The organism is Serratia sp. H1w, assembly GCF_000633355.1.
Classification (GTDB): domain Bacteria; phylum Pseudomonadota; class Gammaproteobacteria; order Enterobacterales; family Enterobacteriaceae; genus Chania.
Genome location: NZ_AYMQ01000052.1, coordinates 1 through 54,814, shown reverse-complemented (window position 1 = coordinate 54,814; position 54,814 = coordinate 1). Strand labels below are relative to the sequence as shown.

Here is a 54,814-nt window from a genome sequence, read left to right as displayed (position 1 = left end):
AAGTCAACCAGCGCCAGTTTGTCACCCCAAAGGTGCAAAACAGTTCCACGAAACACAGGAACGCCGCTGTATTGAGTAACGGACGTACCGTTTACACGATACTGTTTACCGGTGTGCTTATCTGTATAAGTAGTTGTTTTCATATCCCACCTTTCACGATGCTTTACGCATGTAGCTTTCAGTTTGGTAACGGCTGGGCCAAATAATTTCAGGCGCAACCCCCAGAGCATCAGCAACGATCTGCTGATAAGGCTTACATGGCGTGCGTAAAACAGTTTTAAGTGAATCCTTCTTGTAGCCAGCTTTGAGGGAAAGAGCGCGAAACGACAATCCACGTTTGTGGATCTCCGCCTTGATGATTTCAGGATGCCAGTCGGCACGCAGATCTTCTCTTTGAGTCGTCATTCATCTATCCTAAAACGTTACTCGTTCGGATAACCGGAGGGTTATCCCTACGGATAAACATTAGACCTCAAAAGAAACTTAATCAAGGTTTTTTTGATTATTTATGAGTCTTTGTTTTTGCGCTTTATTTATCAAATAAAATCAAACACATAAACACAAAGGAACGTCATGAAAGAAAAAGCACTAGAAGGTTCTTTTGATTCTCACGGAAAAGAACCATTCAACGTAAGACTAAAGCAGCTACTAAATGGCAGGACAGTTAAAGAGGCTTCGGATGACTGGGGCATCAAACTTAGTACCATCAAGAACTACTTCTCTCGCCCTGAATCCAAGCCGAGATATGGTGTTTTGTCTAAGATAGCCAACTGCGAGGGAGTATCTATTGAGTGGCTTCTTGGTGATTCAGGCTCTGTTGAGGAAAATAGAATTCCTCAAATGAACTCAGGGAGGGATTGGCGGGATAGACTAGTTGACATGCTTAATCTACTTAGTGATGAAGAGCTAGAGGCTTTAACGAAGCAGTTAATGCGTAAAGGTGTTGAGACTATTCTACAGCTACTTGATGAAGATAATATCAAGTATCTTCAGCTTCCTGACGAGGAAAGAGAGCGCCTAATGGCATTGCACGAAGCTAAAAAGGGGGCATCTGAAGATAATCAAGACAATGAGTTGAGCCGCCCAACGCATAAGGCCGGGTGAGACGCAATCGCCTCATCCATGTGCAAGGAGAGAGAGCTAAATGGGGTGTGTTTTTAAAAGCCTTACAAATACCTTTTAAAGGCGTTTAAACTCCTACTAAAAATGTCCAAAAAAAAACGCAAAAAACGTTAATTTTTTGCATTTTTGAAAATCAGTCCAGAATCAATGTATCCTGCGTAACTTCCCGCCACAAAAGAATTTTTTGCGAATTTTTCGTCCCCTCCAACTGTCCAGAATTGATCACCCCCCCACACATTGCTCAACGTGAAATTTTACCCAACGCTGATCACCCTGCCTGTGCTGATGGCTGTCATTGCCATCGCACTGGTTGTTACCGGGCATCACGTTTGGGTTGTCTCGTTGCTGTTAGGCCTCTGGGGCATGATGGCAACCGCCGCACCAACGGGGTGGTGGACATGGATTGCACGCACGCTTCCAGACAATGCGGAGGCGGGAGGTGGACTGATGGTCGCGGTGATCCAACTCTCGATTGCTCTTGGTTCAACTGCGGGGGGCATGGTGTTTGATCATCTCGGTTGGCAGAGTGCGTTTGCAATGAGTAGCATGTTGCTTCTTTTCGCCGGAGTGCTGACATTTTTCACCTCACGCCAGAAGGTCAGCACGCCTTAGTCAGGCGAAGGTCCGTGCTTCAGTAGTTGTACGCGATGATGAATCTCGGAGGCTGATAAATGCACAATCTCGCTCAATTCTGTGTCACTGTGGCCGACGTCTTTCGCTAAGACGCCTAATATTTTTCGGTCAATGGCATCCAGTTATTAGCCGTATTCGGTGATCCCCGCGATGAGCGGGGATCGGCGGGCGCTACTTGGCGGCGGTTTCCTCTGCCTTTAGTATTTTGTGGATTTCATCCTTGATATGTAGCTTCTCTTTTTTCAAGCGAACCACCTCGTCAGAGTAGCCGTTGCCTGCTGGCCCCTCTAATCGGGAGATTTGGTGGTCGAGTTGGTTGTGTTTCTCAAACAATGACTGGAAGCGGGGATGGCTTGATTTCAGGTGCGATATTAACTCACGGTATTCTGGAAACATACTCAAGCTCCTTTGAGTCAAACTGGACACTGGAGGGCTTCTCCACTTTCACTGTAACCCAGCGCCGATTTTTTTAAAATGGCGCTAGCTAACAAAAATGGCACCTGCGCTTAAACCTTATTTTCCCAGATCCCCGTGCGTAACGTTGCCGGCGAAAACTCAACGTTTCTGCCGCGCCAGCCCAGAGCCTGCCGAAACCGCCACGCACGGATGATATCAAACCGCCAGTAGCGCTCGGCACCGGCAACACCGCCGCTTTCGGCCTGCCATAAAATCTGTGTTTCCCCCTGCAAATGCAAAATATCCCCGAGTGCAAAATCGATAAACAGCAGCGCCGCCCGTGGCTGCGCCAGCAGGTTACCCAAGGTGTTCATATAGCGATTGCCACGAAAGTCCGGTATCCACAGGGTTTCGCCAGCCAGATGGATGAAGCCGGGTTTACCGCCGCGATGCGAGATATCAACGCCGCCTTGCGCCAAATCGCCGTGGGCATAGCTGGCTACAAAACAGGTATCCGCCTGCTGGATCAACTGGCGGGCCTGATCATCTAAACCGTTCAAGTGTTCGAGCGGCTTGGCAACATTCGGCTCGGCGAATAGCTCCCGGCGTTGAATATACTGCGGGCAGTTGCCAAAGCTCTGCTGCACCGTAATCTCCACCCGGTTTTTATCCGTGCGGCTAATGACGCCGTTAACCCGGTTGCGCCTGCGGTTGCTGAAGTTTAATCCCAATGCGCCGACGGGCTGGCCGGGATAGAGCGCCGCCTGAGCCGGATCGTCCGCACGGCGTGGCGAGTTGATCCGTAAATGCGTGTCATCGGGCGAGCGCAGAAAACCGGTGGGGCCGCTGAACAATGTGGCAACCGGCCACTGTTGTTCATCAAGAGTGGCGACAAACAGGTAGGGTAGATGAGCAAAGAACTCCCGGTGCTGATCGGGCATGGCGGTGTAGATGTTACCGCTCACCGCATCAAAACCGGCCAGATCCTGCGCCAACTGCTCATCGGGATGAAACAGGGGGGAGAGCATCTTATTGCCCTTCAGCCATGTCTGGCAGAGGTAATGCAGGCATCGGGAAGAACCCGGGCAGGACGGCGATACGATCTATCCAACGCTGGATTGCCGGGAAGGGGGTGAGGGAAAGCCCACCTTCGGGAGCGACCGCCACGTAGCTGTAGCAAGCCAGATCGGCAATCGTTGGCAACTTGGTCGCTAAAAATTCGCGCTCTGCCAGGTGTTGCTCTAACTGAGGTAAAAAACGTGCGCTGATACTTTGCGCGTACGGGTAGTTCTCTGGCGCAGAAAATTGCACCACCATCCGGCAGGACGCGGGGCCATAGCGCACCTCTCCGGCGGCTTTGGAAAGCCAGACCTGGACCTGAGCCGCCGCCAACGGATCTTCCGGTAGCCAGTGGCTATCAGGCGCATAACGCTTAACCAGATACACCATGATGGCGTTGCTATCGGTCAATACCAGTTCATCGCTCAGTAATACGGGGATCTGGCCTAATGGATTAAGCCTTAGGAATGCCTCGCTACGGCGCACCGTAGCCGGGGCTTCACAATACTCGTAAGGCAGATTGAGCATCCGCAGCAGCAGCTCGACGCGATGGCAATGGCCAGAGGCCGGGGTGGCGTACAGTTTCAAGGTTGGCATGGTGAGTCTCCTGTATGGTGTTATTGACTACAATACTCTTGCGTCAGGTGATGGGTATCCGGGAAGATGGCAATTGATAATTTCATTTGGCGGAATAATCTATGGATCGTTTAGATGAATTGGCGATTTTTGTGGCAGTGATCCAGCAGGGCAGCTTGGCCGGTGCGGCTCGCAAACTACGCCGTTCCGCTCCGGCGGTGACCCGGGCTATCACTTCGTTGGAGCAGCGGTTTGGTGCGCGGCTGGTAGAACGCACTACCCGGCGTCTGGCCCCTACGGAGGCCGGGTTGCGGTTAGCCGCACGAGCCCGGGCTCTGTTGCATGACTATCAGGATGCCGTGATGGATACCACCGAGGCGCAACTGAGCGGCCTGCTGCGTATCACTTCGCCGGTACAGTTCGGGCGTAAGCACGTAGCGCCGATGGTGATGGCCTTTCTCGAACGCTACCCGCAAATCCAGATCGACATGCAGTTAAATGACCACAATCTGGAATTGATCGATGAAGGGCTGGACGTAGCGGTGCGCATCGGCCATTTACAGGACTCCTCCAAGGTGGCACGCAAGCTCGGAGAGGTGACACGCGTCACCGTGGCTAGCCCGGCTTATCTGGCGCAGCGCGGGGAACCGCTGGAACCGGCGCAGTTGAGCGAGCATGACACTATTGTCGGCACTCTGCGTCCATCATCCGGTGAATGGCGTTTCGGCCCCGGCGAAAACGGCGAACGGGTGCGCTTAACGCCGCGCTTGTTGCTAAATGAGGTGGAGACCCAACTGTTGGCGGTGCGGGCAGGCAAGGGGATTGCCCGGCTACTGTCTTATCAGGTGGCGGACGATCTGGCCAATGGCACGCTGGTGCGGCTGTTGGCCGCCTATGAACCTCAGCCAGTACCGGTGCAACTGGTGACGAATAACGTGCAATACATGCCGCTGAAGGTGCGTACCTTCTGGGACTTCGCCTATCAGCAACTGAGCCAGATAGCGCAAATACAGCCTGGTCATAATTAACCGAATTTAGTCGCTGTTTCACAGGTGATACGTTAAACGTGCGCTAATAGTTTTACCTGTGAAACTAATTGGCCGGAAAATTAAATTTATATCGCCGATCACGCATTGCCGCATCAGCTGTCTTGACAATATTTTAACATGTTGCTAATAGTTAACTCACATCTTAAATAATAAACAAAGTTTAATATATGAAACTTCTAGCGGGCAGCTACGATAACGCAACTACGGTAGAGGATGAAAATGCGATCCTACTATCATTTCAATCCCGTAGTCAGCGAGTTTACCAACAGCAACGCCATGAGTTGAATATTGCCTATGGTAATTCACCGCGTGAAGTTTTTGACTGGTTTTATTCAGCTAAAGAATATCAAGGCACCATCATCTTTATTCACGGCGGCTATTGGCAATTTTGTGATAAACAGGATTTTGCTTTTATTGCCAGCGCACCTTTGGCAGCAGGTTTTGATGTGGTGTTGGTGGAATACACTCTGGCTCCGGAAGCTAACCTGGGCGATATTTGCCAGCAAATTGGTGTGGCTCTGGATGCCATTGAGCAACGGTTACCACCGCGTGGCGCTAAGCCGGTTTATCTGACCGGGCATTCTGCCGGTGGGCATCTGGCAGCGTTTTGGCAACATCATCCGCTGGTGCGGGCGGTATTTCCCATCAGCGGTATTTTTGAGCTGCAGCCGCTGCTGGAAAGCTACGTAAACCAGCAACTGAAGTTGACTCACCAACAGATAGCGGCCTTGAGCCCGGCGCGCAATGTACCGCTCTCGTTGAAACCCATGGTGCTGTTTTACGGCGCGGCAGAATTGCCGGAGCTGATGGAGCAATCGCTTTATTACTATTCCGCATTGCGGGCGCAGGGGCTGCCGGTTAGCTGCCATGCGCTACCCAATGCCAATCATTACAGCGTTCTGGATGCGGTATTTGCTGCCAATGGCGCGTTACACCGCTACCTGCTTACCGATGGAGATATACCTGATGCGCACAGTCATTGATACCGGCTTGCCAGAGATCGGTCAGCCCTTTTCCTGGGCGACCAAAGGCGGCGGAATGTTATTTACTGCTCACGGCCCTGTAAGGCAGGATGGCACTATTGAAACCGGCGAACCGGAAAAACAGATCACGCTGACGTTTGATAATTTGGCTACCACGCTCAAAGCCGCCAATAGCCATAGTGATAATGTATTACAGGTGATTGTTTATCTTACCGATGTGAATGATGTCAAACTATTGGATCAGATCTATCCACGTTATTTTAATTATCCGTATCCCAATCGCTCAACGGTCATTGTTGATAAATTGGTGGTGCCTGGTATGAAAATAGAAATTACCGTTAGCGCTACGGCTTAATCCGTTATTAGAAAAATAATATTCACCTGCCAATTCATTGAATAATGAATGAAGGATAATCTATGTTCAACAATATCGCTCCCTCTACACCCGATCCTATTATGTCACTGATGGAAGCCTATATGCAGGATGCCAATCCGCAAAAGGTTAACCTGGGGATTGGCCTGTATTACGATCACCAGGGGAATATTCCTTTGATGCAGGCCGTACATATTGCCGAGCAGCGTTTGCTGGAACAGCAGCGGCCACATACTTACCCGCCAATTGAAGGCTCTGTTCCGTTTGCCCGCCAGATCCAGACGCTGCTGTTTGGCGAACCTGCGGATCGTATCGCCACGGTGCAAAGCGTTGGCGGCTCTGGCGCGTTGAAGCTGGGGGCCGACTTTATTTATCACTATCTGGATCGCCGCGAAATCTGGGTCTCCGATCCTACCTGGGCTAACCACTGGGCGATATTTGAAGGTGCTGGGCTGCGGGTCAATACCTACCCCTATTTTGACGATGCTACGGGTGAACTGCGCTTTGCCGCCATGCTCGACACGCTCTCCGGTTTGCCGGAAGGGGCGGTGGTGTTACTGCATCCTTGCTGCCATAACCCTACCGGCACTGATCTGAGCCAGAAGCAATGGCTGGAGGTGATCGAAGTCGTGCAACGGCGTCGGCTGTTGCCTTTCTTTGATATCGCCTACCAAGGCTTTGGCGACGGGCTGGATGAGGACTGCTTCGCGCTGCGGGTGATGTTGAAAACCGAGATGAATTTCCTGGTGAGTAACTCTTTCTCCAAAAACGTCGCGCTGTATGGCCAGCGATTAGGCGGGCTATCGGTGTGCTGTGGCACAGCTGAATTGGCAGCGAACGTCAAAGGGGCATTGAAAACGCTGATCCGTCGCAGCTATTCCTGCCCGCCGACCCACGGCAGCCAGATTGTGGAAACCCTGCTGGCAGACCCGCAACTGTATCAACTGTGGGCCAGCGAGCTGGGCACCATGCGTCAACGTATCAAGCAGATGCGCGTAAGCCTGGCGGCGGGCCTGGAACAAGGTAGCACTACGCTGGATTACACCCGCATCCGCGATCAAAAGGGCATGTTCAGCTACACCGGGTTGAATGAACTTCAGCTCGGCCAACTGCGGCAGCAGTATTCCATTTATCTGGTCGCCCCCGGCAGGATGTGTCTGCCCGGCCTCAACCAGCAGAACCTGGACTATGTGACCGCCGCCATCCTTGACGTTACCCGTACCGCATAGAAAAGGTGAGCACCCATGAAAGATGCGAAACGTTTTGATGCTATCGCCCAGCGGCAGGATGGGCTGAAAAAGCACCTGACCGCCGGGCAGATGTCGATGCTGGCGATCGGTGGGGCTATTGGCACCGGTCTGTTTCTGGGCAGTGCTTACGCGATCCAGATGGCCGGGCCAAGCGTGCTGCTGAGCTATTTTATCGGCGGGGTGATTGCACTACTGCTGATGGGCTGCCTGGCAGAAATGACTTCCGAACACCCAACCCCAGGGTCGTTTGGTGACTATGCCGAGTTTTATCTCAGCCCGCTGTTCGGCTTTCTGGTGCGTTATTCCTATTGGTCTTGTGTGGTGCTGGCGGTGGGGACCGAGGTGACCGCCATCGGCATGTATATGCAGTTCTGGTTCCCAGGCACGCCGATCTGGCCGTGGGTGCTGCTGTTCTCGGCGGCGGTGATTGTCGTTAACGTGATCGGGGTGAAATCTTTTGGCCAGGTCGAGTACGCGCTCTCCACCGTCAAGGTGGTGGCCATTTCGGCGTTTATCCTGATCGGTATCGGTATTCTGGCGTTTTCCGCCAACCCAACCTTCGGTATGCGTAATTTCACCGACAACGGCGGCTTCTTCCCGTTTGGGATAAAAGGCATGTGGTTTGCGGTGATCGTGTCGATATTCAGCTATCTGAGTATTGAGATGATCGCGGTTGCTGCCGGGGAGGCCAAAAATCCGGTGGTTGCGGTGAAAAGCGCGTTTAAAGGCACCATTCTGCGGCTGTTTATCTTCTATATGATGTCGATAGCGCTGATGTTGGCCATCGTACCGTGGCGTCAGTCCGGCACCGGTGAAAGCCCGTTCCTGGTCGCGATGAACGTGACCCACCTGCCTGCCGCCGCCGGGATCTTTAACTTTGTGGTCTTGATTGCCGCACTGTCCGCGATGAACAGCCAGCTGTATATCACCACCCGCATGATGTTTTCACTGTCGCGTGCCGGGCAGGCTCCGGCAGCGTTGGGGCAGCTCAGCAAACGGGGGATCCCGGTCAATGCGCTGGCGATCTCCTGCGTGGGGATTATTGTCTCGATCGTGCTGAGCATTGCTGCCCCGGAGAAATCCTTCGCGGTGATGATGTCGATCTCGGTGTACGGTGCCTGCTTTACCTGGCTGATGATCTTTGTGACCCACCTGTTCTTCCGCCGCCAACATGCACAGACGCATCTCAAGTTCCGCATGTGGGGTTATCCATACTTTACCTTGGCGGGGGCGCTGCTGATGGCCGGATTGATGATAACCACGCTGTTCACGGACTTCTTTAGAATGACGTTGTGGTTTGGCATTCCGTTTACCGCGTTGCTGGTGGGCATCTATTTCTACAGCCGTCGAGGGTTGGCACCGGTCACGGCGAAGGCTCCGGTGCAGGGCGTGGAGTAACTCACAGCTAAAGTTGGCTTTTGGGGATGAGGTGGTCGCCAAAGCTCAGGCGTTGGCGGCCTGGCTCCGGTGCGGTTAACGGGGCCACTTCGTGCAGGCTGTTTTTGCAGCGTAACACCAACTCCTGATACTGAAGCGTGCCGGTGCGTTTCCAGCCTAACTCCTGTTCGGTCAGTTCGCGGATCACCCTGGCAGGGCTGCCAATCACCAACTGGTTGGCGGCAATATCCGCAGCGGCCTTGACGAAGGCACCTGCGCCGACGATGGTGTTTTCGCCAATGACCGCGCCATCCATGATGACGGCATTCATCCCGATCATCGCGTTCCGGCGCACGCGGCAACCGTGCAGAATGGCGCTGTGGCCGATATGGCCATCCTGTTCAACTACCGTGTCCTGCAACGGGAAGCCGTGCATCACGCAGTTATCTTGCACGTTGGCACCGTCTTCGATCACAATGCGCCCAAAGTCGCCGCGCAGGCTGGCATTGGGCCCGATATAGACTCCTTTGCCGATAATCACGTCACCAATCAGTACCGCGGTGGGGTGAACATAGCTGCTGGGATCGACCACTGGGGTCAAGCCGTCAATCTGATACACGGGCATAGGGCAAACTCCTTAAAATGTAGTGGGATCGCGCGGTAACCCACCAAAGCGGCGATAATAACCGGCACTCGGTGCAGGTAAGCTGCCGATGGTGGTTTCTGCCAACGCGCTGACATACTCCGTCGCGGCGCGGTCTACCCGCTGATAGATGTTGATGCACAGGTTGCGGGCTATTTGGCCTTCCCACTGCGCGGGTAACAGTGCATCCGGCAGCAGGGGATCTTTCAGCACCACGCGGCGGAAAAAGTGGATTAATAATAGCTTAATCTGAAAGCAGCGCAGGGGCGTCAGGTCCTGCTCGTCGGCTTCGCGCAGCAAGGCCATCAGCGGGCGGAAGGAGACGATAAACTCATGATAGTAGCCAGCCACTTCGCTCAACGACCAGCAGCTGGCGACCATTTGCCGCAGCGCCTGTTCGGAACGGTTGTAGGGATAGTCGGCCCGGAAGTAGATCACCTGTTCGCTGGCATTGAGTTCGCCGAGCAGGGCGGTGACGTCGGTTTGCGCATGAGTGGGGGCGGCCATCAGATTGTTGGCGATCTGGCCAAAGCCCAGCCAGCCCAGCTCTTTTTTCAGCCGTGCCCGCTCGGTTTTTTCCGCACTCTCCAACAGCAGCAGTTCCCACTTGCCATCCCATTGCGGTTGCTCGCTGAGGTAGATTTTGGACTCGGCGTGGCGAAACTGGCGCATGCCTTGTTCGGTAACGCGGTAATAGCTGCGCCGACCGATTTTCTCTACGTCCAGCCAACCTTCCTTTTGCAAACGAAACACCGAGGTACGCACAAAGCGATCGCCGAAGCCCAGCGCTTCCAGCAGTGCGCTCAAACTACCTAACCAAACTTCACCGCCGCGATGGCTCAGCGCATCGCCGTAAAGTGAGATGATCAGCGAGGTGCCGCTGATCGGTTGGGCACTGAGCGCATGGCGGATAAAGTCGTCCAGTTTATGTTCCATATTTTTCCATGGGTTAACCTTTACTGAGACACGACATTAGCATATTCGATGATGGGTTGCCCCTCACCCCAACCCTCTCCCAAAAGGAGAGGGAGCTGATAGCCCTTGCTCGTTGGGAAGTAAAGAGATCGCCTCAGCAAACACGATCGCCTCCTTATCTACGGTGAATCACTATAATTTACAACACACTCGATCGGTTCCCTCTCCTTTTGGGAGAGGGTTAGGGTGAGGGGAAAATCACCGAGGCCGCAGATCGATCACCCGCTGGGCCTTGCCTTCCGAGCGGGGGATATCGCCACAGTTGGCAATGCTGACATCGGTGCTGACCCCCACAATCGATTTGATGTGGTGGCGCAACTGGTGGCAGATATCGCAACGTTGCTGATGATTAAGCGTCAGCGCTGACTCTTTCAGCTCCACGCGCACGGCCAGCGTATCCAGATGCCCGGCACGGCTCACCTGCAACTGATAATGCGGCGACAGATGTTCGAACTGCATAATCTGTTCTTCAACCTGTGACGGGAACACGTTGACGCCGCGAATGATCAGCATATCGTCGGAACGGCCGGTGATTTTGCCCATCCGGCGCATGTTGCGGGCATCCCCTGGCATCAGGTGGGTGAGATCGCGGGTGCGATAGCGGATCACCGGCAGCGCCTCTTTGGTCAACGTGGTGAATACCAGTTCGCCGTGCTCGCCGTCGGTCTGTATGCCACCGGTCTCCGGGTTGATGATCTCCGGCAGGAAGTGGTCTTCCCAGATGGTCGGGCCGCCGCCGCTTTCGGCACACTCCATCGCTACGCCCGGCCCCATCACTTCGGACAGGCCGTAGATATCCAGCGCTTTGATCCCCATGCGTGTCTCGATCTCATGGCGCAGGGATTCTGACCAGGGTTCGGCACCGAACACGCCCAAACGTAGGGAGCAGTTACGCGCATCGCCCCCCATTTTACGTTCCAGTTCGTCGATCAGCGTCAGGCAGTAGGAAGGCGTCACCATTATCACGTCGGGTTTGAAGTCCAGGATCAGCTGCACCTGCTTCTCCGTCTGGCCGCCAGACATGGGGATCACCGTTGCGCCCAGGCGTTCTGCGCCATAGTGCGCACCCAGCCCACCGGTAAACAGGCCGTAACCGTAAGCGACATGGATTTTATCTTTGGCGGTCGCCCCGGCAGAGCGCAGGCAGCGGGCAACAATATCGGCCCAGTTGTCGATATCCCGCTGGGTGTAACCTACCACCGTTGGGCGGCCGGTGGTGCCCGATGAAGCATGAATGCGCACTACCTGTTCCATCGGCACGGCGAAGGTGTCGAACGGGTAGTTGTCACGCAGATCCTGCTTGGTGGTGTAGGGGAACAACGCCAAATCGCTCAGCTGTTTCAGGTCGCTCGGGTGTACACTGGCCTGATCGAACTTGCGTTGATACATCGGGACGTTGTTGTAGGCATGGTGCAGGGTCCATTGCAGGCGTTCCAGTTGTAATGCTTCGATTTCGTCGCGTGAAGCAAATTCAATCGCGTCGATTGGCCGTGGATTTGTAGTCATCTTTTTAGCCTCGCAGGGGTTAGACACGCTCAATAATCATGGCAATGCCCTGACCGACGCCGATGCACATGGTGCACAGTGCGTAGCGGCCAGCGCGTCGTTCCAGCTCAAACAGGGCGGCCAGCGCCAGGCGCGCACCGCTCATGCCCAATGGATGGCCAAGAGCGATGGCACCTCCGTTGGGATTGACCTGTTCGGCATCATCCGGCAGACCAAGCTGGCGCAATACCGCCAATGCCTGTGCGGCGAATGCTTCGTTAAGTTCTATGACGTCCATCTGCGCCAGGCTTAATCCGGCGATCTCCAGGACCTTGCGGGTCGCGGGCAACGGGCCGATCCCCATCAATCTGGGTTCCACGCCGCAGGTGGCGGTGGCGACAATGCGTGCCCGTGGCGTCAGACCTTGCTGCAAAGCCATGGCCTCGGAGGCGACAATCAACGCCGCCGCACCATCATTGACGCCGGAAGCATTGCCTGCGGTGATGCAGCCGGGCTGGCGGAACGGCGTCTTCAGTTTCTGTAGTTGCTCCAGCGTGGTTTCTGCGCGCGGGTGTTCGTCTTCGCTGAATTGTGTGGTTATCCCTTTCTTGCCGCTGAGGCTCACTGGGATAATTTCCTGTGCCAAAATCCCCTGCTGTTGGGCCAGCGCGGTACGCTGCTGGCTGCGCAGGGCAAAGGCATCCTGATCGGCACGGCTGATGCCAAACTGTGCCGCGACGTTTTCGGCGGTTTCCGGCATTGAGTCGGTGCCAAAAGCCTCGTGCATCAGCGGATTCACAAAGCGCCAGCCGATGGTGGTATCAAACAGCTGTGCCTGACGGCTGAAGGCGCTTTCGGCCTTGCCCATCACCATGGGGGCGCGGGTCATCGACTCGGCTCCCCCGGCCAATACCAGGCTGGCCTCACCGGCTTTGATGCTGCGGGCCGCCATGGCCAACGCATCCAACCCCGAACCGCATAGCCGGTTGATGGTGGTGCCAGAAACGTTTTGCGGCAGCCCGGCCAGCAACGCCGCCATACGGGCCAGATTGCGGTTATCTTCCCCAGCCTGATTGGCGCAGCCGAGGATCACGTCATCCACCCGTGACCAGTCCACGTTAGGGTGACGTTCCAGCAGGGCGCGCAGCGGCAGGGCGGCCAGATCGTCGGCACGCACGTTGGCCAGCGCACCGCCGTAGCGACCAATCGGTGTACGCACGCCATCGCAGATAAAGGCCTGATTCATGGTTGCTCTCCTACAATGCTGTGGCCTAACCGATGGGCGCGGCCACGGAACCAGGCGACGGTTTTCCCCAGTTGGTTAACGATCTCGACGTCATAAAGCCCGGTGGTTTTACCCTGATGGCGCACTTCTGCGCAGGCAGTGAGACGATCGCCTGCCAACGCTGGGCGGATAAAATCGATGGTGCAGCCAGAAGCGACCGCTGCCAGCCCCTGACTGTTGCAGGCGTAAGCAAAGGCGGTATCCGCCAGGCTGAACAGTTGGCCGCCGTGACAGGTCTGGTGGCCATTGAGCATCTGTGGGCCGACGGTCATGCTGACTTTGGCCATACCGGCATCCACGGCATCAATATGCATCTCCATCGCCTGTGCGCAGGTATCCTGGCTAAACATCTGGTCGGCGCAGCGCTGTGCCAGCGCGCGCGGAGTATTGGCATTCATCAGCATTCGGCTCCTGAGTAATTGGCGGCATAACGGCGCAGTAGCGGCATGGGGCGATAGCGGGGTTCTGCGTAATAGCGCTGAAGATTTTCCAGCGTGGTGAGGATCTGTTGCCAGCCGAGCTTGCTGCCCCAGGTCAGCGGCCCTTGCGGGTAGTTGACGCCAAAGCGCATGGCGTCGTCGGTGTCAGCGGCGCTGGCGACGCCTTTGTTCACCACGTCGAGGGCTTCATTAGCCAGCATGGCGACGGTGCGCATCACCAGCAGGCCAGGGTAATCCGGCAACGGGATCACCTGTTTACCCAGCGATTGCAGCAGGCGGATGACTTTGGCCGTTTGTGGCAGCGTGTTCTGCTCGGCGCTGCTGATGGCGATAACGGGGGCGTGCTGATAGTTGACGGACAGGTCGAACAGTACCACGGGCGATCCGATTTCTTCGGCGACTTGGCTTGCTGTTTTACCATTTGTTAACATAAATGTAACTTCGTCGATCCGGGCAAACGGACTGGTCTGGCCAGAATGTTTGATCGTCTCCGCATTTCCTGCCAGCAACTGTGCAAACTCACCGATTGCCGCCCAATCGCCGTGCAGCGTAACGGACTTCGGTAATTCAACCACTTCTGCCGTAGCAAAGGTTGGTTGTGCTGCCGCCTGCTCACTGCCATAACGGTAGAAACCGCGGCCACTCTTACGGCCTAAATGCCCGGCAGCCACCAGTTCCTGCTGCACCAGTGAAGGGGTAAAGCGGCTGTCCTGATAGAAGGCGTGATAGACCGATTCAGTGACGGCATAGTTGACGTCGTGGCCAATCAGGTCGGTCAGTTGCAGCGGCCCCATGGCAAAACCACCGGCATCGCGCAGTACGCTATCCAGGGTTGCGGGGTCGGCAATCTGTTCTTCCAGGGCGCGCAGGGTTTCGGCATAGAAAGGCCGGGCCACGCGGTTGACGATAAAGCCCGGTGTCGAACGGCAGACGACGCTGTGCTTACCCCAGTGTTGAGCCAAGGTCTGCAGGCTGTTCAGCGTTTCCGGGCTGGTTTCCAGCCCGCCGACGATTTCCACCAGCTTCATCAGCGGAGCCGGGTTGAAAAAGTGCAGGCCAGCCATGCGTTGCGGATGCTGAAGCGTGCTGGCGATGGCGGTAATCGAGAGTGACGAGGTATTGCTGGCAAACAGCGCCTCTGGCGAGCAGATCGCTTCCAGATCGCGAAACAGGCTCTGTTTGATTGCCAACTTCTCCGCCACCGCCTCAATCACCAGATTGCTGTCGGCCAGATCGCCCAACGAGTCGGTCAACTGAATATTGCCCAGTAGGGTTTCGGTGCTGTGGGCATCGGCTTTACCTGCCTCGACCCGTTTGCGCAGCCGTTGCCCGAGTTGCTCAAGCGCACGGGAGGCGGCAGGCAGGGCGATATCGAACAGCTTGACCCGATGTCCTGCCGCCGCGGCCACCTGGGCAATGCCGATCCCCATGGTTCCGGCACCAATCACGGCGACCGTTGCAGAGGGGGGTAGAGCATTCACCGCCATCTTTTCTCTCATGGCTATTTCCCGCTGAAATTGGGTGGACGTTTGGCGAAGAAGGCGCTGACGCCTTCACGATAGTCGTCACTGCGGCCACCCAAGCGCTGCAAGTCACGCTCTAAATCGAGCTGCTGATCGAGCGTATTGCTGGCCGAGCTGTACATGGCCTTTTTGATGAGACCCAGGCCGTAGGTCGGTTGGGTGGCAAGCTGTCTGGCCATGCTTTGGGTATGATCGGCCAGCTCGGCAGCGGGGACGACTTGCCAGATCATTCCCCACTCCAGCGCCTGCTGAGCACTGATTTTGTCCCCCAGCAGCGCCATGCCCATGGCCCGAGCATGTCCGGCCAGGCGTGGCAGATACCAACTGCCGCCAGAGTCTGGCACCAGCCCCAGTTTGCAGAAGGATTGGATAAAGCTGGCGTTATCGGCGGCCACCACGATATCGCAGGCCAAGGCCAATGCGGCACCGGCTCCGGCAGCAACGCCATTGACCGCGCAGACGATCGGTTTAGGCAAGGCGCTCAGGCGGCGGATCAGCGGATTGTAAAAACGCTCCACCGACAGCCCAAGATCCGGGGCGGCCTGTTCCACGCTGACGTTGCGATCGTTCAGATCCTGCCCGGCACAGAAGCCACGCCCGGCACCGGTGATCAGCACGCAGCGCACGCTCTCGTCGCGTTCGGCCACGGTCAGCGCTTCGCTGAGCTGGTGGTGCATTTCATCGTTAAAACTGTTGAGCCGATCGGGGCGATTGAGGGTAAGGGTTAATACCCCGGCTTCGATGTGGCTGAGAATTAATGCGTTTTCCATAAATCAGCGCCCTTGATAGTTCGGTGTGCGTTTTTCGAAGAAGGCGGCAATGCCTTCACGGCGATCGTCGGTGGCGGCCAGGGTGACAAACTGCTGACGCTCCATCTGCAAGCCCTGGCTGAGGCCGGTTTCCTGTGCCTGCTTGAGCGCCTGTTTGGCGGCGCGCAGGGCTAGCGGTGCCTGTTGGCTGATACGCTGGGCCAACTGCTGAGTGCGTTCCAACGTTAATGCGTCGACACAAACTTCGCTCACCAGCCCGGTTTGCAGTGCACAGCGGGCGTCGATGGCTTCGCCGGTCAGTACCATTTGATAGGCGCGGGATTTACCCACGCTGCGGATCAGGCGCTGGGTGCCACCGGCTCCGGGCATCAGGCCAAGCGTGATTTCGGGTAGGCCAAAGCGGGCGCTTTCGCCGCACAGTGTGATGTCGCAGGCCAGTGCCAACTCACAGCCGGCACCGAGGGCGTAACCGTTCACCGCCGCCAGTAACGGCTTGCTGAACTGGGCCAGGCGTTGCCAGAGCAAAGGGCGGTGATCGAGCTGGGTGGCGGCGACATCCTGCTGCTGCAATTCGCGCAGGTCGGCACCGGCAGCGAAGAACCGTGCGGCACCGGTGATCACCACCGCACCTACGCCGGTATCGGCATCGGCCTGTTCCAGTTGATAGACCAACTGCTCCAGGCAGGCGGTGCTCAGCGCATTGCGGGCATCGGGGCGGTGCAGCGTCAGCGTGACCACGCGTTGTTGCTGCTCACGCAGGATCCAAGGGGTTTCCATCGTCAGCTCCTAAACGTCAAAGTCCAGCACCACGCCTGCACCGCGTGGCCAGGACTGGCAGCTCAAGACATAGCCTGCCGCCAGTTGGTCCGGCTCCAGGCTGTAGTTGATCGCCATGTCTACCTCACCGGCCTTCAGCTTGCATTTACAGGTGGCGCAGACACCGCCTTTGCAGGCGTAGGGCAGATCGGCTCCCTGGCGCAAGGCGGCATCCAGAATGCTGTCATCCTCACTGCCGACTTCGATCTTCAGACTGCGACCGTCGAGCCGGATCTCTACCTGGGTCGCGTTGCGGCTGCCTGCGTTAACCGGACGGGCGGTAATCCCGCTGGTGTTGAAACGCTCGCTGTGAATATGCTCCGCAGACATCCCGGCGAGCTCCAGTACGGTGTGTGCATCGTCCATCATCGTTTCTGGGCCGCAGATAAAGGCGTGGTCGAATTCGTTGAAGTTCACCAGCGTGTTGCCTATGGCAGTCAGGTGTTCACGATCGATGCGGCCGCTGAGCAGCGGGCTGTCGAGGTTTTCCTGGCTGAACAGATACAGCGGCTGGAAGCGTTGGGAATAACGGTTTTTCAGATCCGAGAGGGCTTCTTTAAACATCACCGAGCGGCTGGTGCGATTGCCGTAAATCAGCGTGAATTGGCTATTGGGTTCCAATTGCAACGTCGCCTTGATGATCGACAGCATGGGCGTTATGCCAGAGCCAGCGGCAATCGCCAGATAGTTGCCCTGAGTCTGTGCCTGTGGCTGGTAACCAAAGCGGCCTTGCGGCAACATCACTTCCAGCTCGTCACCCACCTGCAAGCTTTGGTTGATAAATGAAGAGAAACGTCCCTGATGGATCGCCTTGATGCCGATCCGCAAGACGCCTTCCTGCGGTGCGCTACAGATGGAGTAGCAGCGGCGTAGCTCTTCACCGTTGACCTGCGCCTTGAGCGTCAGATGCTGGCCGGGTGTGTAGCCGTAATGGGATTTCAATTCGTCCGGGACGCGCAGCGTGATGGCTACGGCATCCGGGGTTTCGCGCTCGATGGCAGCGACATTCAGGCGATGAAAGACCGTCATGGTTTTCAGTGCTCCTAAATACATTTGAAATAGTCGAACGGTTCCCGACAGTCGCAACAGCGATAAAGCGCTTTGCAGGCGGTGGAGCCGAACTCGCTGATCTTTTCCGTGCTGGAGCTGCCGCAACGGGGACACTGAACTGGGCCATGTGCCAGCGGTTTCTCACAGGTTTGCCCCTGCGGCGGTGCCACACCGTATTCACGCAGGCGCTGGCGAGCATCCGCATTCATCCAATCGGTGGTCCAGGCCGGGCTGAGGCTGATGGTGATTTTCACCGGACTGAAACCTGCTTCATTCAGCGTCTGTTCGATGGCGTTGAGCAGGTACTCCGTTGCCGGGCAACCGGAATAGGTTGGGGTAAAGGTGATATGCCAGCCTGCACCTTCGCGCTCCACGTCCCGCACCATGCCCAGATCGGTAATGGACAGCACCGGCAGTTCGGGATCGCTGATCTGCTGTAAGCAGTGCCAGATCTGGGGGATCTCGGCCGGTTGCAGTCGGGTGATATTCATCATGACCTCTACCAGTTACAGTTCGGGTAAGCGCGTGGCAGAAACTGCATCTCTGCCAGCATCGGACCGAGGTGCTCAGTGTGGCGCCCTTGTTTGCCGCCGTGGCGGAATGCCTGCTCGGTGGGCAGCGCGAGCGTGGCCTGTTGCAGCGTGTCGTTCACCATGGCTTGCCACGGAGCCTGCAATTGGCGCGGATCGACGGCGATGCCCAGTTCGGCCAATTGCAGCTCGATCTCGTCGGCGTGGAACAGCTCGGCGGTGAAGCGCCATAGATCGTTCAATGACTGTTGGATCTTCTGGTGGCTGATTTCGCTACCGTCCCCCAGACGGATCATCCAGCCGTGGCTGAAGCGCAGGTGATAGTCTGCTTCCTTCAGCGATTTAGCGGCGATAGCGGCCAGTTGGCTGTCCTTGCTGTGGCTCAGCTCGCGGTGTAACAGGACATGGTAGGTATCCAGCAGGAACTGGCGTACCAGCGTGTCGTTAAAGCCGCCGTTAGGTTGTTCCGCCAACAGCAGGTTATGGAATTCACGTTCGTCACGGCCAAAGGCCAGGCTGTCTTCGCTGTGCTGCGGGCCGGAAAGCTCGGCGGCGTAGCTCAGAAAGTTACGCGCTTGCCCCAGCAGATCGAGGCCAATGTTGGCCAGCGCCAGGTCGATCTCCAACTCGGGGGCGTGGCCGCACCAGCCGCACAGGCGCTGTGCCAGGATGAGCGGCGTATCGCCCAAACGCAGGGCATAGCTGAGGGTTACATCGTTAATCGTCGTCATGGCCTGCCTCTACATGTTCTTGATGCCGTCGGGAATGGTGTAGAACGTCGGATGACGGTAGATTTTGTCGTCGGAAGGATCGAAGAATGCCGCCCGATCTTCCTCCTGGGAGGCGATCAGATGGCTGGACTGCACCACCCAGATCGAACAGCCTTCATTACGACGGGTATAGGCATCGCGAGCGTTTTCCAACGCCATCCGATCGTCTGCGGCATGCAGGCTGCCAACGTGGCGGTGGGCCAACCCCTGCTTGCTGCGGATAAACACTTCATACAACGGCCATTCGGCATGAGTCATTTTTCTCTCCTCGATTAAGCAGCGTTTGCCGCGCGTTTGCTGGCATGGGCCATGGCACCATCCCGTACCCAACTGCCTTCGTCCCAGGCTTTTCGCTTGGCTTGCAGACGCTCGTGGTTGCACTGGCCACGGCCCTGGATCACTTCGTGCAGCTCTGCCCAGTCGATCTCGCCAAAGCGGTAGTGCCCGCTGGCCTCATCCCATGCCAGATCGGCATCGGGAGCGCTCATGCCCAGGGCTTCCAACTGCGGTACGGTGTTATCGATAAACTTCTGTCGCAGCTCGTCATTGCTATGGCGTTTGATCTTCCAGGCCATGCTCTGCGCGCTGTGGGGGGAATCGGTATCGCTGGGGCCAAACATCATCAGCGCGGGCCACCAGAAGCGGTTGATGGCGTCCTGCAACATGGCTTTCTGCGCTGCGCTGCCCTGGGCCATGACCATTACGGCTTCATAACCCTGGCGCTGGTGGAAGCTCTCTTCCTTACAGATTTTCACCATCGCTCTGGCGTATGGGCCGTAAGACGCGCGACACAGCGCTACCTGGTTGACGATGGCTGCACCATCGACCAGCCAGCCGATCACACCAATGTCGGCCCAGTTCAGTGTGGGATAGTTGAAGATCGAGGAGTATTTCATCTGGCCGGCGAGCATCTTCTGATAGATATCCTGGCGGGTACAGCCGAGGGTTTCCGCCGCGCTGTACAGATAAAGACCGTGCCCGGCCTCATCCTGGACTTTCGCCAGTAACACCGCCTTGCGCCGTAGGGAAGGGGCGCGGGTCAGCCAGTTGGCTTCCGGCAACATGCCGACCACTTCGGAATGGGCGTGCTGGCCGATCTGCCGGATCAGGTTGCGACGATAGGCATCCGGCATCCAGTCTTTGGCTTCGATGGAGATATCGGCGGCAATCTTGTCGTCAAAGTGCTGTTGAAATTGTGCTTCAGTTGTCATGGTTGCCTCTTGGTGATTCATGTTTTTCACATCAAAACCAAAATGTGAATCACTTTAACTCACCGTAAGGCTACAAGTTGATAACAATAAGATCAAATGCAATTAGTGTGGTTTTGCTATACCCATCACAGGATTATTTGTTATTTTATTGATTTTAATGTTGTATTTATTTTCTGTCTTGTTGTTTTTCTTAGGTGTTAAATGTTTTGTTTTGGTTTTGTTAAATTTTAATCTGGCATCGGATGGAAAATATGTGATACATCATTAAGCTTGTAATTGTCTATTTATGAATTCCGGAGGAGCAAATGCAGCAGTTAACCAGTTACCTTTCTGGCGCTTGGGCGTATGGCCAGGGGAAATCCCGCGAGATCCAGCATGCCGTTACCGGTGAGCCTTTGTATCAGGTTTGCTCCGACGGGTTGCCGTTGGCGGCCAGCCTGAGCTATGCCCGCGAGCTGGGTGGGACGGCGCTGGCAGCGATGACCTTTCAACAGCGCGCACAGATGATAAAAGCGGTAGCGAAGCACCTGTTGGCCAATAAGGAAGCGCTGTATCAGCTCTCTTATCAAACCGGGGCCACGCGCAACGACGGCTGGGTGGATATTGAAGGCGGCATTGCCACGCTGTTCTCCTATGCAGGGTTGGCCGGGCGAGAACTGCCGGACGATACGCTGTGGCCGGAAGATGAGCTGATCCCTCTCTCCAAACAATCGCAGTTTGCCGCACGGCATGTGCTGACTTCGCGCCCTGGCGTTGCGCTGCACATCAACGCTTTCAACTTCCCTTGCTGGGGCATGCTGGAGAAATTGGCACCTACCTGGTTGGCCGGTATGCCCGCCATCATCAAACCCGCCACCGCGTCGGCACAACTGACCCAGGCGATGGTGAAACTGATTATCGACAGCGGGCTGGTGCCGGAAGGGGCATTGCAGCTGATCTGCGGTGGCGTAGGCGATATGTTTGATCACCTCGATTATCAGGATGCGGTCACCTTTACCGGCTCGGCACAAACCGGGCAAAAGCTGCGTGCTCATCCACGGCTGTTGGAAAAATCCATCGCCTTTACCATGGAAGCCGATTCGCTGAACTGCTGCGTGTTAGGGGAGGACGTGACGCCCGAAATGCCAGAGTTTGCGCTGTTTATCAAAGAGGTCAGCCGCGAAATGACCAGTAAGGCGGGGCAAAAATGTACCGCCATCCGGCGCATTATCGTCCCGGCAGCCCGCATGGCTGAGGTACAACAGGCGTTGTTGCAGCGTCTGGCTGGCGTGACGATTGGCGATCCGCAACTGGAGCAGGTGCGGATGGGGGCGTTGGTCAATCAGGAACAGCGCGATGACGTACAGCAAAAAGTGGAATTCCTGCTGCGCAATGGCTGTGAGCCACTCTGCGGCGCAACGCTGGATAAGTTGACGATCGTGGGTGATAACGCGCAATCAGGCGCATTTTTTCCGATCACCTTATTGTACTGCGCCGATCCGTTCCGCCATCAGGCCGTTCATGACACAGAGGCGTTTGGCCCGGTGGCGACGCTGATGCCGTATCAAACCACCGAGCAGGCCATTGAGCTGGCGTTGCTGGGGCAGGGCAGCCTGGCCGGATCGTTGGTGACGGCCGATGAGGGGTTGGCGGCACAATTTATTCGTGCCACGGCCTGCGCCCATGGCCGCATGTTAGTGCTGGATCGCCACGCAGCCACCGAATCGACGGGTCACGGTTCACCATTACCGCTGCTGGTACATGGCGGGCCAGGGCGAGCCGGTGGTGGGGAAGAGCTTGGTGGGCTGCGTGCGGTAAAACATTACATGCGGCGCACGGCGATCCAGGGTAGCCCATCAATGCTGGCGGCCATCGGCCGTGAATGGGTTCGTGGTGCCAATACGGTGGAGGAACAGGTCCACCCGTTCCGTAAATACTTCGAGCAGTTGCAGATTGGTGAAAGCCTGCTGACCGCGCGGCGTACCATTACCGAAGCGGATATCGTCAATTTTGCCTGCCTGAGCGGCGATCACTTCTACGCGCATATGGACAAGATCGGGGCGGCGGAGTCACTGTTTGGTGAACGCGTGGCGCATGGTTACTTTGTTGTATCCGCCGCAGCGGGTTTGTTTGTCGATCCGGGCGTCGGGCCGGTGATTGCCAACTATGGGATGGAAAACCTGCGCTTTATCGAACCGGTGAAGATTGGCGACACCATTCAGGTACGGTTGACCTGCAAAAAGAAAATCCGCAAGCCGCAAAAAACCGCTGAAGATCGCCCGCATGGCGTGGTGGTCTGGGATGTGCAAGTGCTTAACCAGCACCAGCAAGCGGTGGCGCTGTACAGCATTCTGACGTTGGTGGCGCGCCAGGAAGGGGATTTCGACACGGCGCACTAAGGCTATAATGCTTGTCAGTTAAGCCATAAATACGGGTTGTGATGCCCCTCCCCCAAAGGGCGAGGGGACAGAATTTGCTACCCTTTTACTCCTGAATCTGACCTTGGCACGGGCGCAGCATGCAGCGCCCCTACGTGTGAGGCCAGTGAGGATTTGCCAGCAGTCTCATGCCGTGTCCCTAGACGCTGCAAACCTGATTCTTACCGCCTTTTTTCGCTGTATACAGGGCGCTATCCGCGATGCTGACCAAGCTCAGTGGTGTATCATTATGCGGATGCGGGACCTTTGCGGTGGCACCGATGCTGGCGGTAATAATGCCCAGTGGGCTGCCTGTGTGAGCAATTTTCAGTTGGCGAATGCCCTCCAGCACCCGTTCGGCAAAGGCAATTGCGCCTTCAAGGTTGGTATCCGGCAGAATAATCGCCAGTTCTTCCCCGCCGTAACGTGCCATCAGATCGCCAGGGCGGCTGGCCATACCTTGCAGCAAGCGGCCCAACTGTTGTAAGCACTGATCCCCAGCCACGTGGCCGTAGATATCGTTAAACTGTTTGAAATAATCAATATCGAGCATCAACAGGGCTACGCTGCGATCGTTACGTGCCGCCCGTGTCATTTCATTTTTCAGTGCGATATCAAACTGGCGGCGGTTGGCCAGACCGGTCAAACCGTCCAGCAGGGCCAGTTCTTCCAACGTGTGGTTCATCTGCGTTAGCTGGTCGCGGGTACGCGTCAATTCGACTTCTGTCTGTACACTGTGGTTAATCTGGCGGATCAGCACCAACCCAAGGGCCAGCAGTATCGACAGCAGCACGCCGCCTCCGAGGGCAAACAGCGACGCATCGCTACGCCAGTCTGCGAGCACATCCCGCTTCGATAACCCTGCGGCGATCACCAACGGATAGCGTTCCACTTGCGAATAGCCATACACCCGCTCCACATTGTCGAACTGTGAAACCATAGTGACGTTACCAAAAGACGAGTGCGGTAGAACTTCACGGAACAATACGCTGTGGGAGATATTTCTACCGATGGCATCCTCATTGTAGGGACGGCGGTACAAAATGGTGCCGTCGGCCAGCACCAGACTGAGGGAGGCGTTGTTGTTAAGGGCAAAGGTATTGTAAAACTGGCGGAAATAATTGACGTACAGCGTCGCAATCACCACGCCGGCAAAGCTGCCGTCCGCATGGTTCAGGCGGCGCGACACCGGGATAATCAGATCGCCGGTTGAGCGGCTACGGATCACCTCGCCGATATAAATTGAATTATTGTTATGGGTGACGTGGTATTTGAAGTACGCCCGGTCTGCATTATTGGCATGGCTGAGTGGCTTGCCGTTCGACGTCAGGATCCAGTTGCCCTGGGCATCATAGACAAAGCTGCCGTGCAGCTGCGGAAAGTTACTGGCCTGAGTCTGCATGACTTTTTGCAGGCGCAAACGCTGCGGTTCGCCTAAGCCATCGGTTTCGATACGCTCAGTGAGGTCGATCAGGTTGCTGTCTACCTGCGAAAAGGTATCCTCGGCATGCTGTGCCAGCGAGCGGGCCAGGTTCTCTGAATCATTGCTGGCAATTTGCAAATTGCGTTGATGAGCGTTCCAGATTTGCCAAGCATTGAACATCACCAGGGTGAGCACGACGATAATAACAAATACGCCAGCCTGAAAGAGTAATGGCGAGTTTTTCTTCTCCCTGGGAAATTGATCTTTTTGGGGAGGGAGTTGAGGTGCTAGCATGGCATTCCTGTGATGGAATCAGTTAAGTACTGGTATTGCGAACAATCTTAACCCTTCTATTCCCATCTTGCATGTTCCGTTATATCTCGCGGAGACAATCAGCATAAATTTTCCCTTGGGAGGCGCATGGCAGCACTTTCTGACGCTATGATGCAGGTTTTACTGACGCCGGCGGTATATTACCCGTATACGCTAGGGGCACTGGCAGGATTAATGATTATCGCGTTACTGCGGCGCAGATCGCCTTTCTGGCGGTTGGCTCTGCTGTTGTTGCTGGTGCTGTTTATCTTGTTCTCTCTGGTGGCTTACAGCTGGCATCGCTAGCGCCGAGCAGTGCCCACCATCAAAGCAAGGCACTGCACCGTACGGTTATTCAACGTTGACCATCCAGTTGACGCCGAACTTATCGGTCAGCATACCGAAGCCCTTGGCCCAGAAGGTCGGCTGGAAGGGCATGGTGACCGTGCCGCCTGCGGCTAACCGGTTAAACACATCACCGCCTTGCTCGACGTTTTCACTGCGGATCGACAGTGAATAACCGCGGTGTGACGGCCCGGTTGGGTCGGCCGGACAACCATCCGATGCCATAATGACGTTGTCCCCGATCACCAGTCTGGCGTGCATTATCGAGTCGGGATCGGTATTGGGCGGACCGTTTTGCTGTTCGTCTGCCGGAATATCCTTGTAACGCATCATGATTTCTATACTGCCATTTAACTGTTGCGCATAAAAATTCACCGCTTGTTCACAGTTACCGGAAAAAAACAGATAGGGTTGGATCAACATAGCACCTCCTCTTGCTTTCACATAAATAACAGCGCGGCGGAGCCGTCCCACACGGCGGCCAAGGCATAGACCAAAACCAGAAACAGCATGAAAGGGGGGTTGCTCATGGTGCTATCCTCGGAAGAAGTTCAATTGAGCATCATTCAGTATAGCCGATTATCGAGCGTCAACATGACAATTTGATGAAAATTGCACAATTTTTGCGCACGGTTTTTCAGACTACAAGAGATGGGTAACTCGCTGATTTTTGACTATAGTAATAGAGTACAGAGACATTAATTCTGTCAGGGGGTGGTCTCTGACGAAGAACGTCTTGATAACGGTATTGCCAGCAACTTCAGGCAACGGGTCAATTAGGGAGAGTAAAAATGGGTATCATTTCCTGGATCGTTTTTGGCTTAATCGCCGGTATTTTGGCCAAGTGGATCATGCCGGGTAAAGACGGCGGCGGTTTTATCATGACCGTGATCCTGGGTGTGGTGGGTGCAGTTGTCGGCGGTTATATCAGTACCTTCTTCGGTATGGGCCGGGTCGATGGCTTTAACCTGGGCAGCTTTGTGGTTGCCGTCGTCGGTGCTCTGGTGGTCCTTTTTATCTACAGAAAGGTCAGAAGCTAACCAACCACCGAACAATGGGGTCGCTGCGGCGGCCCTTTTTCATTTAAATGCGATGAACGTCCAGCGTTCTGAGAAGGGGATAGCAATGGGATTATTAGACGGCTTAGTCGGGGCATTGAGCGGCGGTAAAGGGATGGATTACAGCGCTATCTTGCAATGGGTTGAACAGCAGGGTGGCTTGCCAGCCATTCTGGACAAGTTCCGTCAGGGAAATTTGGCGGATGTGGTCGCTTCCTGGGTTGGCACCGGTGAGAATCAGCCAATCAGCGGCGAACACGTTGAGCAGACGTTAAGCACCGATGCGATTGCCCAACTGGCTGGCAAGCTAGGGATCGATCCGGCGCAGGCTTCTGCCCTGATTGCCCAGTATTTGCCGATGATCACCGACAAACTGTCACCTAATGGCCAGGAGCCACAGGGTGGTGGCTTGATGAGCGCCGGTATGGATTTACTGAAAGGTAAGCTGTTCGGTTGATAGTTACCCTCCGGCTGTGGCCGGAGGGTTGCTGTTAGAGGGTCAGCATAATTTTGCCGATATGGGCACTGGACTCCATCAAGGCATGAGCCTGTGCGGCAAGTTCTAGCGGGAAAGTCTGGAAAATCTGCGGTTTTAGCGTTCCACGTTCCAGCAACGGCCACACCTTCAGTTCCAGCTCGGCAGCGATCTGGGCTTTGTCTTCCACACTGCGCGCCCGCAGCGTTGAGCCGGTATGGGTCAGGCGCTTAAGCAGCAGCGGCATCAGGTTCAATTCTTTCACTACGCCATTCTGCGTGCCGATCTGCACGATACGCCCGTCCATAGCGGCGGCGCGATAGTTCTTCTCCACATATTCACCCGCGATCAAATCGACGATGACATCGGCCCCTTTGCCATTGGTAGCCGTTTTGGTCAGCTCAACAAAATCTTCCGTGCGGTAGTTGATGGCGACGTCGGCACCCAACGCCAGGCTGGCCTGTCGCTTCTCTTCCGAGCCGACGGTAGTGATAACATAAGCACAAAAGGCTTTTGCCAACAGGGTGGCGACCGTGCCAATTCCGGAAGTGCCACCGTGGATCAGCACGGTTTCCCCTGCCTTGAGATGGCCGCGTTGAAATACGTTGACCCAAACGGTGAAGAACGTCTCGGGCATGGCGGCGGCTTCTATCATGCTGAAACCTTCAGGCACCGGCAGCGCATTGCTTTCATGCACTTTACAGTACTCTGCATAGCCCCCACCGGCGATCAGCGCACACACGGCGTCACCGATCGCGTAACGTTGCACCCCAACGCCAACGGCTACCACCGTGCCCGCGATTTCCAACCCCGGAATATCGGAAGCGCCCGGAGGCGGGGCGCATTGCCCACGGCGTTGCATAACATCTGGGCGGTTGACGCCTGCGGCGGCGACTTTCACCAATATTTCACCCTGAGCCAGAACTGGCAGCGGGCGCTGTGCCGATATCAGCACCTCCGGTTCGCCCGGTTGGCTGATTTCGATCACCTTCATGCAATCGGGTAGTGATGCCTTGGCTGACATGCCGTACTCCTTCAATCTTTCTGCCTATGCGGATCACTATCTTAGCGAAAGATCCACGTTGGCATGTGCGCGATTGAGCGGTTTTGCACATCGAGATGGAGAGGAGAGGTTAGGATCAGTCGTTCGGGGGAATACGAAAACCTTTCAGCGAGACGATAAAATGCTCTTTGCCTTTGGAAATCTTGGCGCCTTGGTCGCACCACAGGCTGGCGAGTTGGAAGAAATCGTCGCTATCAATATCATAAGCCAGCTCAATTTTTTTCGCGGACCCTGAACGGATCAGCGTTTCTGCCTGCTGGTGATTTATTGCTTTTACGATGCTCATAAACGAAGTCCTTGGTGTTAACCCGGTGAGGATAATCGCTCTTTATCATAGGGTTGGATTGTGACATTTTTGTGATGAAAACATGACACGGGGCCATTCTGCGGTCTGGCGCAAGGCAAACAGGGATCGCCTATTGCAAACAATAGACGAAAGTGTGAGAGAAGGGCGTTTTCTCAACGATCCTGTCGCGGGTTAAAGTTGGCGGCATGCCGGTTCGGATCTAGTATGAGCGTAAATCTTATTACCAGACATGGACTATGACCAACCAAGTGCGTAAACCAACTCTGCGTCAGCGGAGCTATCAGCTGTTGTTTGGTAACCAAACCCGGATCGGGCGCAGGATGCAGCTATTCTGGGTGAGCACGGCGCTGCTCAGCGTGCTGTTGCTGTTTCTCGAACCCGGCGGCAGTTCGCTCTATACTCCGAATTCTCGCGTACTTCATCAGTTGCTTTTGGCTGAGGTCCTGTTCACCGTCATTTTTACGGTGGAATATCTGCTGCGGCTATGGTGCACGCCGAGTAAAGAACGCTACGCCATCAGCTTTTTCGGTATTGTCGATCTGCTGACGATGTTGCCAATGTATATCATCTGGATTTTTCCCCATATGGCGGTGGAGTATATCCTTCTGCTGCGTGTGTTGCGGATCCTGCGCGTGTTGCGGGTGCTGAAGTTGCTGCGCTACATGAGTGAGATGGGCATTGTGTGGCGCAGCATCAAGCTGGCGCGCCATAAGCTGGCGATGTTCTTCGGCTTTGTCGGCGTGATGCTGTGCGTATTTGGCGGCTTGATGTATGCGGTAGAGGGGGGCAGCGGTGGATTTACCAGCCTTGGTGCTTCGATGTACTGGGCAGTCGTTACGTTAACTACCGTTGGCTACGGCGATATCGTGCCCCACACGCCATTGGGGCGGATGCTGGCTTCGGTACTGATCCTGGTCGGGTATTCGATTATTGCGGTGCCTACCGGCATCCTGACCGCCTACATGTCACAGGAGATGCAGCGCTACCGGGAACAGCGCCATTGTGTGCAATGCGAACGCGGCGGGCATGAAACCGAGGCGAAGTTTTGTAAATTTTGCGGGGCGGCGTTACCACCATTATCAGTGAAATCCATAAGATAACGTCGATAATTTCGCCAGGGGGGAGCAAATTCTGTGCGTTCGCTCCCCCTTTCCCGCTTCACGAGCTAAAAAGAGTTGCTATTAAATCCCCAACATGAGTTAATGATTCTCGGCCTGTGGTACAGACCTATTTATGCACGACATTTTGAGTAAAGTAGTTCAAATTTAAAGCGTTATCCTTGATAGCTCTTCACTGACGAATTTCCTTTCTAGTGCCTCCATAAGTAACTGATGACCGGCTATTTCATGCCCATGGTGGCTTACATTTTTTATTGAAGGAATTCAACATGTCTAACATGATCAAAGGTCAAGTGAAGTGGTTCAACGAGTCTAAAGGTTTTGGTTTCATCACTCCTGCAGACGGCAGCAAAGACGTGTTCGTACACTTCTCTGCAATTCAGGATCAAGGCTTCAAGACCCTGGCTGAAGGCCAGAACGTACAGTTCTCTATCGAGAACGGTGCTAAAGGTCCGTCAGCGGCTAACGTTACCGCTATCTAATCGGCCTCTCGCTGATTAACAAAAACCCGCCAAGGCGGGTTTTTTTGTGTCTGCGATTTGAGCCAGGTGAGTTTTGGCGTCGTGGGTCAGTGTGGGGGCGCCGCATGCTGAGCCCTTGGGGAGAGGAGGGTCAGGATGTACTATGATTTATTGTTAACTGAGACGCATTACGTAACAGTGGGTTCTTGTCGTCAACTGTAATAGACTGACATCCGTGATAAATAACGAGGTAAAGCATGAAAGTTAACGATCTGGTGACGGTAAAAACCGATGGTGGACCACGCCGTGAAGGGGTTGTGCTGGAAGTTGAAACGTTTAGTGAGGGTACGATGTACCTGGTGTCACTAGAGGATTATCCGGCAGGCGTGTGGTTTTTCAATGAGATCGATAGCCACGATGGCACTTTTGTGGAATTGCGCAGCGCCGCACAGGATTAAACGTATCCCTCCAATCAACAGCTCGCTGCCGATCCGGTTGGTGGGCTGACAACTAAATTATGTGCTGGTGGGGATCAAAAAACACCCGTTGCAGCTAAAACGACGCTGAACACGGGTATTTTTCTGTCGTATGCTAAGTCACTTCTTCCCGCAACGGCTTTACTTGGCCATTGGATGGGGCACGCCAGCTATCAACGGCTGTTGACGAATATGCCGCTGGTGAGCGTGTCGGTCAGGCGTACAACATGGTAGATGATCTGCTTGTTGTGGGTCTTGATCTTTCTTTTGATATTGCCCTTATGGGACGAGACGGTTTTCACCTTGATCTGCATCTGATCTGAGATCTGGATGGTGCCTTGGCCGGACATCCACATGCGCAGCATGTTTGATTCGGTTTGGCTCAATGTGACAGGTGTCTGATCTAGCGAGCCTTTTTCCGGGCGGATTGGCTTTCTTTCGAGGTAGTAGTTCAGCAACTGACTCATGGTTTGCGGTTTAATCGATTTTGACGAAATGATAACGTTCTTGCGGACGTATAAATAATCATCGAAATGTACGTTAGTGATGGCCATGAAAATAAAGAATAAAGTATCGGGATTAAGGGAGATCACGCGTTTTATTCTTTCTGTTGCATCCGCTTCATGAATGAAACAGTCTTCATTCAGAAATACCATATTTGGCTTAAGTTTGGTGCATTTTTCATGCAGGCCATCGATATGAGTGACCGCGTTGATCTGACGTTTTTTCACCCCGTGCGATGCCAGGTAGTCAGTTAACCCTAATCTGGTGTAACTGCATGAATCCATAATAATTATTGGCATTTCGCCCCCCACTTAAGTCCGTTTCCACGCGGTTATAAAAAGATAAGCCTGAAGAGATAGGCTAAAAGTTATAAAAAAATCACATGTTATGAATGCAACTTTCTATCAATAAAACCGGCGTGACTCAACGTCTTTTCGGATTATATTTTCTAATTTACTTAAACCATTAGTTTAGCTTAAGTCGACTTATTCTACTTATTGGCTAGTTTGCCACGGTAAATATCAGCAGGCTCCCGGCCATTACCCTTAAATTTGTGACTAAGGTCTCGTATTTTGGCCGTGATACTATTTTTCGGTAATGAGATGATTCTTAAGTATCGCTAATAACTTGCTGCCATAGCCGAGTTGGCGGTTTTTTGACTGATTTCGTTGCTTCCATTCCATCACTGAATCCCATTAAGTTCGCTTATTCAATTGATTGTATCAATGTATTGAAACAAATGGTAACGATTCTTGGTTAGCTTAGGGCATTTCACCCAGCGGATTATCGTTAAAACCAAGCAATAATAAGTAGCTCCGCTAACGATGTTGTCTTAAATGAGATAACTAATATAAATTATTTCATTGTTAACTATTTATTGGCCATAAACTTTCTCGGCGACATAGCGGTTTTCCTATCGTATCTTGGCGTACAGAGGGAGCGAATGCTGCCAAATACCCTCAATAATGGCATCACAATCAGGAGGTCGGGTGGATCACAATCAGTTTGGACAACCCATTGGTGCGGTGCTTGAAGGTTGGCAACCTGCGGGTGAACCGGGAAAACAGAGCCTCCAGGGGCGCTTTTGCTGTTTGCAGCCGATGGATATCGCACGCCGTGCCGAGGAGTTGTTTCACGCTTACCAACTGGCAGAAGACGGGCGTGACTGGACCTATCTGTCCAGTGAACGTCCCACAGAACTGCCCGTTTTCCGACAGTACCTGCAACGACAGTTGGCCATCCAGGGAAGAAGCACCTTGGCGGTGATCGATGCGTCTACCGGTAAAGCGGTCGGTACCTGCGCTTTCTTGAACATTGACCAACCCAACGGCGTGGTTGAACTGGGGATGATCAACTGGTCACCGTTGATGAAGCGGCAGGCGATGGGGAGTGAAGCCATCTTTCTGATGCTCAGGCACGCTTTTGACGACTTGGGGTTCCGCCGCTGTGAGTGGAAATGCGATAGTCTTAATGCCCCCTCCCGCGAGGCCGCCCTGCGCCTGGGTTTTACTTTTGAGGGCACTTTTCGCCAGGCAATGAACCGGAAGGGACGCAACCGTGACACGGACTGGCTATCCATCATTGATGGCGAATGGCCGTTATTGCGCGAGGCGTTTACCGCCTGGCTGTCGCCGCTGAATATTGCTACCGACGGCCAGCAGAAGCAACGTCTCGCAGCGTTCAGGCCTCGGCACGACAAGCCTGCATCGATGCCAGCGCCAGAGTAATATCCTGTTCTTCGGTCATCCAGTTCACCAACGCAGCCCGAATACCCGGTTGGCCTGCATAACGGGTTGGCGTGCAGCGCACCACGCCGTGGCGGTCCAGGCGTTCGATAAAGCGATCGCGTGCGGCGGTGGCATCGCCTGCAACGTCCTTCAGCGCAAAACACACGATGTTCAGTGCCACCGGGGCTAGCAGGCAAAAGCCGTCACTGGCCGCCAATCCCTCACCCAAACGGCGCGCCAGGGTCACGTTACGCTCGACAATTTCCCGCATACCGCTACTGCCGTAGGCTTTCAATGCCATCCACAGCGGCAGCGCGCGAAAGCGTCGTGAGTTCTCGGGGGTGAGATGCAAATAGTTGTCCGGGCGTAGCGAGGGTGCTTCCAAATAGGCCGAATAGTTCTGAAATACCTGCATCTGTAATGCCAGATGACGAGTAAATTGAATGGCGCTGTCATAAGGCACATTCAACCATTTATGTGCATCGACGGTGATGGAGTCCGCCTGATGCCAACCTTCCAGCAGATGGGCCAAGCGAGGGGCGCAGGCCGCGATGCCCCCGAAAGCAGCATCAACATGCAACCAGAAGGGATAGCGCTCACGCAGTGCCAGCAGGCGAGGTAAATCGTCGAAAACCCCGGTGTTTACCGTGCCTGCGCTGGCAAGTACCATTGTTGGGATATCTGGAGTGGCAGCTAGATGGCGCTCCAGTGCCTCAACATCTATCACTTCAGAATCCGTCTGGTTGGCGATCGTCTTTAACGCATCACGGCCAATGCCAAGCATGCTGAGGGCCTTTACGCTGCTGGCATGGGCATTGGCGGATAGCACCTGAATCGGCCCTAATGCGGCCATACCGAGCTGCGCCACGTCAATCCCACGCTGTTGCCCCAGCCACTGGCGGCCGATGGCGATCCCAGTGAAGTTGGCCATGGTGGCACCGCTGACAAAACTACCGTTGAACTCGGCGGGCAGTTGCAGCAGCGTTTTCAATTGCTCAATCGTCGCCAATTCGATTGCCGCCGCTACGGTGTCATGGCTCAATTGGCTATTCTGGTCGGCAGTGCTAACCAACCAGTCGGCAGCCAGCGCTGCTGGAGTGCTGCCGCCGGTGACAAAACCAAAGTAACGTGGCCCGGCACTAGCGGAAAGACCCGGTTCATAGCGTTGCCAAAAATCCGCTAACGCCGCTAACGCTCCACAACCTTCTTCGGCCAGCCGATCGTCACCGGTTTTAATCTGCTGTGCATCCAGGGGAGGGCATACCGAACGCTGGTTTAAACCGGCAAGGAAGCCTTGTGCCAGTTGGTTGGTGTGATCGAGTATACGAGGTAAATCATCAAGATCCTGCTGCAAACGTGGGTGCATGTTCATGCCTTTGGTTGATGGCCTGTAGGTTTGCACTATAGGTGATTCTGATTGGTGCTAATATCGATAATAAATGACCCTTTTGGATAGCTAGGCTAACCAGCGATGAATGAACGGATCCCTCTGCAAATCTTGCCAACCTTTGTGATTGCTGCCCGGCTGGAGAACTTGCGTGCCACAGCACAGCGCCTCAGCCTGACTCACGGTGCCGTCAGCCAACAGATCCAGCAGCTCGAACAGGCTATTGGCTATCCACTCTTCGATCGTTCTGGGCGTGGGATTCGGTTAAATGCCGCTGGGCGCGAATTGTTGGCGGCAACCGAGCCTGCCTTACTCGCTTTACAACAGGGCGTTGACCGGGCAAGACGGGTGGCGGTAGGCCAGAGATTGCGCATCAGTGTGTTGCCTTCCTTTGCTCATTGTTGGCTGTTGCCCAGGTTGGCAGAGTTTCATCGTGCCTGCCCTGGGATCCGGTTGGATATTGATGCCTCGCTGGCGATACAGGATCTGGGCCGTAAAGGATTCGATGCTGCGATCCGCATTGGTAATGGCCAATGGTCAGGTGTTCAGGCACAGTGCATCGCGACGGGTGAGGTTCTGCCGGTAGCAACCCCGGCGCTGGCCAAGCAATGGCAGGCAGCATTTGATGCCGGAGATCCGCAGGTGCCGCTGCTTGAGCATGACGTCACCCCTTGGCATAGCTGGTTTGCCGCTGTGGGGAAAGCAGGCGGCGGGCAGCAACTGGCGCTGTTCAACGATGCGGGGTTATTACTGCGTGCCGCCGAGCAGGGGTTTGGTATTGCGCTGGTAAAAACCGTTCTGGCGCAGGATGCTATTGCCGCTGGGCGATTGGCGCCACTGGCGGCAGCGCAGCATTTGAACGATAGCGATGTCTATCTGGTGTGGCCGCAAGCCAGCGGTTTAACGCCGGAGGTGAACGCGTTGCTGACTTGGTTACAGCAACAGCTAAATTAAACCACTGCCTTATATTGTTGTCGTTTAAAGCAATCATTAAATAAGGGACAGGCTCGGTTTATCTTTCGTTTACTATTTTAACCTTTACTTCATTACTTCAGGTAACTATACTCCAGCCAAAATTACCGAGGAGAAAACCCATTGGACAGTTGCAGTAGTAGCGAAATAATAAAGGCAAGTTGACCAATCTCCTGTGATTTGTTGCTTGCCGAACACGGCGGGCAGCACCCCTCTCTAGTTATTCCGAGCTGTGCAAACCCGAATATGATTGTTGTTCCCGAGGCGTTCGCGCATTGGGTGTATTGATTCGGATATTATTATGGTATTTAACCATCACTACGGCTTGTTCCCTCCGGGCACTCATACGCTAACCCGCTGATTGATTATCGGCGCGAATTCGCGTGTGCTTAACAGCACATGATTCAACCTCAATGATTAATTAAGGGGAAGATCATGGCTATGACTCCTTTTATTCTGAATTTATTCCTGGCGATGGGCCTGGGTGCCGTTATTGGTGCCGAGCGTCAATGGCGTCAGCGTATGGCTGGCCTGCGTACCAATTCTTTGGTGGCGACCGGGGCTGCCGTCTTTATCCTGAGCTCTTTCACCACCGAGCCGTCCAGCGCCGGGCGTATTGCGGCGCAGATCGTTTCTGGCATCGGTTTTCTCGGTGCGGGCGTGATTATGCGGGAAGGGCTGAATATCCGTGGCCTGAACACGGCGGCCACATTATGGTGTTCCGCGGCTATCGGCGTGCTCTGTGGCCTGGGGCAACACTGGGAAGCCGTCTCGGCTACCCTGGTGATCCTGTGCGCCAATATTCTGCTACGTGAAGCGGCGCAGCGTATCAACCTGCAACCGCAGCAGCAGGCGGTGGATCTGGAGCTGCGTTATCGTGTCCAGGTGACCTGCGGGGAACAGGATGAAATTCTGGTGCGTACCCTGATCCTACAGGCACTGAACGGCGTGGCATTACGCTTGCAATCGCTGCGCAGCGCCGATATTGCCATTCCGGGCCAGTTGGAAGTCTGTGCAGAAATCCTGGCAAATCCCGCCGCGCAAAAAGAGATTGAGGGTATTGTCTGCCGTATTAGTTTAGAGCGTAGCGTCAGTGCCGTGCATTGGCGTATCGCTTCCGAATTACCCGTTTAATGCTATTTAACCTTCACCACAATGGTGATAAGGAGGTGTTATGCAAACTCCCCCCAGAGAGATGACTATCCTGAGTATTTAAGGTAATCAGCATTACCTTAAATACGTCGGCAAAATAAATTCCACTTTGCGTATGTTCACCCGTTATTACGGGCGGGGTAACCCTGTGTGCAAAGTAAAAAAAGAGAATAGTGTGATGACCCAGATTAAAGAAAATAACCGCCGCCGTGATAAACAGCGCGAGCCGTATGCCATTGCTCTCGAGGCAAAGAACAGTCTCGATCAAACGTTGGCTAATTTGAACTGTAACCGCATCGGCCTCACCCAGGAAGATGCGCAGGAGCGTTTGCAGTATTTTGGCACCAATCAGGTTGCCCATGAGAAGGCACCCCATGCGCTGGTGCAATTAGTCAGCGCGTTTAACAACCCGTTTATCTTTGTGTTGATGGTACTGGCCGGGATCAGCTTTTTTACCGACTACTGGTTGCCCAAGCAACAGAGTGAGGAAACCGATCTTACCGGTGTCATTATCATCCTGATCATGGTGGCGTTGAGCGGCTTGCTGCGTTTTTGGCAGGAATATCGTACCAATAAAGCGGCTGAATCACTGAAGTCGATGGTGCGTACCACGGCAACGGTGCTGCGCCGCAGTAATTTCAGTTCCCAGCCGCAAGCAGTGGAAATTCCCATCCGTGAGTTGGTGCCGGGCGATATTATTCAGCTCTCTGCCGGGGACATGGTTCCCGCGGATCTGCGCTTACTTCATTCACGCGATCTGTTTATCAGCCAGGCCATCTTGACCGGCGAAGCCATTCCGATCGAGAAATACGACGCTTTGGCCAGCGTCAGCCAAAAGTCCACCGAGATTGATGCTTCCAGCGAAAGTGAATTGCTCGAGCTGGCCAATATTTGCCTGATGGGCACCAACGTGGCCAGCGGAACGGCGACGGCGGTGGTGGTGGCGACCGGTGGCCGTACCTACTTTGGCTCTTTGGCCAAGTCGATTGTCGGCACCCGTTCGCAAACCGCGTTTGACCGTGGGGTAAACAGCGTTAGCTGGCTGCTGATCCGCTTTATGCTGGTGATGGTGCCGATCGTGTTGCTGATTAACGGCTTCACCAAAGGCGACTGGACGGAGGCTGCCTTGTTTGCGCTGGCGGTTGCCGTAGGCCTGACGCCGGAAATGCTGCCGATGATCGTCAGCTCAAACCTGGCGAAGGGCGCTATTGCCATGGCACGCCGTAAGGTGGTGGTCAAACGTCTGAATGCGATCCAGAACTTTGGCGCGATGGACGTGCTGTGTACCGATAAAACCGGCACCCTGACACAGGATCGCATCATTCTGGAGCACCATCTGGACGTCAACGGCAGCAAGGATAACCACGTGCTGCATTTGGCCTGGTTGAACAGCTTCCACCAGAGCGGCATGAAAAACCTGATGGATCAGGCGGTGATCCGTTTCGGTCAGGGCCAGCCAGGGGTTGAAGCGCTGGGGCGCTATAGCAAGGTTGATGAACTGCCGTTTGACTTCGTGCGTCGCCGCTTGTCGATTGTGGTACAGGATGAGCAACAGCATCAACTGCTGATTTGCAAAGGCGCGGTTGAAGAGATGCTGGAGATCGCCACTCACATCCGCGTTGGGCAACAGGTGCTGGCGCTTGATGAGGCACGCCGTGCCGGTTTGCAGGCATTGGCCTGCCAATATAATGAAGATGGTTTCCGCGTGCTGGTGCTGGCAACGCGCGATCTGGGTCTGGAAGGCTGTACTTTGCCACTCAGCATGGCGGATGAACGCGATCTGGTGATCGAAGGGGTATTGACCTTCCTCGATCCGCCGAAAGAAAGCGCTCGTGAAGCGATTGCGGCGTTGCAGGAAAATGGCGTGGCGGTGAAAGTGCTGACCGGCGACAACCCGGTGATCACCTGTAAAATCTGTCGTGATGTCGGCTTGGAACCGGGACAACCGCTCTCTGGGCTGGAAATTGAACAGATGGATGATGCCCAACTGATGCGTGAGGTTGAGCAGCGTACGGTATTCACCAAGCTGACGCCGCTGCAAAAATCGCGCGTGCTGAAGATGTTGCAGGCTAACGGCCACACCGTAGGCTTCCTGGGAGACGGCATCAACGACGCTCCGGCGTTACGTGATGCTGACGTGGGTATTTCTGTTGATACCGGCACCGATATTGCCAAGGAATCTGCCGACATCATCCTGTTGGAAAAGAACCTGATGGTGCTGGAAGAAGGGGTGATCAAAGGGCGTGAAACCTTCGGTAATATCATCAAGTACCTGAACATGACCGCCAGCTCCAACTTCGGCAACGTGTTCTCGGTACTGGTGGCCAGTGCGTTTATCCCGTTCCTGCCGATGCTGGCGATCCACCTGCTGTTACAGAACCTGATGTACGATATCTCCCAGCTTTCCCTGCCGTGGGACAAGATGGACAAAGAGTTCCTGCGTAAACCTCGTAAGTGGGATGCCAAAAACATCGGCCGCTTTATGCTGTGGATTGGGCCGACGTCTTCGATTTTCGATATCACCACCTATGCGCTGATGTGGTTCGTGTTTGCCGCCAATAGCGTAGAGCATCAGGCGCTGTTCCAGTCCGGCTGGTTTATTGAAGGGTTACTGTCGCAAACGCTGGTAGTACATATGCTGCGTACCCAGAAGATCCCGTTCATTCAGAGCACGGCAGCGCTGCCGGTGCTGTTGACCACCGGGGTGATTATGGCGCTCGGTATCTATATTCCGTTCTCACCGCTCGGGGCATGGGTAGGGTTGCAACCGCTGCCGTGGGAGTATTTCCCTTGGTTGGTCGCGACGTTGGTCAGCTACTGTGTGGTGGCGCAATTGATGAAGCGTTTCTACATTCGTCGTTTTGGCAAGTGGTTCTAAGCAAGGTCTACGCCGGGCGTTCTGCCCGGCGTTCGGCTCATGCTGCGGTTCAGAAGCTTTTTACCAGCATTTCACGCGGCAGTTCGCTGCCATGTTTTAGCAGATGGTCGAAGGCTTTCTCGCAGCTTTTCAGCTGTTGCAAAAACTCCAGGGGAGACAGATCGTGTTTTTTACCGCTCATATAGGCTAGCGCCAGCTCTTTGGCTTGATAGCGTGAAAAATTGTACATGGTGCCCCCGATGTAATAAGCAGTGTGATTACTACTGATTGTAGGGGGCGAGCAGATAATAGACAGTGGCTTTGGTGTATAGAATCAATAGCCAAAACTTAACTGGCTTGTGACAAGGGGCGCAGCAGGCTGCGCCTACACACGGGTTTAACCTAGATCGCCACCCGCTACCGGCAGCACACTGCCATTGATATAGCTGGCATCATCGCTGGCAAGGAATAAAATCGCTTTCGCCTGTTCATTTACTGTGCCGTAGCGATGCATCAGACTGGTGCTGAGGGTTTGATCAACCACTTGCTGATACCAGATTTTCTCCTGTGGGGTAGGTATTTCGCTATTGCGCGGCGTCAGGCGCTCCGGAGCCTCGGTGCCTCCTGGTGCGGTAGCATTGATACGGATCCCTGCCTGAGCATATTCAAATGCCAACGACTGGGTAAGGGCATTAACCCCCCCTTTTGCCGCAGAATAAGGCACGCGGTTAACTCCCCGAGTGGCCACTGACGACACGTTGACAATCACCCCGGCACCTTGTTTCAGCATATGTGGCAACACGGCGCGACAACCCCAGAGAGTAGGGAACAGCGAACGTTGGATCTCGGCGGAGGTCTGTTCGGGAGAATAGTCCGCGAAGGGACGAGCCCAGATAGTTCCCCCTACGTTATTAACCAGAATGTCCAGGCGAGCAAAGTGTCGCTGAGCTAGAAGCATTGCGCGTTCAGTCTCTTCCCAATGCTCCAGGTCGGCACTGATAGCCAGCACTTCCGTTCCCTGTTCGCTTAGGGTCGCAGCCAGTTCGTTCAAGTAGGTCGCCCGGTCGATCAGCACCAGTTTCGCCCCTTCAATGGCGGCCTGCTCGGCAACCGCTTTGCCGATGCCCTGTGCCGCACCAGTGATCACCATCACCCGATTTTCAAATCTTGCTTTTTGCATCACAGTTCCTCATGCCGTCTGGCTGGCGGCGAATTTTTCATAGTGGAAACTGGCCGGGGTAAAGGCTCGGCGCTGGAAGTCACTCAACACGGCCTCCACCATCGGTGGTGGCCCGCACAGATACACATCCAGATCGCCGTCGTTTAACCGGCTGGCATCAAGATGTTGTGTGACATACCCCTTGTGCGGTGACTGCGAAACCTCACTGGCCACGCAGGTGAGATAGCTGAAGTTGGCCAACCGTTCGCGGTAGTGCTCCAACTGTTCCAGTTTCACCAGGTCGTGATCGTGGGTAACGCCATATATCAGATGAACCGGCTGTGAACTGCCGTTCTGCACCAACTGCTCCAGCATGGAAAGGAAGGGGGCGAGTCCGGTCCCTCCCGCGAGAAACAATAGTGGCCGCGAGACCGCACGCAGGTAAAAACTGCCTTGTGGGCCGCGTAATCGCACTTTGTCGCCGGGTTGGGCCTTGCCGGTGAGATAGCTGCTCATCAGCCCGCCGGGAACGTTACGCAGCAGGAAGGAAATTGCCTGATTACCGGGTAGCGAACTGAACGAGTAAGCCCGGCTGGCTTCGGTACCGGGCACCTCCACATTGATATATTGGCCTGGCAGGAAGTCGATACCATCGCAACCCTCAAGTTGCAGGCTCAATTCGATGGAGCTGGAAGAAAGCGCCGTCGTCGCCACTACTCTGGCGGAGAACTCTTCACAACCGGTTTTACACAGGGCCGATGCCATCGGCACGTCGATCACGCAATCTGATTCTGGCACCATCTGGCAGGTCAACACTAAACCCCGCTGAGCTTCCTGTTCCGAAAGTGCGTCCTCCAGGTAGTCGTCACCCAGGCTATATTCTCCCTGCTCGCAGTGACATTTACAGGTGCCACAGACACCGTCGGAACAATCCATTGGCAGATTGATCTTTTGCCGATAGGCTGCATCAAGCACCTTCTCGTCGGCATTGCATTGAATGAAGCGGCTGACGCCATCTTCAAAATTGAGAGCAATGGTAAAGGCCATAATCACCTCGCATTAGATATGATAAATATCGATGACCTGACTGATGTAATCGTTGTTGAGCTGGACAATCTTGCGCTCGATCAGCGGCTGCTCATCATTGAGGGCAATACGGCAACGGGTGTTGCCGAAGAACAAGTCGGTCTTCTGATAACGGTGGCTGTAGGTCACCCAGTTGTAGCGCACCTCAACGTCACCGGTGTTTTGCGCCAGCAGCTCAACGTTGCTGATCTGATGGCTGGTACGCGGTTCCGGTGTGCTGGCGGCTGAGCGTTCCGTTTTAATGCGGTAAATACGATCTTCCAAGCCTTCGCGATTCGGGTAGTAGATCAGCGAAATCTCTTTTTGGGGATCGCTCGTCAGCCGATCGTCATCACTCCAGGCTGGCATCCAATATTCCACCGCCGAGCTATAGCAGGCTAACCATTCATCCCAGTTACGGTCGTCCAGCAGTCGAGCCTCGCGGTACAAGAATTGTTCAATTTTGGATTGCAATAAGCTCATGGCGTCACCTCGCTGTTATGCAGGTTGCGCAGCAGGGTTTGTTGCCAATGATGATGGTGGCTGATGTACAGTGCTTCGTCTTCGGAGCGGGGACCGCTCAGTAGCGGGTTGATATCCATGGCCTGCGCATTATCGTCAGGCCCTTCCAGCCAGCGGGTAGCACCTCGGCTCATGTCGCTCCAGGGCAGGTTGCTGGCGTTATAACCCTGTTGGCAGGCCCGGAACTCCTCAAGATCGTCCGGCGTCCCCATGCCGCTGACGTTGAAGAAATCTTCATATTGGCGGATCCGTAACGCGCGATCTTCGGCATTCTCCCCTTTGGGGGCGAAACAGAAAATGGTGACTTCAGTTTTGTCGACGGACAGAGGGCGTACCACACGGATCTGGGTTGAAAACTGATCCATCAGGTAGACATTAGGGTACAAACACAGATTACGTGTCTCGTTGACCATTAGGTCGGCACGAGTTGCTCCAAAACGTTGGCTAAGACGGGCAAAGTGTTTGAAGACTGGGCGCACTTCCGGGTTCAATGCCCTGGTCCACAGCAGCATATGGCCATGCTCAAAGCCATAAACTCCGCCGATACTTTTTGACCAGCCATTGGCATCCACGGTCGGTGTACAGTTGGCGTCATAGTTGCGGCGCGACATGGTGGAAGCATAGTTCCAGTGCACGACGCTGACATGATAACCGTCGGCACCGTTTTCCATCTGCAACTTCCAATTACCTTCATAGGTGTAGCTGGACGCACCTTTCAGCACTTCCAGTCCATCCGGGGCTTGATCGACGATCAGGTCTATGACCTGGCGCGTATCTCCCAGATACTCTTCCAACGGCAGCACATCGGCACTCAGGCTGCCGAACAAGAAACCGCGATAGGAGGCAAAATGTGGCAAATGTTTGAGATCGTGCGAACCCGCTTGTTTAAAGCAGGGAGGATAAGCACCGGTCTTTTCATCTTTGGCTTTCAACAAATTGCCGCTGTTATTGAACGTCCAGCCATGGAAAGGGCAGGTGAACGACGTTTTATTGCCGGATTTGCGACTGGCCAGCATGGCACCACGGTGTGAGCAACTGTTGATCATCCCATGTAATTGCCGGTCTTTATCACGGGTAATGATGATGGGCTGGCGGCCCATCGTCAGAGTATAGTAATCGCCCGGCTCGGCAATTTGACTTTCATGAGCCAAATAAATCCAATTACCTTCGAAGATGGCTTTCATTTCCAGTTCAAATAAAGACTCATCGGTAAAGATAGCTCGATTACATTGATAGATGCCTTTTTCTTTATCTATTACCAGCGCATTATTTATTTTTTCTTCCAGCGTGGAAAATAGCGTGGCGGAGGATGAATTCATCATGAAACCTCGCTTGAAATAGTTTCGCTAAGGGGGCGCAGGCAATGGCAGACCATTGCCTGCTGTCGGCAATATCACTCAACTTGACACGGTATTCATTAATCTTGCAGCGCACGGGCTCGCTTGATGCGTGTCTCCTCATCGCTGGCGCTGGCATGATACAGAGTGAAATCGAACGAGACTTCAGTATGTGGCCCAGGAAGATCGCGTTGGGCGGCCAGCGCGGAGTCGATTACTTTTACTGGGTCGGCAATCAACTCATCGCGTGTGGCAAAGGCAAAATCGTCCCATAGGTAGCGATCGCCATTGAGGTTGATTTGGGTGGTCAAGTGCTTGTGCCCAGGGGCGGAGACAAAGAAGTGAATATGGGCCGGGCGGTTGCCGTGGCGACCAAGCTGGTTCAACAAGGCTTGCGTTGGGCCATCTGGCGGGCAACCATAGCCGGAAGGCACAATGCTTCGAGCGGCGTAGCGGCCATTGGCATCGGTTTTCACCCGGCGGCGCAGGTTAAACTCGCCCTGTGATTTATCGAAAAATGAGTAGTTGCCCAGCGTATTGGCGTGCCAGATATCGACAATGGCTCCGGCAACCGGCTGGCCGTTTTCGCCTTTTACCTGGCCATGTAGCCACATGATCTCGCCCGCGTCCTTACCATCATCCATCCGTGCAAAGCGCTCGCTGAGCGGGGCATTGGCAACATATAACGGGCCTTCAATGGTCCGTGGCGTACCACCTTCCAACCCTTGTGCCTGTTCCAGAGCATCTTCACGTAAATCCAGGTAATGCTCAAGGCCCAAACCGGCAGCCAGCAGTGCTGCCTCCTGTCGCTGACCCAAGGTGTGCAGGTAGTTAACTGCCTGCCAAAACTCCTCCTGGGTAATATCAAACTGGTCGATCAACTGACAGATATTTTCCATCATCTGATGGATGATTTGCTTGAAACGTGGCTCGCCGCCTTCACTGGTTAGACCGCTGCTGATTTCCAACAGCTTGATGACGTCGGCACGTTGATTAAAGGAGATAGACATAGCGAATTCCTCATTGCTCATTTATCCAATGTCCTCCAAGGATTAGCTTGAATTCAACCGGATATGTGTAGGGTTTATTATCAGGAATTAACGACTAACCGTTTACGGGTTATTATCCCTTGTTTATTTGTCATCCTCACGGATAGACGATGGGTGTCGACAGAGGGCATCGACACGAATTTCCATATAGGGGTAAAGCGGCAGAGCGGACAAAATATCGTGCAGCTCGCCATTGCTTGCGACATCAAAAATACTCACGTTGGCATAGCTACCGGCGACACGCCAAATATGACGCCATTTCCCTTGCGTTTGCAGTTCTTGGGAATAATGCTTTTCACGCCTCTTGATGTCATCAGCCATTTCCTGTGGCATATCCAACGGTAATTTCACGGTCATTTCGACTTTAAATAGCATGAGCGGTCTCCTTATTTTCGCTGATAGAAACGCAGCTTGTCTTCATCGATTTCAATGCCCAAACCCGGCCCGTTCGGGAGATCAACCTGTCCGTTGGCGAAATTCAGCGGAGTGGCGATGATGTCGTCTTTCAACAACAACGGACCGAACATCTCGCTGCCCCAGGCCAGGTCCAGCGTCGACCAGGCGTGTAATGAGGCTACGGTCCCCAGTGAACCTTCCAGCATGGTTCCGCCATACAGGGCGACGCCTGCTGCCGTGGCCACCTGGGCCAGTTGCAGCACTTGGGCCGGACCACCCGCTTTGGCAATTTTCAGCGCATAAGCGCCAGTGAATCCCTGTGCGGCCAGCGTGTAGCCATCGTGGGCATTGGCGACCGCCTCATCTGCCAGTATGGGCAGGGTAAAGCGTTGGCTGAGTTGGATCAGGGTTCGGTGGTCCCACAGCGCTACCGGTTGCTCGACCAGGTCAATGCCAATATCTTGCAGTGCGGTCATACCGCGTACTGCTGTTCCGGCATCCCAGGCCTGGTTCACATCTACACGGATGCTGACATCCGGCCCCAAGGCTTGTTTGATCGCCAGGGTATGGCGTAGATCCTCTGCCAGGGCCTTGGCCCCGATCTTGAGTTTGAAGCAGTTGTGGCGTCCCTCAGCCAGCAGCCGCTTCCCTTCTTCAATATCTTTGGCGGTATCACCGCTGGCCAATGTCCATAGCACCGGTAACGATGTACTTAGCGCTCCGCCGAGCAGGGTGCTGACCGGAAGAGCGAGCAGTTTGCCTTGAGCGTCGAGAAACGCAGTTTCCAGCGCTGACTTGGCGAAAGTGTTGCCCTTAACGTGACGGTTCATCAGTGCGACAAACGGGGTCAAGCCGCTGAAGCTTTTGCCTGTCAACAACGGCGCCAGATAAGTATCAATCGCTGATTTGATGCTCTCCGGGCTCTCCGGGCCGTAACTCAGTCCGCCAATGGTCGTCGCCTCGCCCCAGCCGACAATCCCCTCAGCGAAGGTGACCTGCACGATGGTCAGTGTCTGGCAACCCATGGTAGCCATCGACAGTTTGTGTGGTCGGATAGTGGGTATGTCCACTAGCCAGCTTGCAATATGTTCTATACGTAATTCCATCGGTTACGCCTTCTCAGTAAGAAAATCGGCCACGCAACGGGTAAATAGCTCCGGGCAGGCGATATTGGAAATGTGTGATGAGGGTAATACGGCCAATCGAGCATGTGGCGCACCGTTGACCAGAGTCTGTGCATCCTCCACGGTGGTGGCCGGATCCTGCTCTCCGGCGATCACCAACATGGGGACATTCATCTGTGGGATCTCAGTTCGCAGATCTGCTTGGGCCAAAGCATCACAGCAGGCGGCATAGCCCGCAGCGCTACCTTTAGCCAACTGCTCGACCAACTGACTTACCGGCAGGGGGCTGCGTTGCTGAAAATCTTCGCTGAACCAGCGCGAGGCAGAAGCGGCGGCGATAGGGGCCAAGCCAGTGCTGCGGGCCAGTTGGGCACGTTGATGCCAACCGTCACTATTGCCGATACGCGCGGCGGTATTGGCCACAACCAAACGTTTAAAACGCTGGGGGTGAAAACGGTTGAGCCACAGTCCGGTCAATCCACCCATGGAAATGCCGCAAAAATGAGCCTGCTCGACGTCCAGAGAATCAAGGAGCGTGATCACATCGCGGCCTAATATTTCCAGTGTTAGCGGCGATCCTGGCAGCGGTGTGTGGCCATGACCCCGTTGGTTATAGCGCAACACCTGAAACTGCTTGGTTAGCTCTGCCATTTGAGGCTGCCACAGATCAACGGTGGCCCCCAGTGAGTTGGAAAGCACTAATAATGGCGCGCTGGCAGGGCCATCCAACCGATAGTCGATATCCATCTCACACCCTCTCAATGATCAGGGCGATGCCTTGCCCAACACCGATGCACATGGTACATAGCCCATAACGGCCGCCGGTTCTCTGCAACTGCCAGGCTGCGTTCATCACCAACCTGCCACCAGAGGCACCGAGCGGATGGCCGAGAGCGATAGCGCCACCATTTGGATTAACCTGTTCGGCGTCATCCGGCAGCCCTAGTTCGCGGGTCACGGCCAGCGCCTGGGCGGCAAAGGCTTCGTTCAGCTCAATTACGTCCATTTGTGCCAGGGTCAGCCCGGAGATATGCAGCACTTTGCGTACGGCGTCTGTTGGGCCAAATCCCATAATGGCGGGCGCAATGCCGGTGACGGCGCTGGCGACGATGCGTGCCATCGGTTGTAGATTATGGCGTTGAATGCCGCGCTCGCTCGCCAGCAACAGGACGCAAGACCCATCATTTAGCCCGGAGGCATTGCCTGCGGTCACGGTGCCTTGTGGGTTGACTACTGGTTTCAGTTTTTCCAGCGCTTCTCGTGAGGTACCGCGAGGATGTTCATCTTGAGTAAACAGCCGGGGTTCTCCTTTCTTTTGCGCAATACTGACGTTAATCAGTTGGTTGGCAAAAAATCCGCCTTCTTGTGCCGCTGCGGTGCGCTGTTGGCTACGCAAGGCGAAGGCGTCTTGATCTTGGCGACTGATAGCAAATTTTGTTGCGACGTTTTCGGCGGTTTGCGGCATGCTGTCCACGCCATACAGGGCTTGCATCTGTGGGTTGATAAAGCGCCAACCCATGGTGGTATCTTCCAACTGCATCGAACGGCTGAACGCACTTTCTGCTTTGCCCATGACGAAGGGGGCGCGTGACATGCTTTCTACGCCACCGGCAATCATCAAGTCACTTTCTCCGGTTTTCAGCGTCCGGGCGGCCATGGCTACCGCATCAAGACTGGAGCCGCACAGACGGTTAATGGTGCAGCCGGGGACCGAAGTGGGCAAGCCAGCCAACAACAACGCCATGCGCGCAACATTACGATTGTCTTCGCCTGCCTGGTTGGCACAGCCCAACAGTACGTCGTCCAGCGCTTGCCAATCCAGCCGTGGGTGGCGTTGCTGCAGAGCCTTCAGCGGCAGAGCAGCCAGATCGTCGGCACGGATGTTGGCCAAGCTACCGTTGAGTTTGCCGAAAGGGGTGCGTACGGCATCACACAGATAGGCTGGATTCATATTGCTTCTCTCCGGACTGTAGGGCGAAGGTCAGTTCGACCGGGGTGACTTCCTGTAATTGCTGTGGCGATAACCCGCCAAAGATCTCACGCACCACCAACCCTTGTGGGGTAACGTCCATCACGGCCAGATCGCTGTAGATACGATCAATGCAACCGACACCGGTCAGTGGATAAGTGCAGTGTTTGACGATTTTGCAATCCCCGCGTTTCGTCAGGTGTTCGGTCATCACGAAAACCTGCCGTGCGCCAATGGCCAGATCCATCGCACCACCTACTGCCGGTATGGCATCTGGAGCACCAGTGCTCCAGTTGGCCAAATCACCCTGTTCCGATATTTGATAGGCTCCAAGCACGCAGATATCCAGATGCCCGCCGCGCATCATGGCGAATGAGTCACCGTGATGGAAAAAGCAGCCACCTTTCAGTAGCGTGACGGCCTGTTTTCCCGCGTTGATCAGTTCGGGATCCTCTTCACCCGCAGCCGGGGCCGGACCCATGCCGAGAATGCCGTTTTCACTGTGCAGGAAGATCTCTTTATCCGCGGGTAAATAGTTGGCGGTCTGAGTGGGAATACCAATCCCCAGGTTCACATAGGCCCCTTCAGGTATATCGCGTGCAATGCGCTCGGCCAGTTGCTGGTGGGTTAGTTTTGACATAACAGTTCCTTAAGCCGAGAGCGACTGGTGGCTGACTGGTGAAGTCACTATGCGCTGTACGAAGATCCCCGGGGTGATCACCGTTTCTGGATCCAGTTCACCCAAGATCACCTGCCGATCGACTTCCGCAATGGTGCAAGTGGCGGCCATTGCCATAATCGGCCCGAAGTTACGTCCGGTTTTGTTGTACACCAGGTTGCCCCAGCGGTCTGCGCGTTCAGCTTTGATCAGGGCAAAATCGGCTTTCAGCGGCAGCTCAAAGATGTACTGACGACCTTCTATCTCCCGGGTTTCTTTATTTTCCGCCAGTAAAGTGCCGAAGCCGGTCGGGGTATAAATACCGCCAATCCCAGAACCGCCAGCCTGAATGCGTGCCGCCAGGTTGCCCTGCGGGATGAGTTCGAGTTCCAGCTCGCCACGGCGATATAAATCGTCAAATACCCAGGAGTCAGATTGGCGGGGGAAAGAACACACCACTTTGCTGACGCAACCGGCCTTCAGCAGCGCAGCCAGGCCGAAATCACCGTTGCCAGCGTTATTGCTGATTAACGTCAGGCCCCGTGGGCGGCGGCGGATCAGGGCATCCAGCAGGGCATAGGGTTGCCCGGCAGGGCCAAAGCCACCAACCATGATGGTGGCTCCGTCCGCAATGTCGGCAACGGCCGCATCGGTAGAATTCCAGCTTTTATCGATCATTTCCTCTCCTGAGACGTGGATGGCTGTGACGTCTGATTTGTTAACTTGATGTTAACTTAAAGGATGAAATTTTCACCGACAAGTGCGAATATCAAATTGTTGTGCGATTATCGGACTATTTGTTATTCTTAGGTTAATTTTGTGATGCAGATAGCTAATTCGCTATTTAGTACACGGGCGGCGCCAAGCGCGGCGTACGGCCAGATAATGTTATGATTACTCTCTCTAAATGGAGGATTTGATGCGCGAAAACCCTGAGTTGGCTTCTGACGAGTTGCAGCGGTTACAAGAAATCGGCGACTTGACCAATGATAAATACAAAGGCGATCCAAACTTTATGGCTTCGTTAGCCAGAGGGCTGGAAGTGTTGCAGGCGTTTAAACCCCAGTATTCGCAGATGTCGGTGTCTGAAATCAGCCAGATCACCGATATCCCGCGTGCGGCGGTGCGCCGCTGTCTTTACACGTTGAAAGCGCTGGGTTTTGTCCATTGTCCCGATGGCCGCCACTATCGTCTATTGCCACGTGTATTGACCATCGGCCACGCATACCTGTCGTCTTCAGAACTTGCCAAAGCGGCACAAAATTCGCTGGATTATCTCAGCAAGTTGCTGAATGAATCCTGTTCGGTGGCGACCCTGGATGGCGACAACATCCTGTATATCGCCAGAGCCTCGGTAAAGCGGATCATGACCATCGATCTTGGCCGGGGAAGCCGCCTGCCAGCCTATGCGACCTCTATGGGGCTGGTGCTACTGAGTGCACTAGAGGAGGAACAATTAGAGGACTACCTCTCGCGGGTGGCAATCGAACCCTTGACTGAATTCACCGTTGGCAATGCCGAAGCGCTACGTGCGCAATTAAATCAGGTACGCCGCCAGGGATATGCCATTAACGATCAGCAATTGGAAGTTGGGCTGCGCTCTATTGCAGTGCCAATGCATTCGCGCAGAGGAGGAGTGGTAGCGGCAATGAATGTGGGGGTCAATGCTTCGCAAGTTCCGACGGCAGAGCTGCGTGAACGAGTGTTACCCCAGCTGCAGAGAGCCGCAATGGAGCTGGCGTTGCTGTTGTAGCGGGAATTGGGCAGCTATGATGGCGCGTGCGGCTACAGGCTGCGGCAATGCCTGCGATATTCCGACGGGGAGCGATCGGTATGTTTTTTGAAGATGCGGCAAAAATAGTTGCTGTCGTCGAAGCCACAGTTATGGGCGATCTCCTTGATTTTGAGATCGTAACCACGCAACAGATTTTTCGCCCGCTCCAGACGCACCCCGGTGATGTACTCATTGAAGCCGACCGGACCTGCTTTTTGAAACAGGTGGGACAAGTAGTTGGGGGTAATATGAAATCGCTTGGCGACGCCTTCCCGCGTTAACGGCAACCCTGCGTGGTCATCAAGATAATCCTGGATGGCTAACAGCAACTCCTGGCTTTTACTGACGGTTTGGCCAAGGCCAGCGAGCTGTTCCAGGCAATGGCTTATCAGCCCGGTAAAGATCAACTGTGAAGTTAATGCATCGGGTTGCAATAACACCTCATTCATCGCCAACAGCAGGTAAGAGCCGACTCTGGGCCCGCGCCGCGCAACGTGTTGTTTGTGACTCTCACACAGCGTTTCCCCGTCCCAGCGTTGCAAGCTGAAACCCAGCCTTTGCTTACTGAACAGGATGCTCAGCGTGGTCGCTGGCCGGGTCCATTGCGGAAAACTCCATTTCCCGGCAGGCACATAAAGCACTTGATAGCGCGAGAGCGTGTTATTCGCCAGCGGCAGGCACTGATCTTCAACTTCCCCTTCAAGCACGATCTCAAGACGAGGAAAAGCCACGCAGAAGGCCAACGGTGGCGCGGGGAAAGTGGGGGCGGGGAAGCGTACCTGGATCGCATCCTGATGGGCAATCAACTGATTAAGCAGGGTAACAAGGGGTTCAGACATTGCGATCTCCAGTGCTCTTCGGCGGTTAACGAGTGATTTTTTATTAGTGTTGTTCGTTAGTCGTAGGTTTGATCCAGCCATGTTGTCGGTGACACCGGTTTTGCGTATTTTGACCAAGGTCACATTTTTGGCCCGCGTGCATCTGTGTCCAGTATTTCGTAGTAAAAGCCTCCTGTTTTTGGTCCGGCCATCCAGTAAATTTGCCGTCATGTTATCAAAAAGTAAATGGAGAAATCATGATGCAACGTCAATCCGAGTTCTATCTGGAGGCTTTAGGGGCCAACATCGAGTTAACCGCGCAGATGAAGCAGGAGCTTGATACGTTGGGCTATACCGTGGTGCACAACGTGGCGGATCCCGACTGGCTGGTGGCGATGCGCGATCTTATCGACCAGTTGGTAGAGAAAGAAGGGGATAACCTGGCCATTGAGCACCACCAGGAAGCGACGGCAACGCGGATTGCCAACATGGTGAATAAAGGGGTGGTGTGGGAAAAGGTCTGGTCACATCCGCTGATCCTGTCTGCCTGCCGCTATATTTTCAACGGTGAGTTTAAAGTCTCGAGCCTTAATGCCCGCGAAGCCTTACACGGCGGCGGTCATCAACCTTTGCACGCCGATTGGAAAAAGCCGCGCCCCGATTTTCCCAAGGTGCACCTGGTCAATGCGATATGGGCGATTGACGATTTAAGTGCGGAAAACGGCGCGCCACGGATCATTGCCGGAACGCACTTGCGGCCTGAACTGCCGGAGGATGTGTTGGCCGATCCTGATTTAGCGCATCCCGATGAGATTGTCTTTGCGGCCCCGGCTGGCAGCGTAATGATCTACAACGCACATACCTGGCACGGCGGTACACAGAACCAGATCGGCACCCGGCGGCGAGTCCTGCACTCACTCTATATCGACCGTGCAGATACCGCTCAGCAGGATCAGCGTCGTTGGCTGAAGGAAGAAACCGCCAATCGACTGACTCCGGCGCAAAAATGGTTGCTGGATGTGGAATGATATCTATAGCGGATCTGCGAGGCAGCTCTCGTTAATTGTTGCGTTAATGTTGCCGCAGTGGACTATTTTCTTCTCTTGACTTGCTAACCAGCAATGCGCGTCACCCTTGCCAACGGTGTGAGCGACACGGAGAGAGAACATGAATCAGCGGGAACTAGAAAGCGCCATCGTCACCGATTTTTCCAAGCGTATGAGCTATGGTGATTACCTGTGCCTGGACCGGCTGCTGGATTGTCAGCAGCCACTTTCCAACCCGCAGCATCATGATGAGATGCTGTTTGTGGTGCAACACCAGACCTCGGAACTGTGGATGAAACTGATGCTGCACGAACTGCAAGCGGCCAGGGTGCTGGTGCAGCAGGATAAGCTCAGTCACTGTTTCAAAATCCTGGCCAGGGTGAAGCAAATCCAGCGCCTGCTGTTTGAGCAATGGGCGGTGCTGGAAACGCTGACCCCGTCAGAATATGTCGAATTTCGGGGCGTGTTGGGCAACTCGTCGGGTTTCCAATCGCATCAATATCGTTCGATCGAATTCTTGTTGGGTAACAAAAATGCCGCCATGTTGGCCGTATTCAGCGACGATGAGGAAAAGCATGCCGCGCTGAAAGCGATCCTGCAAGCCCCGAGCCTGTACGACGAATTCCTGCGCTACCTTTCCCGCCACGGCCTTGCGGTGCCTAAGGCATGTATTGAACGAGACTGGACCCAGCCTTATCAGCGCAATCCTGAGCTGCTGCCGGTGTTCAAACTGATTTACGATAATCCGCAAACCTACTGGGCGGCCTATGAAATGGCCGAGAAGCTGGTGGATATCGAGGAAAGCTTCCATCTCTGGCGTTTTCGCCATATGAAAACGGTCGAGCGGATCATTGGTTTTAAATCAGGAACCGGCGGTTCGAGCGGCGTCAGCTTCTTAAAGAAGGCGTTGGAGCTGACTTTCTTCCCCGAATTGTTGGATGTCCGCACCGAAATTGGTGCGTAGACGAACTCGGCAGTTCAGGGCGCAGGGCGCCCTGAACATCAGATCACTCCTCGCTTACTCGGATAACCAGCTTGCCGAAGTTTTTGCCTTGCAGCAGCCCGAAAAAGGCCTGAGGGGCATTTTCCAACCCGTCGACCACGTCCTCGCGGAATTTGATCTTGCCTTGGCTGACCCATTCCCCCATCTGTTGTAAAAACTCTGGGAAATTTTGGGCGTAATCATCAAAGATGATAAAACCCTGCATCTTGATGCGCTTACGCAGGATCAGACCTTGTAGCAGTGGCAACCGATCCGGGCCGTTGGGCAACTCGGTAGCATTGTACTGCGCGATCACGCCGCAGACAGGGATACGTGCCTTGGTGTTGAGCAAAGGAATGACTGCATCGAAGACCGCGCCGCCGACGTTTTCGTAGTAAATATCGATGCCCTGTGGACAGGCCGCGGCCAACTGTTCCGCAAAGTCGGCCGAGCGGTGATCGATACAGGCATCAAACCCCAGTTCTTCGACGACATAGCGGCATTTCTCTGCGCCACCCGCTACGCCCACTACGCGACATCCTTTCAGCTTGGCTATCTGGCCGACTACGGAACCGACCGCCCCGCTGGCTGCGGCGACCACCAACGTTTCGCCCACCTGTGGCTGGCCGATATCCAACAGTCCCATATAGGCGGTAAAGCCGGGCATACCTAAAACGCCAAGGAAGCGGGAAGGGTGGTCCAGTTTGGCGCCCAGATTACGTAGCCCGCTGCCGTCCGATAACGCATGGCTTTGCCAGCCGTCATAACCCAAGACCCAGTCCCCAACCTTAAAGTCTGGATGTTGTGAAGCCTGCACGCGGGAGACGGTACCCCCGACCATGACCTCACCGATCTGTACCGGTGGCGCGTAAGAAGGTGCATCGCTCATACGGCCGCGCATATAGGGATCTAGCGACAGATAAACGGTACGCAGTAACACTTGCCCGGCGGCAGGCTGCGGGATGGCGCTGGTTTCCAGGCGGAAATTGTCTGCCTGCGGTTCCCCGTGTGGGCGTGAAGCTAACAAGAAACGACGGTGAGGCGCTTGCTGAGACATCGATGACTCCTTGGCGGCAGGTTTGAACGAATGGCGTTCAGGTACCCGCTAGTTTAGTGAATAGGGGGCAATAGGAAATAGCGTTATGTGCGCACTGATGTGTTTACGCATTAAGCATGGCTAACAACCTTGTTGAAAAATATTGCGCAAAGCTCGTGGCGGATCAATGTGGCTTGTCAGGCTTATCTCGCGGAGAAAAATAATGATTGGAAGCAGGTTGCCAGCCATAAATAGTAGTGATAGTAAATGCCGACAGTTTGGCTGGTGTGCGAAGATTCCGAATCAATATATTGATACTGATGATGTAAACAGTTTGCGCAGGTGTGTAAACGATACCCTATAGGCGATCAGATATTTCTTTCGGTATTCTTAATTCTCATTGAGAAAAAAGCGTTTCCACCTTGCATAGCACACCGTGGCCGATGTTTGCCGGTTACAGTGGCACGATCAGCACGTCAATACTGCTGGTATTGATAAAGCGTGCGGCGGAGCAGGACAGTTTATTCATTATGCTGTCACTGTGGTTGCCACAGATGACCAGATCGAAAGGTTGCTTCTGGTTGGCGTAGGTCAGGCAGTCCCCCAACTCGCCATGGATGATGCGGGTCGCGATATTGGGATAGTCTGCCCGTAGGCACAGCTCTTCCATAAACAGCAGCGTTTCCTCTTCCATCAACGCACGCAGGTCACCCAGCATGGGGGCGGGGAAAATCTCGCTATTGGCGATGATGCTGATCAGCGTGATGTGCCCATTGCAGGGGCGTACGATAGAGACCGCTTTCTCCACCAGGCGATGGCTGTCTGCTGCGACGGCCACCGTAACCAGAACGTTGCGATATCCCATGTGCTACTCCCCTGCCTGTTTAATTGCTAAAAGGGTAGAGCAATGGCTGCGCAATAAATGTGGTTTGTATCACGCGCAACGTTAAATCCCAGGGCAGGTAAGAAATTCCGCCATAAAAGATAAAAGGTGCGCGCATCATGGTGGAAAGGATTAAAGCACCTGCGCCCAGAGTGACTTTGGCACTCGACCCAGATCGAACAGTTTGCCAGAGACCAGTTCCGCACGGCGATGGTCTGCGGCCCGGTACATGTTGCTTATTTCGTTGTCATCGGTCAGAGAATAATTGAGCTTGTCATAGACTTTTTCCAGGCTGTCCAAGCTGGAACATTTGCGAAACGTCATCAGGTAGTCGATGGTACTTGTCATAGTTAAAATATAGCCTGTTAATAGTATTAAAGCGGAAAGGAAAGCCTCACATGTTCTCAAAAATCGCCGTAAGGTGAAGATATGTCGCCAGGCAAAATAAAACAAAAGTGAGCAAAGGAAACGCGCTGGGCCAAAATACCCCTGTCAGGGGTGTGGGCACCATGGGATGATAATATGCGCTGAGCATCTCGGCAATATACCTTCACAGATAAACTTTCAATTAGGGAGAATCTTAGCTTGCTGGCTCAGCAGGGGACATTTGTCTGGATGACTGTGCATTTTTTGGTCATGTATTCAAT

Annotated in this window: 61 protein-coding genes and 1 pseudogene (1 of these 62 cut by a window edge); 21 read left to right on the top strand and 41 right to left on the bottom strand. The window is 54.5% G+C overall.

All coding sequences use genetic code 11. The annotated features are described in order from the left end of the window. Both U869_RS0111650 and U869_RS0111645 read right to left on the bottom strand, forming a co-directional pair. Positions 1 to 143, bottom strand: the 5' portion of a protein-coding gene (locus U869_RS0111650) for a hypothetical protein (protein WP_025123328.1). Its footprint begins 61 nt before the window's first position; the window shows 143 of its 204 coding nt (coding positions 1-143); it begins with the start codon at positions 141 to 143; the stop codon falls past the left edge of the window. 10 nt (positions 144 to 153) lie between these two features. Then, positions 154 to 405: a helix-turn-helix domain-containing protein gene (locus tag U869_RS0111645; protein WP_025123329.1), complete on the bottom strand. Its 252-nt coding sequence runs from the start codon at positions 403 to 405 to the stop codon at positions 154 to 156. A gap of 168 nt (positions 406 to 573) precedes the next feature. Between U869_RS0111645 and U869_RS30010 the strand changes: the two genes are divergently transcribed. After that, positions 574 to 1,104: a transcriptional regulator gene (locus tag U869_RS30010; RefSeq protein ID WP_025123330.1), complete on the top strand. Its 531-nt coding sequence runs from the start codon at positions 574 to 576 to the stop codon at positions 1,102 to 1,104. A 258-nt stretch (positions 1,105 to 1,362) separates the two neighbouring features. Continuing rightward, a pseudogene (locus U869_RS0111635) lies at positions 1,363 to 1,734 on the top strand (MFS transporter); the annotation flags it as partial. On the opposite strand, the gene U869_RS30625 reads toward U869_RS0111635, so the two are convergent. The 4 genes from U869_RS30625 to U869_RS0111620 form a co-directional block, all read right to left on the bottom strand. After that, positions 1,731 to 1,868 carry an AsnC family protein gene (locus tag U869_RS30625; RefSeq protein WP_255329200.1) on the bottom strand — a complete coding sequence of 46 codons (138 nt, stop codon included), beginning with the start codon at positions 1,866 to 1,868 and terminating at the stop codon, positions 1,731 to 1,733. The pseudogene U869_RS0111635 and the gene U869_RS30625 overlap by 4 nt on opposite strands. Positions 1,869 to 1,926: 58 nt before the next feature. Beyond that, positions 1,927 to 2,151, bottom strand: a complete 225-nt coding sequence (locus U869_RS0111630; protein WP_025123332.1) for a YdcH family protein — start codon at positions 2,149 to 2,151, stop codon at positions 1,927 to 1,929. Positions 2,152 to 2,261: 110 nt separating this feature from the next. Continuing rightward, positions 2,262 to 3,179, bottom strand: coding sequence for a pyridoxamine 5'-phosphate oxidase family protein (locus U869_RS0111625; RefSeq protein WP_025123333.1), 918 nt, complete (start codon positions 3,177 to 3,179; stop codon positions 2,262 to 2,264). Position 3,180: 1 nt separating this feature from the next. Next, the gene (locus U869_RS0111620) at positions 3,181 to 3,807 is read right to left on the bottom strand and encodes a glutathione S-transferase (RefSeq protein ID WP_025123334.1); all 627 of its coding nucleotides are present in this window, start codon (positions 3,805 to 3,807) and stop codon (positions 3,181 to 3,183) included. 101 nt (positions 3,808 to 3,908) lie between these two features. On the opposite strand from U869_RS0111620, the gene U869_RS0111615 reads away from it, so the two are divergent. The 5 genes from U869_RS0111615 to U869_RS0111595 all read left to right on the top strand — a co-directional run bounded on the left by U869_RS0111615 (position 3,909) and on the right by U869_RS0111595 (position 8,839). After that, a complete protein-coding gene (locus tag U869_RS0111615) occupies positions 3,909 to 4,814 on the top strand; it encodes a LysR family transcriptional regulator (protein WP_025123335.1) in 906 nt (301 codons plus the stop codon). Between the two features lie 188 nt (positions 4,815 to 5,002). Beyond that, positions 5,003 to 5,818 (top strand): alpha/beta hydrolase, encoded by an 816-nt coding sequence (locus U869_RS0111610; protein WP_025123336.1) that lies wholly within the window; start codon positions 5,003 to 5,005, stop codon positions 5,816 to 5,818. Beyond that, a complete protein-coding gene (locus U869_RS0111605) occupies positions 5,802 to 6,173 on the top strand; it encodes a RidA family protein (protein ID WP_025123337.1) in 372 nt (123 codons plus the stop codon). The genes U869_RS0111610 and U869_RS0111605 overlap by 17 nt, the downstream gene beginning before the upstream one ends. Before the next feature lie 62 nt (positions 6,174 to 6,235). Continuing rightward, on the top strand, positions 6,236 to 7,420 hold the full coding sequence (locus U869_RS0111600; RefSeq protein ID WP_025123338.1) for an amino acid aminotransferase: 1,185 nt from the start codon (positions 6,236 to 6,238) through the stop codon (positions 7,418 to 7,420). A gap of 15 nt (positions 7,421 to 7,435) precedes the next feature. After that, on the top strand, positions 7,436 to 8,839 hold the full coding sequence (locus tag U869_RS0111595) for an amino acid permease (protein ID WP_025123339.1): 1,404 nt from the start codon (positions 7,436 to 7,438) through the stop codon (positions 8,837 to 8,839). A 7-nt stretch (positions 8,840 to 8,846) separates the two neighbouring features. Here U869_RS0111595 and paaY read toward each other — a convergent pair whose 3' ends face one another. The 13 genes from paaY to paaA form a co-directional block, all read right to left on the bottom strand. Next, entirely contained in the window at positions 8,847 to 9,443 is a 597-nt protein-coding gene (paaY, locus tag U869_RS0111590; RefSeq protein ID WP_025123340.1) for a phenylacetic acid degradation protein PaaY, read from the bottom strand. A gap of 12 nt (positions 9,444 to 9,455) precedes the next feature. Then, entirely contained in the window at positions 9,456 to 10,397 is a 942-nt protein-coding gene (paaX, locus tag U869_RS0111585) for a phenylacetic acid degradation operon negative regulatory protein PaaX (protein WP_025123341.1), read from the bottom strand. 237 nt (positions 10,398 to 10,634) lie between these two features. Beyond that, positions 10,635 to 11,942: a phenylacetate--CoA ligase PaaK gene (paaK, locus tag U869_RS0111580; RefSeq protein WP_025123342.1), complete on the bottom strand. Its 1,308-nt coding sequence runs from the start codon at positions 11,940 to 11,942 to the stop codon at positions 10,635 to 10,637. Positions 11,943 to 11,961: 19 nt separating this feature from the next. Next, the gene (gene pcaF, locus U869_RS0111575) at positions 11,962 to 13,167 is read right to left on the bottom strand and encodes a 3-oxoadipyl-CoA thiolase (protein WP_025123343.1); all 1,206 of its coding nucleotides are present in this window, start codon (positions 13,165 to 13,167) and stop codon (positions 11,962 to 11,964) included. Next, positions 13,164 to 13,604, bottom strand: a complete 441-nt coding sequence (paaI, locus tag U869_RS0111570) for a hydroxyphenylacetyl-CoA thioesterase PaaI (protein ID WP_025123344.1) — start codon at positions 13,602 to 13,604, stop codon at positions 13,164 to 13,166. The genes pcaF (U869_RS0111575) and paaI overlap by 4 nt, the downstream gene beginning before the upstream one ends. Next, positions 13,604 to 15,145 (bottom strand): 3-hydroxyacyl-CoA dehydrogenase, encoded by a 1,542-nt coding sequence (locus U869_RS0111565; protein ID WP_232785353.1) that lies wholly within the window; start codon positions 15,143 to 15,145, stop codon positions 13,604 to 13,606. The genes paaI and U869_RS0111565 overlap by 1 nt, the downstream gene beginning before the upstream one ends. A gap of 2 nt (positions 15,146 to 15,147) precedes the next feature. Beyond that, complete coding sequence (paaG, locus tag U869_RS0111560) at positions 15,148 to 15,939, bottom strand: 2-(1,2-epoxy-1,2-dihydrophenyl)acetyl-CoA isomerase PaaG (protein ID WP_025123346.1); 792 nt, start codon at positions 15,937 to 15,939, stop codon at positions 15,148 to 15,150. 3 nt (positions 15,940 to 15,942) lie between these two features. Beyond that, entirely contained in the window at positions 15,943 to 16,716 is a 774-nt protein-coding gene (paaF, locus tag U869_RS0111555; protein ID WP_025123347.1) for a 2,3-dehydroadipyl-CoA hydratase PaaF, read from the bottom strand. A 9-nt stretch (positions 16,717 to 16,725) separates the two neighbouring features. Next, positions 16,726 to 17,784, bottom strand: coding sequence for a 1,2-phenylacetyl-CoA epoxidase subunit PaaE (gene paaE, locus U869_RS0111550; protein ID WP_025123348.1), 1,059 nt, complete (start codon positions 17,782 to 17,784; stop codon positions 16,726 to 16,728). Between the two features lie 14 nt (positions 17,785 to 17,798). Continuing rightward, positions 17,799 to 18,296, bottom strand: coding sequence for a 1,2-phenylacetyl-CoA epoxidase subunit PaaD (paaD, locus tag U869_RS0111545; RefSeq protein WP_025123349.1), 498 nt, complete (start codon positions 18,294 to 18,296; stop codon positions 17,799 to 17,801). A gap of 8 nt (positions 18,297 to 18,304) precedes the next feature. Further along, positions 18,305 to 19,066 (bottom strand): 1,2-phenylacetyl-CoA epoxidase subunit PaaC, encoded by a 762-nt coding sequence (paaC, locus tag U869_RS0111540; RefSeq protein ID WP_025123350.1) that lies wholly within the window; start codon positions 19,064 to 19,066, stop codon positions 18,305 to 18,307. A 9-nt stretch (positions 19,067 to 19,075) separates the two neighbouring features. Next, on the bottom strand, positions 19,076 to 19,363 hold the full coding sequence (gene paaB / locus U869_RS0111535) for a 1,2-phenylacetyl-CoA epoxidase subunit PaaB (RefSeq protein WP_025123351.1): 288 nt from the start codon (positions 19,361 to 19,363) through the stop codon (positions 19,076 to 19,078). Between the two features lie 14 nt (positions 19,364 to 19,377). After that, on the bottom strand, positions 19,378 to 20,316 hold the full coding sequence (gene paaA / locus U869_RS0111530) for a 1,2-phenylacetyl-CoA epoxidase subunit PaaA (RefSeq protein WP_025123352.1): 939 nt from the start codon (positions 20,314 to 20,316) through the stop codon (positions 19,378 to 19,380). Positions 20,317 to 20,621: 305 nt separating this feature from the next. On the opposite strand from paaA, the gene paaZ reads away from it, so the two are divergent. Beyond that, entirely contained in the window at positions 20,622 to 22,694 is a 2,073-nt protein-coding gene (gene paaZ, locus U869_RS0111525) for a phenylacetic acid degradation bifunctional protein PaaZ (protein ID WP_025123353.1), read from the top strand. 178 nt (positions 22,695 to 22,872) lie between these two features. Here the strand turns inward: paaZ and U869_RS0111520 are convergent, their stop codons facing one another. After that, positions 22,873 to 24,429, bottom strand: coding sequence for a GGDEF domain-containing protein (locus U869_RS0111520; protein ID WP_025123354.1), 1,557 nt, complete (start codon positions 24,427 to 24,429; stop codon positions 22,873 to 22,875). 126 nt (positions 24,430 to 24,555) lie between these two features. Here U869_RS0111520 and U869_RS0111515 point away from each other — a divergent pair, with 126 nt between their 5' ends. After that, the gene (locus U869_RS0111515) at positions 24,556 to 24,753 is read left to right on the top strand and encodes a hypothetical protein (protein WP_025123355.1); all 198 of its coding nucleotides are present in this window, start codon (positions 24,556 to 24,558) and stop codon (positions 24,751 to 24,753) included. A gap of 45 nt (positions 24,754 to 24,798) precedes the next feature. On the opposite strand, the gene U869_RS0111510 is transcribed toward U869_RS0111515, so the two are convergent. Beyond that, entirely contained in the window at positions 24,799 to 25,215 is a 417-nt protein-coding gene (locus U869_RS0111510; protein WP_025123356.1) for a VOC family protein, read from the bottom strand. 368 nt (positions 25,216 to 25,583) lie between these two features. Between U869_RS0111510 and U869_RS0111500 the strand changes: the two genes are divergently transcribed. Both U869_RS0111500 and U869_RS0111495 read left to right on the top strand, forming a co-directional pair. Next, on the top strand, positions 25,584 to 25,832 hold the full coding sequence (locus U869_RS0111500) for a GlsB/YeaQ/YmgE family stress response membrane protein (RefSeq protein ID WP_025123357.1): 249 nt from the start codon (positions 25,584 to 25,586) through the stop codon (positions 25,830 to 25,832). 85 nt (positions 25,833 to 25,917) lie between these two features. Beyond that, positions 25,918 to 26,307, top strand: coding sequence for a YidB family protein (locus U869_RS0111495; RefSeq protein WP_025123358.1), 390 nt, complete (start codon positions 25,918 to 25,920; stop codon positions 26,305 to 26,307). Between the two features lie 34 nt (positions 26,308 to 26,341). Here the strand turns inward: U869_RS0111495 and U869_RS0111490 are convergent, their stop codons facing one another. Both U869_RS0111490 and U869_RS0111485 read right to left on the bottom strand, forming a co-directional pair. Then, positions 26,342 to 27,349: an NAD(P)H-quinone oxidoreductase gene (locus U869_RS0111490; protein ID WP_025123359.1), complete on the bottom strand. Its 1,008-nt coding sequence runs from the start codon at positions 27,347 to 27,349 to the stop codon at positions 26,342 to 26,344. A gap of 115 nt (positions 27,350 to 27,464) precedes the next feature. Further along, positions 27,465 to 27,674, bottom strand: a complete 210-nt coding sequence (locus U869_RS0111485) for a hypothetical protein (RefSeq protein WP_025123360.1) — start codon at positions 27,672 to 27,674, stop codon at positions 27,465 to 27,467. Between the two features lie 257 nt (positions 27,675 to 27,931). Here U869_RS0111485 and U869_RS0111480 point away from each other — a divergent pair, with 257 nt between their 5' ends. From U869_RS0111480 to dsrB, 3 genes are all read left to right on the top strand, one after another. Then, complete coding sequence (locus U869_RS0111480) at positions 27,932 to 28,795, top strand: ion transporter (protein WP_025123361.1); 864 nt, start codon at positions 27,932 to 27,934, stop codon at positions 28,793 to 28,795. A gap of 287 nt (positions 28,796 to 29,082) precedes the next feature. Then, complete coding sequence (cspE, locus tag U869_RS0111475) at positions 29,083 to 29,295, top strand: transcription antiterminator/RNA stability regulator CspE (protein WP_004946278.1); 213 nt, start codon at positions 29,083 to 29,085, stop codon at positions 29,293 to 29,295. Positions 29,296 to 29,531: 236 nt separating this feature from the next. Next, a complete protein-coding gene (gene dsrB, locus U869_RS0111470; protein WP_025123362.1) occupies positions 29,532 to 29,732 on the top strand; it encodes a protein DsrB in 201 nt (66 codons plus the stop codon). 191 nt (positions 29,733 to 29,923) lie between these two features. Here dsrB and rcsA read toward each other — a convergent pair whose 3' ends face one another. Continuing rightward, a complete protein-coding gene (gene rcsA / locus U869_RS0111465) occupies positions 29,924 to 30,553 on the bottom strand; it encodes a transcriptional regulator RcsA (protein ID WP_025123363.1) in 630 nt (209 codons plus the stop codon). A 690-nt stretch (positions 30,554 to 31,243) separates the two neighbouring features. On the opposite strand from rcsA, the gene U869_RS0111460 reads away from it, so the two are divergent. Then, positions 31,244 to 31,981, top strand: coding sequence for a GNAT family N-acetyltransferase (locus U869_RS0111460; RefSeq protein WP_025123364.1), 738 nt, complete (start codon positions 31,244 to 31,246; stop codon positions 31,979 to 31,981). Here U869_RS0111460 and U869_RS0111455 read toward each other — a convergent pair. Continuing rightward, entirely contained in the window at positions 31,935 to 33,347 is a 1,413-nt protein-coding gene (locus tag U869_RS0111455; protein WP_025123365.1) for a pyridoxal-dependent decarboxylase, read from the bottom strand. The genes U869_RS0111460 and U869_RS0111455 overlap by 47 nt on opposite strands. Before the next feature lie 105 nt (positions 33,348 to 33,452). Between U869_RS0111455 and U869_RS0111450 the strand changes: the two genes are divergently transcribed. From U869_RS0111450 to mgtA, 3 genes are all read left to right on the top strand, one after another. After that, the gene (locus U869_RS0111450; protein WP_025123366.1) at positions 33,453 to 34,322 is read left to right on the top strand and encodes a LysR substrate-binding domain-containing protein; all 870 of its coding nucleotides are present in this window, start codon (positions 33,453 to 33,455) and stop codon (positions 34,320 to 34,322) included. Positions 34,323 to 34,775: 453 nt separating this feature from the next. Beyond that, positions 34,776 to 35,474, top strand: a complete 699-nt coding sequence (locus tag U869_RS0111445) for an MgtC family protein (protein WP_025123367.1) — start codon at positions 34,776 to 34,778, stop codon at positions 35,472 to 35,474. 196 nt (positions 35,475 to 35,670) lie between these two features. After that, entirely contained in the window at positions 35,671 to 38,370 is a 2,700-nt protein-coding gene (gene mgtA, locus U869_RS0111440) for a magnesium-translocating P-type ATPase (protein WP_025123368.1), read from the top strand. Between the two features lie 49 nt (positions 38,371 to 38,419). Here mgtA and U869_RS0111435 read toward each other — a convergent pair whose 3' ends face one another. From U869_RS0111435 to U869_RS0111380, 12 genes are all read right to left on the bottom strand, one after another. Continuing rightward, a complete protein-coding gene (locus U869_RS0111435) occupies positions 38,420 to 38,599 on the bottom strand; it encodes a hypothetical protein (RefSeq protein WP_025123369.1) in 180 nt (59 codons plus the stop codon). 147 nt (positions 38,600 to 38,746) lie between these two features. Next, positions 38,747 to 39,529 (bottom strand): benzoate diol dehydrogenase BenD, encoded by a 783-nt coding sequence (gene benD / locus U869_RS0111430; RefSeq protein ID WP_025123370.1) that lies wholly within the window; start codon positions 39,527 to 39,529, stop codon positions 38,747 to 38,749. Between the two features lie 9 nt (positions 39,530 to 39,538). After that, positions 39,539 to 40,555, bottom strand: a complete 1,017-nt coding sequence (benC, locus tag U869_RS0111425) for a benzoate 1,2-dioxygenase electron transfer component BenC (RefSeq protein ID WP_025123371.1) — start codon at positions 40,553 to 40,555, stop codon at positions 39,539 to 39,541. Between the two features lie 12 nt (positions 40,556 to 40,567). Further along, positions 40,568 to 41,056, bottom strand: a complete 489-nt coding sequence (benB, locus tag U869_RS0111420; protein ID WP_025123372.1) for a benzoate 1,2-dioxygenase small subunit — start codon at positions 41,054 to 41,056, stop codon at positions 40,568 to 40,570. Continuing rightward, on the bottom strand, positions 41,053 to 42,414 hold the full coding sequence (locus U869_RS0111415) for a Rieske 2Fe-2S domain-containing protein (RefSeq protein ID WP_025123373.1): 1,362 nt from the start codon (positions 42,412 to 42,414) through the stop codon (positions 41,053 to 41,055). The genes benB and U869_RS0111415 overlap by 4 nt, the downstream gene beginning before the upstream one ends. A 98-nt stretch (positions 42,415 to 42,512) precedes the next feature. Then, positions 42,513 to 43,442, bottom strand: a complete 930-nt coding sequence (gene catA, locus U869_RS0111410; protein ID WP_025123374.1) for a catechol 1,2-dioxygenase — start codon at positions 43,440 to 43,442, stop codon at positions 42,513 to 42,515. Positions 43,443 to 43,565: 123 nt separating this feature from the next. Continuing rightward, positions 43,566 to 43,856 carry a muconolactone Delta-isomerase gene (catC, locus tag U869_RS0111405; RefSeq protein WP_025123375.1) on the bottom strand — a complete coding sequence of 97 codons (291 nt, stop codon included), beginning with the start codon at positions 43,854 to 43,856 and terminating at the stop codon, positions 43,566 to 43,568. 11 nt (positions 43,857 to 43,867) lie between these two features. Beyond that, positions 43,868 to 44,983 carry a muconate cycloisomerase family protein gene (locus U869_RS0111400; RefSeq protein ID WP_025123376.1) on the bottom strand — a complete coding sequence of 372 codons (1,116 nt, stop codon included), beginning with the start codon at positions 44,981 to 44,983 and terminating at the stop codon, positions 43,868 to 43,870. A gap of 3 nt (positions 44,984 to 44,986) precedes the next feature. Next, positions 44,987 to 45,748 (bottom strand): 3-oxoadipate enol-lactonase, encoded by a 762-nt coding sequence (gene pcaD, locus U869_RS0111395; protein WP_025123377.1) that lies wholly within the window; start codon positions 45,746 to 45,748, stop codon positions 44,987 to 44,989. A gap of 1 nt (position 45,749) precedes the next feature. Then, positions 45,750 to 46,952, bottom strand: coding sequence for a 3-oxoadipyl-CoA thiolase (pcaF, locus tag U869_RS0111390; RefSeq protein WP_025123378.1), 1,203 nt, complete (start codon positions 46,950 to 46,952; stop codon positions 45,750 to 45,752). Continuing rightward, on the bottom strand, positions 46,930 to 47,610 hold the full coding sequence (locus tag U869_RS0111385) for a 3-oxoacid CoA-transferase subunit B (RefSeq protein WP_025123379.1): 681 nt from the start codon (positions 47,608 to 47,610) through the stop codon (positions 46,930 to 46,932). Before U869_RS0111385 ends, pcaF (U869_RS0111390) begins: the two co-directional genes overlap by 23 nt. 9 nt (positions 47,611 to 47,619) lie before the next feature. Next, a complete protein-coding gene (locus U869_RS0111380; RefSeq protein ID WP_025123380.1) occupies positions 47,620 to 48,306 on the bottom strand; it encodes a 3-oxoacid CoA-transferase subunit A in 687 nt (228 codons plus the stop codon). Positions 48,307 to 48,547: 241 nt separating this feature from the next. Here U869_RS0111380 and U869_RS0111375 point away from each other — a divergent pair, with 241 nt between their 5' ends. Continuing rightward, positions 48,548 to 49,381, top strand: a complete 834-nt coding sequence (locus U869_RS0111375) for an IclR family transcriptional regulator C-terminal domain-containing protein (protein ID WP_025123381.1) — start codon at positions 48,548 to 48,550, stop codon at positions 49,379 to 49,381. Between the two features lie 32 nt (positions 49,382 to 49,413). On the opposite strand, the gene U869_RS0111370 is transcribed toward U869_RS0111375, so the two are convergent. Next, positions 49,414 to 50,241 carry a helix-turn-helix domain-containing protein gene (locus U869_RS0111370; protein ID WP_025123382.1) on the bottom strand — a complete coding sequence of 276 codons (828 nt, stop codon included), beginning with the start codon at positions 50,239 to 50,241 and terminating at the stop codon, positions 49,414 to 49,416. Between the two features lie 239 nt (positions 50,242 to 50,480). On the opposite strand from U869_RS0111370, the gene U869_RS0111365 reads away from it, so the two are divergent. Continuing rightward, positions 50,481 to 51,248: a phytanoyl-CoA dioxygenase family protein gene (locus U869_RS0111365; protein ID WP_025123383.1), complete on the top strand. Its 768-nt coding sequence runs from the start codon at positions 50,481 to 50,483 to the stop codon at positions 51,246 to 51,248. A 139-nt stretch (positions 51,249 to 51,387) separates the two neighbouring features. Then, positions 51,388 to 52,230, top strand: a complete 843-nt coding sequence (gene kynA / locus U869_RS0111360; RefSeq protein WP_025123384.1) for a tryptophan 2,3-dioxygenase — start codon at positions 51,388 to 51,390, stop codon at positions 52,228 to 52,230. Positions 52,231 to 52,273: 43 nt separating this feature from the next. Here kynA and U869_RS0111355 read toward each other — a convergent pair whose 3' ends face one another. From U869_RS0111355 to ydgT, 3 genes are all read right to left on the bottom strand, one after another. Further along, positions 52,274 to 53,305 (bottom strand): NADP-dependent oxidoreductase, encoded by a 1,032-nt coding sequence (locus U869_RS0111355; RefSeq protein WP_025123385.1) that lies wholly within the window; start codon positions 53,303 to 53,305, stop codon positions 52,274 to 52,276. Between the two features lie 433 nt (positions 53,306 to 53,738). Then, positions 53,739 to 54,149: a universal stress protein UspC gene (uspC, locus tag U869_RS0111350; protein WP_025123386.1), complete on the bottom strand. Its 411-nt coding sequence runs from the start codon at positions 54,147 to 54,149 to the stop codon at positions 53,739 to 53,741. Positions 54,150 to 54,299: 150 nt separating this feature from the next. Beyond that, on the bottom strand, positions 54,300 to 54,515 hold the full coding sequence (ydgT, locus tag U869_RS0111345) for a transcription modulator YdgT (protein ID WP_025123387.1): 216 nt from the start codon (positions 54,513 to 54,515) through the stop codon (positions 54,300 to 54,302). Positions 54,516 to 54,814: the final 299 nt, after the last annotated feature.

Coding starts and splice junctions, on each gene's coding strand:
- U869_RS0111445 (WP_025123367.1), top strand. CDS start 34,776: ATGGCTATGACTCCTTTTATTCTGAATTTATTCCTGGCGATGGGCCTG.
- U869_RS0111510 (WP_025123356.1), bottom strand. CDS start 25,215: ATGTTGATCCAACCCTATCTGTTTTTTTCCGGTAACTGTGAACAAGCG.
- U869_RS0111565 (WP_232785353.1), bottom strand. CDS start 15,145: ATGAGAGAAAAGATGGCGGTGAATGCTCTACCCCCCTCTGCAACGGTC.
- U869_RS0111435 (WP_025123369.1), bottom strand. CDS start 38,599: ATGTACAATTTTTCACGCTATCAAGCCAAAGAGCTGGCGCTAGCCTAT.
- mgtA (WP_025123368.1), top strand. CDS start 35,671: ATGACCCAGATTAAAGAAAATAACCGCCGCCGTGATAAACAGCGCGAG.
- U869_RS0111645 (WP_025123329.1), bottom strand. CDS start 405: ATGACGACTCAAAGAGAAGATCTGCGTGCCGACTGGCATCCTGAAATC.
- uspC (WP_025123386.1), bottom strand. CDS start 54,149: ATGGGATATCGCAACGTTCTGGTTACGGTGGCCGTCGCAGCAGACAGC.
- ydgT (WP_025123387.1), bottom strand. CDS start 54,515: ATGACAAGTACCATCGACTACCTGATGACGTTTCGCAAATGTTCCAGC.
- cspE (WP_004946278.1), top strand. CDS start 29,083: ATGTCTAACATGATCAAAGGTCAAGTGAAGTGGTTCAACGAGTCTAAA.
- catA (WP_025123374.1), bottom strand. CDS start 43,442: ATGTCTATCTCCTTTAATCAACGTGCCGACGTCATCAAGCTGTTGGAA.
- U869_RS0111365 (WP_025123383.1), top strand. CDS start 50,481: ATGCAACGTCAATCCGAGTTCTATCTGGAGGCTTTAGGGGCCAACATC.
- pcaF (WP_025123378.1), bottom strand. CDS start 46,952: ATGAATCCAGCCTATCTGTGTGATGCCGTACGCACCCCTTTCGGCAAA.
- U869_RS0111490 (WP_025123359.1), bottom strand. CDS start 27,349: ATGTCAGCCAAGGCATCACTACCCGATTGCATGAAGGTGATCGAAATC.
- U869_RS0111600 (WP_025123338.1), top strand. CDS start 6,236: ATGTTCAACAATATCGCTCCCTCTACACCCGATCCTATTATGTCACTG.
- paaD (WP_025123349.1), bottom strand. CDS start 18,296: ATGAATATCACCCGACTGCAACCGGCCGAGATCCCCCAGATCTGGCAC.
- pcaD (WP_025123377.1), bottom strand. CDS start 45,748: ATGGATATCGACTATCGGTTGGATGGCCCTGCCAGCGCGCCATTATTA.
- U869_RS0111400 (WP_025123376.1), bottom strand. CDS start 44,983: ATGGAATTACGTATAGAACATATTGCAAGCTGGCTAGTGGACATACCC.
- paaY (WP_025123340.1), bottom strand. CDS start 9,443: ATGCCCGTGTATCAGATTGACGGCTTGACCCCAGTGGTCGATCCCAGC.
- paaB (WP_025123351.1), bottom strand. CDS start 19,363: ATGACTCATGCCGAATGGCCGTTGTATGAAGTGTTTATCCGCAGCAAG.
- U869_RS0111605 (WP_025123337.1), top strand. CDS start 5,802: ATGCGCACAGTCATTGATACCGGCTTGCCAGAGATCGGTCAGCCCTTT.
- benB (WP_025123372.1), bottom strand. CDS start 41,056: ATGAGCTTATTGCAATCCAAAATTGAACAATTCTTGTACCGCGAGGCT.
- U869_RS0111375 (WP_025123381.1), top strand. CDS start 48,548: ATGCGCGAAAACCCTGAGTTGGCTTCTGACGAGTTGCAGCGGTTACAA.
- paaF (WP_025123347.1), bottom strand. CDS start 16,716: ATGGAAACCCCTTGGATCCTGCGTGAGCAGCAACAACGCGTGGTCACG.
- U869_RS30010 (WP_025123330.1), top strand. CDS start 574: ATGAAAGAAAAAGCACTAGAAGGTTCTTTTGATTCTCACGGAAAAGAA.
- paaE (WP_025123348.1), bottom strand. CDS start 17,784: ATGACGGTCTTTCATCGCCTGAATGTCGCTGCCATCGAGCGCGAAACC.
- U869_RS0111520 (WP_025123354.1), bottom strand. CDS start 24,429: ATGCTAGCACCTCAACTCCCTCCCCAAAAAGATCAATTTCCCAGGGAG.
- kynA (WP_025123384.1), top strand. CDS start 51,388: ATGAATCAGCGGGAACTAGAAAGCGCCATCGTCACCGATTTTTCCAAG.
- U869_RS0111485 (WP_025123360.1), bottom strand. CDS start 27,674: ATGAGCATCGTAAAAGCAATAAATCACCAGCAGGCAGAAACGCTGATC.
- paaI (WP_025123344.1), bottom strand. CDS start 13,604: ATGAATGCCAATACTCCGCGCGCGCTGGCACAGCGCTGCGCCGACCAG.
- U869_RS0111620 (WP_025123334.1), bottom strand. CDS start 3,807: ATGCCAACCTTGAAACTGTACGCCACCCCGGCCTCTGGCCATTGCCAT.
- U869_RS0111370 (WP_025123382.1), bottom strand. CDS start 50,241: ATGTCTGAACCCCTTGTTACCCTGCTTAATCAGTTGATTGCCCATCAG.
- U869_RS0111355 (WP_025123385.1), bottom strand. CDS start 53,305: ATGTCTCAGCAAGCGCCTCACCGTCGTTTCTTGTTAGCTTCACGCCCA.
- U869_RS0111500 (WP_025123357.1), top strand. CDS start 25,584: ATGGGTATCATTTCCTGGATCGTTTTTGGCTTAATCGCCGGTATTTTG.
- dsrB (WP_025123362.1), top strand. CDS start 29,532: ATGAAAGTTAACGATCTGGTGACGGTAAAAACCGATGGTGGACCACGC.
- U869_RS0111615 (WP_025123335.1), top strand. CDS start 3,909: ATGGATCGTTTAGATGAATTGGCGATTTTTGTGGCAGTGATCCAGCAG.
- paaZ (WP_025123353.1), top strand. CDS start 20,622: ATGCAGCAGTTAACCAGTTACCTTTCTGGCGCTTGGGCGTATGGCCAG.
- U869_RS0111595 (WP_025123339.1), top strand. CDS start 7,436: ATGAAAGATGCGAAACGTTTTGATGCTATCGCCCAGCGGCAGGATGGG.
- U869_RS0111450 (WP_025123366.1), top strand. CDS start 33,453: ATGAATGAACGGATCCCTCTGCAAATCTTGCCAACCTTTGTGATTGCT.
- U869_RS0111515 (WP_025123355.1), top strand. CDS start 24,556: ATGGCAGCACTTTCTGACGCTATGATGCAGGTTTTACTGACGCCGGCG.
- U869_RS0111625 (WP_025123333.1), bottom strand. CDS start 3,179: ATGCTCTCCCCCCTGTTTCATCCCGATGAGCAGTTGGCGCAGGATCTG.
- U869_RS0111610 (WP_025123336.1), top strand. CDS start 5,003: ATGAAACTTCTAGCGGGCAGCTACGATAACGCAACTACGGTAGAGGAT.
- paaG (WP_025123346.1), bottom strand. CDS start 15,939: ATGGAAAACGCATTAATTCTCAGCCACATCGAAGCCGGGGTATTAACC.
- paaX (WP_025123341.1), bottom strand. CDS start 10,397: ATGGAACATAAACTGGACGACTTTATCCGCCATGCGCTCAGTGCCCAA.
- U869_RS0111385 (WP_025123379.1), bottom strand. CDS start 47,610: ATGTCAAAACTAACCCACCAGCAACTGGCCGAGCGCATTGCACGCGAT.
- U869_RS0111630 (WP_025123332.1), bottom strand. CDS start 2,151: ATGTTTCCAGAATACCGTGAGTTAATATCGCACCTGAAATCAAGCCAT.
- U869_RS0111415 (WP_025123373.1), bottom strand. CDS start 42,414: ATGAATTCATCCTCCGCCACGCTATTTTCCACGCTGGAAGAAAAAATA.
- pcaF (WP_025123343.1), bottom strand. CDS start 13,167: ATGAATCAGGCCTTTATCTGCGATGGCGTGCGTACACCGATTGGTCGC.
- U869_RS0111480 (WP_025123361.1), top strand. CDS start 27,932: ATGACCAACCAAGTGCGTAAACCAACTCTGCGTCAGCGGAGCTATCAG.
- U869_RS0111380 (WP_025123380.1), bottom strand. CDS start 48,306: ATGATCGATAAAAGCTGGAATTCTACCGATGCGGCCGTTGCCGACATT.
- catC (WP_025123375.1), bottom strand. CDS start 43,856: ATGCTATTTAAAGTCGAAATGACCGTGAAATTACCGTTGGATATGCCA.
- paaA (WP_025123352.1), bottom strand. CDS start 20,316: ATGACAACTGAAGCACAATTTCAACAGCACTTTGACGACAAGATTGCC.
- paaK (WP_025123342.1), bottom strand. CDS start 11,942: ATGACTACAAATCCACGGCCAATCGACGCGATTGAATTTGCTTCACGC.
- benC (WP_025123371.1), bottom strand. CDS start 40,555: ATGGCCTTTACCATTGCTCTCAATTTTGAAGATGGCGTCAGCCGCTTC.
- U869_RS0111495 (WP_025123358.1), top strand. CDS start 25,918: ATGGGATTATTAGACGGCTTAGTCGGGGCATTGAGCGGCGGTAAAGGG.
- paaC (WP_025123350.1), bottom strand. CDS start 19,066: ATGACGACGATTAACGATGTAACCCTCAGCTATGCCCTGCGTTTGGGC.
- rcsA (WP_025123363.1), bottom strand. CDS start 30,553: ATGCCAATAATTATTATGGATTCATGCAGTTACACCAGATTAGGGTTA.
- benD (WP_025123370.1), bottom strand. CDS start 39,529: ATGCAAAAAGCAAGATTTGAAAATCGGGTGATGGTGATCACTGGTGCG.
- U869_RS0111455 (WP_025123365.1), bottom strand. CDS start 33,347: ATGCACCCACGTTTGCAGCAGGATCTTGATGATTTACCTCGTATACTC.